Below are 56,953 nucleotides of genomic sequence, written 5' to 3' on the forward strand. Positions count from 1 at the left end.
AGAACAAAACAAAATCTCCAGAATCCTTTTGCTCTTGTTCCCTTTCTGTTGATCAGAAGGGAAAGGATCATTCCAAAAATATAATTGCTGAAAGTTGCAAAAAACGCCCAGATGATCGTCCATCCCAGAACAGACCAGAAGGTACTTCCAAGAATACTTTCGGAATCAAACAATGTCTTGAAATTATCAAGTCCCACCCAGTCAAACAGCATCAGATGGTTGCCGATACGGCTGTAATTAGTAAATGCCATACAGATCATGAACACCAACGGAAGTACAGTAAACACAAAGATGAATGCCGTTGGTGGCGTCATAAACAAGCGATACAGATTCTCATGCAGAAAGGATTTCAGATCTTCTGCAAATGTATTTACATGCATTCCCGCTTTCTGAATACATTCTGCTTTATATGCACTTCTTAAGGTTCCTCTCCATACAAGAATCATAAGAATTGTCAACAAGATTGTCGCCACACCATAAAGTAAAATCAGAACGGACTGATCTCCTTTTGTGTAAATATAGATTTGCTTCGCTTCATCCCATACTTCTTGCTGCTGCACAGTTCCAAGTGTCCGTAAACCACCGATAAACCCAATTCCATTTACTGCCATAAAGACGATGTAGGCAATTTCAACTGCCAGATACAAAAGTCCTTTGATAATCTGACCATGTACAATGTTTCCAAATCCCATCAGAATCATGGAAAGCTTAGTCTCTACTCCACCTTTTTTCACTGCATTTTTGCAGGTATATGGCGTTGGAAATTCATTGATTTTTTTCTTAAACATACTCATTCCGCTCACCTCTTAATTAATTCCATTGCTGTTCATTGCTTCATTCATTGCTTCCGTCTGTTCTTCGGCATTTTCGTGTGTCACACTCTTGTTACGAATTCCTTTTCCCATATTCTCGACCGGTGTCCAGCAATTACTCATGGATGCCACGAACGGCTGGAGTATTGATGTATTATTAAAGGTATCATTCTGTGCCTGAACAAGAGGATCGGATGCAATATCCTTTTCTTTCAGAAGTTCTGTATTACATGGAATCACGGTTCTCATCTCGTAGTGTGCTCTCTGTGCATCACTTCCTCCCAGATAAACAGCAAGTGCAACTGCCTGTTCCATACATTCACTATGTGCATTAACTCCGATTGCCTTTGAACCGGCATATGCTAGCATCTGCTTCTCTTGTCCGTTAATTGTATAAGTCGGAAGCGATGAAACTGCCATATTCTCTCCAAGTGCTTCTTTTATTGCATTTGCATCCCACGATCCGGTAAACATTGCCTTTACACTGCCATCACGAAGTCCTGCAAGTCCTGATCCATCTGCATCAATTTTAAAATTTGGATTTGCTGCCAGATCAATTGCATAATTGGTTGCTTCCACTGCCTTTTCTCCTGCAAAATCAACTCCTTTTGACTCATCTGTTCCATCTCCAAACAAGGTGCATCCATTTCCCAGATAGAATGCCGGAAGATACCACGAATTAGTAAATGGGAAGGATACTGTTCCTTTTTCCAGCATCGTATCCAGATTTTTCACATCTTCTTCTGAAAATACAGACTTGTCATAAAACATATACCAGGTATTAGTTGTAAACGGAACCCCGTAAAGTTCTCCGTCAACCGTCAACGAATCTAGAAGCTCTTCCGAGTTGGTTGATTCAATCTCTTCTTTATACTTTCCACCAAATTTTGCTACTGCATCCGCATCTGTAAGCGATGTGATCCTATCATTTGCATACAAAAATACATCTGCGCTTGCTTCCGGATCCTGTGCCACCTGATCTGCGGCAGTCGCTTCGTCAGCTACTCCATAGACAAATGTAATATCCCATTCCGGGTGCTCTTTTGCAAAATTGTTACACATTGTCTGAAGCCATTCACCACTGTCTTTTGACTGATCTTCGGATGGAGACCATACCATCAGTCTGACTTTTTCTGACCTTTTATCCGCCGTACTGCTCCCGCATCCGGTTAGTGCTGCTGCCACCAGCGTTACAGTCATGATTCCTGTTAGAAATGTTGCTAGCCCTCTTTTCATCGTCTTTCTTCCTTTCATTTTCTGTTTCGTATTGTTTCGTTAAACTTAATATACGTCTTTTTCAATTTTTCGTCAATCTCTTTTCAATCCGCTGCTTTTTTTGTTATTTTTTCACATTTCCCACCTTGTTTTTTTGTGCATTATTTTTTATTTTCTTGTTTTCGAAACTCGTCTAAACTTTTATTCTTCCTATAGTTCATTGCTTTTTACTATATCATTGTATATAATAAAATAAGATTTATTTTCCTACTTCATGAAAGGATCACATATTATGACTACAATCCAAGATATTGCTGATAAGATGAATGTTTCCAAGAGTACTGTATCCAAAGCACTCAATGATGCACCTGATATCAGCGAAACTTTACGGAAACAGGTTTTAGAAACTGCTGTAGCCCTGGGTTATACTAAACTACGTCGTTATAAGAAACCCGTAAAAAAAATCTGTATTATAACAGAAAAAGAGAATATACAATACGAAGAGCCACATCATTTTGCCTATGACATTCTGCTTGGTTTTCGCCAAATGGCTGAACCAGCCGGTTTTGATATTGAAATCGTACCTGTGGACGTTCAAATGCAACGGAACCAACGTTATGATGTTTTTATGTTGGAGCATGATTACGTAGGAGCTTTTGCAATCGGCTTTTCCCTGAACGACCCTTGGATTCAGGATTTTAAAACCAGCCACACTCCTGCCGTGCTTTTCGATAACTATATTATTGGGAATCCTTCTACTGCTTATGTAGGTATTGATAATGATGAGGGAATGGAACTTGCTGTCTCTTATCTTGCCGGACTTGGTCATCGTAAGATTGCCTATCTCAGCGGTTCTCTTGGCTCTCAGATTCTTCAGATACGACATGCAGCCTTTCTCCGTGCCATGCACCAGCATGGACTGAAGACTTCTTCTGATTCTACCGGCTGCTCTTATTATTTGTCTGAATGTATGGAAAAGCACCTGCCTCGGTTTCTGGAAAAAGGAATGACTGCTATCATCTGTAGTCAGGACACTCTTGCCAATTCAGCCCTTATCCAGTGTCAACAACTAGGATACAAGGTGCCTGAGGATATCAGTATTATTGGATTTGATGATATTCCGATTGCAGCATATACGTCTCCTCCATTGACTACAGTCAGACAAGACCGGCTTGAACTTGGGAAAAGCGGGTTCTTTGCACTATCAAGCCTGCTTAATAGCATTTCAATCAGTACATTTTTGTTACATGCGCAGCTAATTGAACGAAAATCTACGGGAGAAGTTCCTGTGACATAATATTTATCTAATTATTTTTATACAAAAAGGTTAGGAAACTCCCTTTCGGTTGTTTCCTAACCTTTTTTGATGGCATCTTTTATATTTTCCCAGTCCTATCCTAACCATATACCCAGCTTATTTTTTTCTATATTTTAACGGAGAAACTCCATATGTTTTTTTGAAGCTTCTGATAAAATAGCTTACATTCTGATATCCACTCTGCATTGCGATCTCTGTAACAGGAGTATCCGTATCTTGTAACAGCTGTTTTGCATGCTCTAACCGTAAATGTGTTATATATTGCGAAAGTGTAATATGAAAATGTTCCTTAAAATATCGCGATATATATTTTTCCGAAAGATGAAACTGCTCACCGAACTCTTTTAATGATATCTTTTCCATAAAATTCTGCTGTATATATGAAATCATTTCTTTTTCTATCGTATTTCTCCCGCTTTTATCATTTTCGATTACAAAGCCCCTCTCCCACATTTCAAGAATAAATTGTAAAAGAATTATTTTTGTCTTTATCTGAGCAGTTATTATGGACTCAGTTTTCTTATTTTTTGCCACATATATTTCAACCAACTGCTCACATAGTTCTTTTGCTGTATCTTTTACTCTTGGACTTATCATCAGATGACCATTTTTTAACGGCTCCAGTAATTTAGCATCCAACATGTCATTTATACAAAAAGATATGTATTTTAACGGAAAAAGGAAAGTAAAATAATCCACTGTACCAGTCTGTGAACCCATAAAATGCAGATTACCCGGCGACACTACAAAAGCATCCCCGGGGGTTCCAATATAATTTTCTCCTGATATACTAACAGTCAAAAAACCACTTTTTACATATATAATTTCCAGTTCATCATGCCAATGAACCGGTATCTGAAATGATCGTCCTTCATTTTTTATATGATATGTACTAAACGGATCATCCTTTGTACCATGTGGTTTATTTTCCTTTAATTCAAAGTACATAATCTCTCCTATACTTCTATAAGACCTTTACTTTTCCATTTTCCACTCTTCCATCTAAGTACCATTCCCACTGCTCTCGCACATTCGTCACCTGCCATAGCAATATATGCTCCTACAGCCAGAAGTCCCATGTGTATTCCGAGAAAATAAGTTCCGCCAACTGCAAACAAATACATAAATATCGCACCTAATATAACCGGAAAAAATGCGTCTCCGCTCGTTTTTAACGCCTGCCCATATACAAGGTTTGTTACCCTTCCAAGTTCAAGAAATATATCTACTATTAACAACTTTACCACAAGATTTATCATCTGTATATCATCCGTAAATATATGCACGATAAAATGTCCGGCAAATGCAAATGTCACGGAAAAGCATGTCGCTGTGATGATACCATATATCGCAGCTTTTCTCGTCCCCCTGTTACATTCCTCAAACTCTTTTGCTCCAATTCTCCAGCCGGTCATAATTGCATTTGCCTGAGCAAGGGCAGCTCCCACGCAATACGAGAAATTTGCAATCTGTATCGCATATGAACGCGCTGTAACATTCATTCCATCCACATCCATCTGATTCATAAAACGCACTATAAATGTCATTGCGATGTTGTAAAGTGCTGTTTCAAGCGCAGAAGGAAAACCAATCTTAACAATCTGTGCAAATATCTTTCTTGATGTAATTCGCTCAGGACTCTGCTTTGCTTTTATAAGTACTGCCCCCATGCCGGCTACAATAATAAGATTTACAACTCTCGAAATAACCGTGGCAACAGCAACTCCCATCACACCCCAGTTGAATGCAAATAAAAATACTGAATTAAGTATTATATTGAGAACATTTCCAACAACAGTTCCTATCAAAGAATGTTTTGTATATCCAAACACTCTCAAATAACTGGAGAAAATAGGAATCAGTGCATTTAAAAAACATGTGCCGCCAACAATTCTAAGATATATTTCAGCCGGCTCAAGCAAAGCCGGAGCAATACTTACGATTCTAAGTATCCCACCAGAAAAAGTAGCAAGAACGACAGACATTACGATACCTATCAATGCGTTGAATATAAGTCCAAGTTGCCTTGCCTGATATGCTATCCCCGGTCTTCCAGCTCCGATATTTTGTGACATAACGGCTATCATACCCGATGATATTACTCCAAACATAATAATAAAAACACCTATATATGTATTTGCTGTTCCCACTGCTCCTACAGCCTGATCACTTACAGATGATAGCATAAGCGTATCAACCATACCTGAAAGCATATAAAATAAAGTTTCTAAGCATATTGGCACAGATAGCTGTGTTAATGTTTTTCTTTCCGCTGCCATAGTTTTTCTCCTCACATACAATTCAAGAATACCATATCAATAATACGATATATTTCTATGTAATTCTTGTATAATATCATGTGAAAATTGCACTATTTCCACTTTATCTTAAAGAGCACTGGGTACGAGCTAAATTGATTACTCATGCTTACAAGGATTTGCAAATCAGGATAACTTTTTCCGTTTTCCCAATTTGAAACAGTTTGCCTGGTAACATGAAATAATTTACCAAACTCCTCTTGTGTTAATTGATTGTCTTTATTCTTTTAACACCAGTTCTTTTTCTTATTTTCTATACAGTTTTCCAGTCTTCTACACTAAGGATTGCTTCATGTTCGCGTCCACCTGCATGGTAGTAGATATCCTGAAATTCTGCATATTTTTTTAGTTTGTCCTTCTGTGCATCCAAGCTGTAACCATCAACCTGAATTGCTGTTGATACACGAGTATATATGTAGCATTTTGTTTTCTTTTTCAATAACCTAACCTCCCAGTTTATTCATTTGTCAATTTTCCCGACTGCTCAGCTAACTTCTTTTCTTCTCTCTTTACCCTACGTTCTAATTTTTTAATATCTTCTGATGCGGGCAAATTTTCTGGCTTAATCCCCCTCTGCCCCAGCATATCCCTAACTGACGTATTATTTTCAACATGCTCAACAGTAATAGCCGTCTCACCCTGTAAGTCTTTTTCTTCAACATTATAATTTGTCATTTCAGTTGCAAGGTTCTTTGCAGCAATAGTAAGTGTTGGTAAAAAATCTGCAAGCGGCCTTTTATCTTGCACTCCTAAACGTTCTTTCATTTGTTTTGTAGTGAATCCTCCAAATAAAGCCTGATCCCCCTTAGATCGGATACGTCCAAATCCAGCATCATCAACTCCACGTTCATATATATTTTGAGACAGTCGTTTTTCAGATTCTCGAAGCTTTCCTCTTGCCTCAGTTCTTTCAATATAAGAAATCCTTTCTTCTATCAATTCCTGTTTTCTTGTTTGAACTGCAAAATAGCTTTGTGCAAAAGCGATCTGTTCTTTACGAGGATCTCCGTTCTCTGCAATAAGATAACATGCATAACGTGTAAGCATATAATCTTCTACTTCTCTATTTGCGCCACTTCCCAGAATAACCATTTTACTGGCATCAGCAAAATGGTCCTCTACTACAATGCCATTATTTGCACAAGCAACTTTTGCCTTTAATAAAACATTTTCAAAATTTTGCCATTTTGAATAATCTAGCAAATGCATTAATTCACGTGCATACCAAAATTCAACTCCGTTTTCTTCATGCCTAATTTCATCAAATCTTTTCTTATAATTCATTATCATTTTCTTTTCCATATTAGACTTTCTCCTCCCACATTAAACCATTTTACTGACGTCAGTAAAATGGTCTATTCCTCTTTTTCCCTCAGTTTGTCATAATACGCTTTATACCTATAAATCGTCCGCTCACTGACATTGTTCCTCTTCGCAATTTCTACCATTGTCATGCCGCTCTCATACCCAACAACAAAATCATTATAAATTGCCATCCACTTGGCGTTATGTTTCTGACGACCGCTTAACTTACGATTTCTGTAATACTCCAATTCCTCCCGGAGTTCTGCATTCTCTTTTTCCAACTCCTCAATTCTTTTTAATGCCTCTTCAAGTGTTACAGTTTTCTCCATTACTCTGTCCTCCGTTCATGTCATTTTCGTTTTGTCTATATTATAAATACCTATGTCACTTTAGTCAATTCGATTATGTCATGTCGTATCATTTTTTACAATAGCTTTCATACAATCGAAATACCGCTGATATCTTTTACAGGCTAAACTTCTCCAAAAGCAGTCAGCCTGTATGTTTTTTATCCAATCACGTAAAATCCATTTTCTTTTTATTGCCGGTCCATATTTTAAGATCAGTGCTGTCACAACATCCACACATCTCTCAAATCAGTCTTAATACATCAGTATTATTACCTTGTCCCTTGAACACTTCCATATCTGCAAAAAGGACATCCCCTAACCTGTAAAATCTACAGTTCCGGAATGTCCTTTTTTCCATACTTCACTATATTTTTAACACATGATACTGCTTATCCACAATCTATATGATTCCAAAATGTCTAAATGCCTGCATAATCGCATCTTCCTTCTCCGGTGTACACTGTGGCTGTCTCGCATTCTCTGATTTAGCCGGATTGAAGTTCTCACCGACATCTAATCCACACTTCTTCTTAATCTGTGCGATATACAGTGATGAAACCTTCAGTCCTGTCTTTTCAAGTACATATGCCTTTATCTGCTCATAAGTTGCTTTTCCCTTAAATTCAGATAAATCCATATCCTCCAGAGAGAAGTCCACCTTCACTTTTCTGCTATCGACCATTCCCTTGGAAAGCAAGACAACCGTCTCACAGAACATATTTTATCGCAAGGCTTTTAAAAATGGAATAGATTTTACCAAACGACAGTTTTCAAAAAACTTATATCGGTTGCATTTTGTCAAAAGTACAAAACTTTTTGAAGCCAAGTGCTTTTAATTCCTGTTATGATACTGAGGATATCCCAGCAATACTTGCTATCCCTGATACCTTATTCTTTCTACCAGCGTTTCCTTTTTCAGATTACTGCTTAAAACACAGGAAAGCACAATTTGTAGAATACCAACCAGAAGAATCATAACAAGAATCGGGATAAGAGGAACGTGATAAACGTTCATTCCAAAAATCCCATTATGCTTCGCATAGGAAAACAGTGCATAGCCAAGGGGCAGACCGGCAGCAAGTGCGACGCAGATGGTGCCAACCGTAAAAATCAAGCCCTGTATTTGTAAGCTCAGATTCAACTGCTTATTGGTCATGCCTACCGCTTGCAGCACACCGTATTCCTGCTTCTTCGTGGTGATATTGATGATCATGGTGTTTGCCATATTCATAAAACCGATGAGTCCTACAACCGCCATAAACAGATAACAGCCAAGCTTCATCATGCTGCTTGCAAATTCAGCAGATTGTAACCGCGCATGATAAGTATCCATTTTTATATGCGAAGTATTAGAAATCAAAGTATTCAGACTTTGTTCTACAGATGCCACATCTTTTTTATCACAGTCCACCCACAGATAGCCATAGGCTGTTCCCCTCGGATTCATGGAACGATATACACCTTCCGGAATGACAAGATAAGTGTCCGCACTTACAAAAGATCCTGCAATCTTTCCCTGATAGGTATAGGTTCCACTTCCATTCTCAAAGTCAAATGCAATGGATTCACCCAGAGCATATCCATCTTGTTCCATCCACGTTGACCAGCCAAAGAAAATATCACCATTCTTTACCGCCTGATCATAGTCCATAGAGCCAATATCCCCTTCTTGGCGCATAAAATCAAAATCCTTTTTACTCACAATAGTAGTCGGAAATCTTGTTCCGTTCAGATTTACAGAGACAATCTCTCTCGGCATGACATCTGTTACTCCCGGAATGCTTTTGATTTCTTCAATCAGCGAATCATTCAATGGATCATCCGTCAGAATCGTATCCAGATTATTCTCCGGATATTTTTCATCATACTCAGCAGAATAGTCAAGCTGCAGTTCAAATTGTCCATGATTTATGTAACGACGTGCTTCATGCTCCGTGTCAATATTTCCCACATAATTAGAGATAATCACAAACAATGAGCAGGAAAACCCCATTGTGAGGATGGTACCAATGGTTCTTTTTGGATTACCCGTTATATTTGCCATTGCCATAGAAAACACGGTGACATTTTTTCTGCCATTTCGTTTTCCTTTTTTGTGTGTTTCTGCATTTTCTAAATACCGTGTTGCTTCGATAGGTGAAATCCTTGAAACAATTTTCATTGATTTGCGCAGTGCCAAAGCAACGGTAAGAAATGATACGAAAATACATAGAAGTATAACAGGCAGGGAAAACAGTGGTACCTGCTGATTTTGGACTCCCATAGAACCAGTTTGGGTTGATACAAGGTTTCCCTGTTCTACCAGCCAGTTAAAACCGCATTTTGCAATCAGAAAACCAAGAAGCAATCCAACCGGTATTGAAAAAAATGTCAAAAAAATGCCCTCTCTGAAGATCAGTTGTTTCATCTGCTTTTTTGTCGCTCCCAGAGCCTTGATTTTTCCATACTCCTGTATCTTGTTGACAATACCGACCTGAAAAATATTATAAATGACCACAACAGAGAAAAGTACAATTGCAAGAATCAGAATTCCACATACCGCAATCGTTTCATAACTCGGCTGCAAGACCCATTGCAGATAGAAATCATTGATTATAACATTTTTTTCTTCGATTCCACAAGATGCTGCAATCTGCTTTATAACCGGTTCAATATTATTCATAGACACATTTGCAGAATCATTTAAAGTAAAATAAATATTATACTGTCTGTCATTCTCTGCGACGTGCTCATCATAAAACTCCTGTGACCCAAAAGCAACATAAGATGCCTCGATGGTATACTCATCCCGGTCATATAGGATTCCGCTGACAACAAACTCTTCCGGCTTATATTCTGACCGCATCCCTGCACGGTAATCCAGTGTAACCGTATCTCCGACCTTTACATCATCATATCCCATTGCACGAAAAAACGCTCTTCCGGCGGCAATTTCCTGCATTTTTTCCGGATACTTTCCTTCCTTTAATTCATATTCCTTATTATAGGGAAGCATTTTTCTTGCAGTCTCATCCATGCAGACAAACCCGCCATTTTCATTGCCTTTTATGATGCCTTCTGTACACATAATTCCTATTGCATCTATTTCTGCACGGCGGCTTACTTCCTTTAACTGCGATCCGTCTGCTGCGACAAACAAACCATAATTGCTTCCATATGAGCCTGTCGCCTGACTTTTCTGTAAACGGATCATTCCATTTCCCACAGTACTGATAATCACAAGCAGCATCGTAGTCAGACATATGGACATCATAATCAGTATACTTCTTGTCTTGTTCTTTTTGTCATTGCTATATGCAATCCTGCTTATTGTCTTCATCTGAAATCCACCACCTGTCCGTCCTCAATCACCAGAATACGGTCAGCGACCTGTGCAATTTCGTCATCATGGGTAATCATTACAATTGTCTGTCCATATTTTTTTGCTGTCATCTTAAGCAGAGCGATTACCTCATCACTGGTCTTAGAATCAAGATTTCCTGTCGGCTCATCTGCAAATATAATTTCCGGACGATTCACCAGTGCTCTTGCAATTGCTACTCTCTGCTGCTGTCCTCCGGATAACTGATTTGGCAGATTATAAATCCGGTTTTCAATCCCCAGAGTTGCAATGATATCATTTACATACGCTTCATCCACTTTTCTTCCATCCAGCCCCAGTGGCAGTACAATATTTTCCCAGACATTAACAGATGAAACCAGATTAAATGCCTGAAAAACAAATCCGATTTTTCTTCTGCGGAAAACAGCAAGGGCATCTTCCTTCATCCTGTATAAATCTTTCCCTGCTAAAGTAACACTGCCTTTTGTCGGGGTGTCTAGCCCCCAAGCATATGAAGTAATGTACTTTTACCAGAACCTGACTTTCCAACAATTGCGACAAATTCTCCCTGCTCAATCTGAATGTCCACCTGATTGACCGCTTTGACCTGATTCTCACCTGCGCCATAAAACTTACAAAGCTGCTTAGTTTCTAATATCACACTCATGTGTTGCCTCCTTTTCAATTCTGTAAAGCGTACCTTTTCAGCACGCTTTCTTTGCCTGTTTATATATTTGGTCATTTTTCAACCTACATCCAAATTGTATCAGGACAATCTTTCATTTCACTTTCAAAAAACGAGCAGAAGTCTTACAGAATTGTAAGATTTCTGCTCACTTAAAATTTAACCAACATATGGTAATTGAATCACAAACGTGCTTCCTTTTTTCTTTTTGCCGGAGATTACCGTGATCATACCTCCGTGTTTTTCGATAATTTCTCTCGATAGAAAAAGTCCGATTCCCGTGCCACTCTCTTCCCTGACCTCCCTGGAACCTCCTCTGTAAAATCGTTGAAAAATTTTGTGATACTCATTCTGCGGAATACCGATTCCCTGATCCTCAATTTCCATTCTTACAAGATCGTTTCTTTTTTGTAACCGGATAAATATTTTTGAACCACCCGGACTGTACTTGACCGCATTATCCAGAACGTTGATAAAAGCTTCACCAAGCCACCTTTTATCCTGCACAACCATGCATGTTTCCAGCTCTTTTGCATAGTCAAAAACGAATTCAATTTCTTTCTCATCCGCTTTTGGATAAGTACGGTTCACAGCAGATATGACAGTATCCATAAGCGGAAGTTTTTTCTTATTAATCTGAATCAGTCCGGTTTCCATCTTGGATATTTCAAGAAGCGACTGCAATAATGTCTCCAGTCCATCCAGAGCACTCCGACAACGAATACGAAACTCCTCCTGTTCTGTGGCACTTAAGTCATTCTGCATCAGCACACTAAAACATGTATCCAAAGCTGCAACCGGTGTCTTTAGCTGGTGAGAGATATCAGAAACCATTTCTTTCGTGCTCTCTTTTTCTTCCCGTGCTTCTTCCTTTAGCAACTGAATATGATGTCCGATTGCTTCAAGCTGGTCATTCAATTTTTCCAGTTCTGCATGATTTTCCGTTTTCAGTAAATCATCAAATTTATTTTCACGGAATCTAATCAGAATTTCTTCCATCTGGTCTAAAATTTTCTGATGACACGCATCTTCTTTTTTCTTCCAATAAAATAAAAAAGTCAAGAGAAGCACACATATCACAGTGCTTACAGCACCGGTCACCATAACCTGATGCCGGAATTGCGAATAAAACACATTCCCTTTATTTCCCCAGTATCCATATTGCTCCAATAATCGCCTTCCCTGTTCGTTCGTTTCAATATCCTTATCCTTAAGCAATTCCGAAACAACATCCAGCCCGGAAAATTCTTCCTTTGCAGCAATCTCTGTCATAAGATTCATTTTATATTTATAATCTTCATAAAACACATACGTGGTAAAGCAATTTAATATTGCAAACAATAATATGACAGGCAAAACCAAGGAGAGCCCTGCTGTGATCTTCTTGCGATATCTCTTTGTCACTGCCTTACCTCTTGATTCCATATATACCCAAGACCTCTGATATTCTTTATATAGACCGGTGCAGCCGGATTGTCTTCGATTTTCTCACGGAGTCTTCTGATATTGACAGCGATTGTATTTTCATCCACAAAATCCCCTTCCAGATCAAACACATTTTCCAATATTTGTGTTTTTGAAAGAATCTGTTTCGGATTCTGAAGAAAAAAAGTCAGCATTTTCAACTCCGTTTTTGTCAGACTGATTTCACGACTCTTTATCAGGACTTTCATTTCTCCTGCGATAAATACGATATCTCCCGAAATCATCTTTCCGGCTTCCGTTTTCTCCTGTCTGCGGCGGAAATGTGCTTCTATTTTCAAAAAAAGTACCGAAAGACTAAACGGCTTTGTAATATAATCATCTGCCCCTGCTTCATATCCCATGACCTGATCCATCTCCTGATCTAGTGCTGTAAGACAAATAATGTATGTATTATAATTGCATCTCATCCACCTTACAAATTCCAGTCCATTCCCATCCGGAAGATTCACATCACAAATGGTAACATCCACATTATTATCACTTGCAATTCTTTTCGCTTTTTTCATTGATTCTGCTGAAAAAACCTCATATCCGGATTTTTTCAGTGAAAATGTAATTCCACGATTTAAATTTTCATCATCTTCAACCACGAGTATACCTGGCATAGCATATGCACCTCTCTTTATTAACTATTCGTCTTAAAATGCTTCAATGCCTCCACAATTGCACTTTCTTTATCTTCTGGGCACTGCGGTTGCCTGCTATCTTCATTTTTAGGTAAATTATTTTTGTTTCAGTTGGGACAAAAGAACAACCGTCTCAACATGCACACTCATCGGAAACATATCAGTCGCCTTCACCTTCCTGATCTCATACCCATTCTCCCGCAGATACTTCACATCCCGAGCCAAAGTCGCTGAATCGCAGCTCACATATACGATCCTCTCCGGCTCCATCTGAACCATCGTATCCAGTACGCTTCTCTCACATCCTTTTCTCGGTGGATCGACTACGATCACATCCGCTCTCGCATGCTCTCCCGGATGCTCTTTTGCATAATCCGCATAATACTCCGGCAGCACTTCTTCTGCCTTTCCTACAAAAAACTCCGCGTTTGTAATCTCATTGATCTTAGCATTATGCTTTGCATCTTCAATTGCCTGCGGCACGATTTCCACGCCGTAAACTTTCTGTGCTTTCTGCGCAAGGAAAAGGGAAATCGTTCCGATACCACAATACACATCCCAAACCGTCTCTTTTCCAGTAAGCCCGGCGTATTCCAGTGCGGTTCCGTAAAGTACCTCCGTCTGTACCGGATTCACCTGATAGAAAGACAGCGGTGAAATCTGGTATTTGACATTACCGATATAATCGGTGATATACGTCTGTCCCCAGAGCGGACAAACCTTTGATCCCATGATCACATTCGTCTTTTCTTTATTGATATTATAAGTAATACTTGTCATTCCCGGAATCTTTGTCAGCTTTTTCAACAATTTTTCACTGCTAGGAAGCTTATCCCCATTAATGATCAGACAAACCATGATCTCTTTTGTTGTAAATCCATACCGGACCAGGACATGGCGCACCAGCCCTTTGTGCCGTTCCTCATCATATGCAGAAATCTTCTCTTCCCGCATGTAGTCCAGAATCTGATCCAGGATCACTTTATTCTCCGGTACTCCAAGTACGCAGTCCCTGTTCGGAACCGGGATGATCTGATGGGTTCTTCCGGCATAGAATCCGGCAATCAGATTCCCTTCTTTATCCACCCCAATCGGGAACTGTGCTTTATTCCGGTAACGGAACGGTTCCTCCATTCCTGCGATCGGCTCCATGATCTGATCCATCAATTCTTCTTCCACACTGCCAAGACGGATCAGGTTATTTCTTACTTTTGTATTTTTAAACTCCAGCTGTTTCCGGTAATCCATCTCCTGAATCTGGCATCCGCCACAGCGTCTTGCCTCCGGACAGCGTGCAGATACACGAAATGCGGATTCTTTTACAATCCGCATTAATCTCGCATATCCGTAGTTCTTTTTTGCTTTCATTACTTTTACTTCAACGGTATCTCCAATGACTGCATCCTTGATAAACAGAGTATATCCATCAACCTTTCCGATTCCTTCACCACCGATTCCGATATCTGTAACTTCTACCGTCACTACGTCATTTTTCTTCATTTTTATACTCATCTTTCTTTCAGAACTTCTCTTAGATACTGGTCTTTCTTAAGTTAGATTCAAACAGACGGTTATAACCTAACCAGTCCTTTGTATCTTTTGCCTTAAAAATCTCTGTCAGTGTCTGCATCTTTGCATCAGCATTATCTGCACAATTAAGTGCCATTGCTTCAGCAAGCGCCGGTTTCTTCGGCGAACCGTATTCGAGTTCTCCGTGATGCGCTACGATACAGTGCTTTAATTCGCTGGCAAGCTTCTTTGGGAAATCCGGGATCTCACGAATTGCATCATCCAGCATTTCCACACCGATCACAATATGACCGAGTAGCTGCCCATCATCGGTATAATCATTATCCGGGAACAGGGAAAGTTCCTGTGTCTTTCCGATATCATGACACATTGCCGCTGTATACAGAAGATCCTTATTCAGGATCGGATATGCCCCTGCCATATATTCGCAGAATTTCACTACGCTTAATGTGTGCTCCAGAAGTCCTCCGGCAAATCCGTGATGTACACTCTTTGCTGCAGAATGTGCCTTGAAGCTCTTGATAAACTGTTCATCATTTACAAAATAATACCGGATCACCTGCTGCAGATACGGGTTCTTCACCTGCTTTCCATAACGCATCAGTTCTTCATACATTCCATCCACACTTTTCTCGCTGGTCGGCATATAATCCGCCGGATCGTATTCTCCCTCGTCTGCTACACGGAGCTGCTTGATGTTCATCTGAAGATTGCCGTTATAGCTGATGATCTCCCCGTAAACTTCAATAAAATCTTTTTCGCTGTAATCTGCAATTCCATTTGAATTCGGATCCCAGATCTTTCCATCTAAAGTTCCTGTCTTGTCCTGAAGGATCAGGTTGTCATATGGTTTTCCGTTCCTTGTCTCCGCACTTCTTTTCCCTTTGCAAAGATACGTATTTCTGATTGTCTCGCCTTCGTGTAATGTCTCAATATATCTCATGTCATTCCTCTTCCTGCTCTATATTTTAAATTTATGGTTGCTTTTTATCTGCAAATCTATTCTTTACTTCCAACTGTCACATCAAATGTTACATCGACATAACCATCTGCGCCACGCCTCTGCCCTTTGATCCTGATCTGTGTACCGGTTCCGGCTTCTGCGATCTGTTTATGAAGTCCTGCTATACCGGTGATATCTGTCTTGTTAATCTCTGTGATCACATCACCATTCTGGATCCCCGCCTGCATCGCAGGCGAATCAGCCTCTACTTCCCTGACATAAATGCCTTTCGGGATTCCCTGTTCGCCGGCAAGCTTCTCCGTCACTACAACTCCGTGAACGCCAATATACGGAACTCCCTGTCCATTTGCCAGAAGTTCGATCTCTTCCTTGATATCCGAAATCGCATAGGCACTTACAAGATTTCCGTCTCTCTGCAATTCTGACTGGTCACAGATTCCAATCACTTCACCCGCCGTGTTAAACAGAATTCCGCTCCCTTTTTCACTTCCTGCAATATCTGTATCAAGCAGCCGGTACTGCCCGTCCGCCACTGTCCGGTAATTTCTGGTGGAACTGATGATCCCATATCCGACACCACCTGCATATCCAAACTGCTCACCAAGAACGATCACGCCGTCCCCACGGTTCACTGCATTAGAATTACCAAGCATCGCCGTCTGGATCTGGTTCCTCGTACTATCCGACAGATCTGATCTCTTAATCGCAATGATCGCAAGTCCAAGATTCCGATCCTGCTTTTTCAAAGTTGCGTTATATGTAGTATTATCTGAAAATGTGGCTTTCAGTGCTTCTGCATCTTTTACAATTCTTGCCGGTGCCGCAATCAAAAGATCTGCTCCATTATCCCAGAAAATAACTCCCGATACAGCCTGCTCCCCTGCATTCTCCCAGCCTTCATCCCGGTGCACGGCATAAATCTCAACCACACTTTTTCCTGCTGACAATGCCACCTGGTATAATGCATGGTTCATCTCCTGATAATCTTCGACAGTTAGATCCGGATACTGAATCTCTTCTTCCTGTGCTTCCTGATCCTTGGTATCCGTCTCATTCTCAACCGGAGTTTCCTCCTGATCCAGCGGAATCGTTACCTTCTCTCCGCCCAAATGTGTCATCGCCCATGGGCGAAGGGCATAAAACGCAAGACCTGCTGCAAGTCCAAAAATCAGTCCTCTTCCTGCAAGCCTGCACAGATTTCCCATGATTCCTTTTTTACTTCGCTGTTCATCTTTTACTGTTTCCTGCAAAAACGAATATTTTTCTTCCTCACTGTCGTGCGGTTCTTCGTTATGCTTATTCTCCCGATTATCAGACATTGTGCTTCTCCTTAGGCCTCCGGAGTGCTTTCAGCCACACCTGGTTTTAGTATACATGATTCCCCGCAAATGTTCAACGAAATTTCACCTTTCCACTTTCATTTAGACGGTAAATAAGTTAGAATAGAACCAGAAAAAATATGAGGTATAAATGTATTATGAATCAAAAATCTTTAACAAAATTGGAATTTCCAAAAATTATAGAGATGCTGACCGATCACGCTTCTTCCCCTGGCGGAGCTTCATTCTGCCGACGGATCAAGCCGATGACCGACCTTAACAAAATCATCACTGCACAGGAACAGACTGCCGCAGCATTTACCCGCATTGTAAAGAAGGGAATTCCTTCTTTCAGCGGCTGCTATGCTGTCTCCGACTCTCTTAAGCGCCTGGAGATCGGAAGTGCCTTAAGCGCACCGGAACTCCTCCGGATCGGCAAGCTTCTTCAGACAACCGCCCGGATCAAATCCTACGGTCGTCATGAAAATGCAGACGATCAGGCAGATTGTCTGGATGTATATTTTGAACAGCTTGCGCCGCTTACACCACTTTCTGCCGAAATTGACCGCTGCATTCTTGGTGAAGATGAGATCAGCGATGATGCCAGCAGCAAATTAAAGCAGATCCGCCGCAGTATTAACGGCATGAATGACAAGATCCATTCTACCATGACCGGACTTTTGAACGGTTCCATGCGCACCTATCTCCAGGATGCCATTATTACCATGCGTGGCGACCGTTACTGTCTCCCGGTAAAAGCCGAGTACCGCAGCCAGGTAAATGGTCTGATCCATGACCAGTCAGCAACCGGCTCCACACTTTTCATTGAGCCGATGGCCGTTGTCAAACTGAACAATGATCTGAAAGAATTATATGCCCAGGAGCAGGAAGAAATCCAGGTGATCCTTGCCCGCCTCAGTGTGGATGCAGCTGAATATATTGAAGAAATCCGTCTGAACTACAAAGCACTTGTAGAACTGGATTTTATTTTTGCAAAAGGTGCACTGGCACTGGATATGAACGCCAGCCGCCCAGTCTTTAACACCGAAGGCCGGATCCGGATCCGTGAGGGAAGACACCCTCTTCTGGATCGTAAAAAAGTTGTTCCGATCAGTCTGACACTTGGAGATACCTTTGATCTTCTCGTCATAACCGGTCCGAATACAGGTGGTAAGACCGTTTCCCTCAAGACTGTGGGACTTTTTACCTTGATGGGCCAGGCAGGTCTGCACATTCCTGCACTTGACCGTTCAGAACTTGCTGTATTTAACCAGGTTTATGCTGATATTGGTGACGAACAGAGTATTGAACAGTCTTTAAGTACCTTCTCTTCTCACATGACAAATGTGGTTTCTTTCCTAAATCATGTGGATGAGAATTCATTAGTCCTTTTCGATGAACTTGGTGCGGGAACCGATCCGACTGAGGGTGCTGCACTCGCTATCGCCATTCTGTCACATCTGCATAACCGTGGAATCCGCACTATGGCAACGACACACTACAGCGAACTGAAGGTATTTGCTCTTTCTACTCCGGGAGTAGAAAATGCCTGCTGTGAATTTGACGTGGAGACATTAAGCCCTACTTACCATCTTCTGATCGGTATTCCTGGAAAAAGTAATGCTTTCGCGATTTCCGAAAAACTCGGCCTTCCGGATTATATCATCCAGGATGCCAAAACGCATCTGACCGAGGAGGATGAATCTTTTGAAGATCTCCTTACTGATCTGGAACAGAGCCGCAAGACCATCGAAAAAGAGCGGGAAGAGGTTGCTTCTTACCGCCGCGAGATGGAGCGTCTCAAGTCCGAACTCAAGAACCAACAGGAAAAGCTGGATACACAGCGCGACCGGATCATTCGTGAGGCAAATGCCAGAGCAACCGACATTGTTCAGGAAGCCAAAGATTTTGCTGATGAGACAATGAAGAACTTCCGCAAATTCGGCAAAGCCAGTATTTCCGCTTCCGAGATGGAAAAAGAAAGAGAACGGATCCGCAAGCAGCTTTCCAAAACTGAAAATAAAAACCGTCTGGAAAAGAAAAAACCTTCCAAAGCTTACAAGGCAAGCGATTTCCATCTGGGCGATTCTGTAAAAGTACTGAGCATGAATCTGACCGGAACGGTAAATTCACTACCGGATGCCAAAGGCAACCTGTTTGTCCAGATGGGTATTCTCCGGTCACAGGTCAATATTTCCGATCTCGAACTGATCGAAGAACCGCTTACGGTTACTGCAAAACAAATGCGCAGAACCAGCAGTGGCAAGATGAAGATGGGCAAATCCATGCATGTCAGTCCGGAGATCAATCTTCTTGGCAAGACAGTCGATGAAGCAGTTGCCGAACTTGACAAATATCTGGATGATGCCTATATCGCACACTTAAGTCCGGTACGAATTGTACACGGGAAAGGAACCGGCGCACTCAGGAACGGGATCCATCAGTATCTGCGCCGCCAGAAACATATCAAATCCTTCCGGCTGGGAGCTTTCGGGGAGGGCGATGCCGGTGTAACTATCGTAGAATTCAAATAATCATTGGGGGAACTATCATGGTGACTAAACAGAAAATCTTAATTGTAGATGACGACGAGAATATTGCAGAATTGATTTCTCTCTACCTTACAAAGGAATGCTTCGATACGATGATCGTACACGACGGGGAAGAAGCTCTTACCGCATTTGAATCCTATCAGCCAAACCTGATGCTGCTCGACCTGATGCTTCCGGGCATCGATGGCTATCAGGTCTGTCGCGAGATCCGCAGTAAGCACAATACCCCAATCATTATGCTTTCCGCAAAAGGAGAAGTATTTGACAAGGTGCTCGGTCTGGAGCTTGGTGCTGATGATTACGTCTTAAAACCATTCGATTCCAAGGAGCTTGTCGCAAGAGTAAAAGCGGTACTCAGACGCTATCAGCCTGCCAAACCAGAAGCTCCTGCCGCCAGCCGCGGAAAGGTTGTTGACTATCCGGGAATCGAGATCAATCTTACCAATTACGCAGTAACCGTTGATGGTAAGAATGTAGATATGCCGCCAAAAGAACTGGAGCTTTTGTATTTCCTCGCCTCCTCACCAAACCAGGTATTCACACGCGAGCAGCTCCTTGACCAGATCTGGGGCTATGAGTATGTCGGCGACACCCGTACCGTTGATGTTCATATTAAGCGTCTGCGCGAGAAGATCAAGGATCATCCTTCCTGGGGACTTAGTACCGTCTGGGGAATCGGTTACAAATTTGAGGTGAAGTAATGAAAAGTACTCTTTACCTTAAATTTATCCTCTTATATATTATTCTCGGATTTTTAAGTATTTTTACAGTGGCATCCCTGTCATCCACATTGACAACCCACTATCTGGAAAGCAGCATTTCCGGCAATATGTATCAGTCGGCGAATCTGCTTGCATCCAATTATCTACCAGACTATTTTTCCGAAACCATTACTCTGGCAGATGTTTATACACAGCTCAATGGTATGAGCGATTATCTGAATTCAGATATCTGGTTTGTTGATAATGAGGGATCTTTACTTGCATCTGCCAAATCCGGCGATGTATCGTATGCCCCTTCCCAGATTGAAAATTTTGATCCTGCCGAATCCGGCGGCTCCACTTATCTGACCGGTGATTATCACGGGTACTTCAACTCAGAAATGATCACCGTGATTGCTCCGGTCACAGAGAATTTTTCAACCCACGGATATCTGCTTGTACATAAGCCTTACTCGCAGATCACAGACGCACATTCTGTTCTGATGCGTAACACGTATATCGTGATTCTGATCATTTATGTGCTCTCATTCATTATTTTGCTGGGTGTACATTTTCTGATCTACCGCCCGCTCGTCAAGATTACGAATGCAGCAAAGCAGTATGCTTCCGGCAATCTGGATGTTGTCATCCCGGTTAATACGCAGGATGAGATAGGATATCTTTCCGCATCTCTCAACTACATGTCTTCCCAACTGAAAGATATGGAGGATTACCAGAAGAAATTTGTGGCAAATGTATCCCATGATTTCCGTTCTCCTCTGACTTCCATCAAAGGCTATGTTGAAGCCATGGCGGATGGCACGATCCCACCTGAAATGCAGGGCAAATACTTAAATATCATCTTATTTGAAACAGAACGTCTTACTGACCTTACACGCGATCTGCTGACATTGAATGAATTTGATACGAAGGATCTTCTTCTTGATAAAACAGATTTTGATATTCACGAAGTGATCCGTAACACAGCAGCTTCTTTCGAAGGTACCTGCACTGCCAAAAAAATTTCTATCGAACTTCTTCTGGCAACTCGTACCCTGTATGTACATGCTGACCGGCACAAAATCCAACAGGTTCTATACAATCTGCTGGACAACGCGATCAAATTCAGCAATCCGGAGTCTACGATCACGATTGAAACCACACCGCGCGGTGACAAAGTATATACTTCCGTCAAAGATTATGGAATTGGCATTCCGAAATCAAGTATCAACAAAATATGGGAACGTTTTTACAAAAGCGATCTCTCCCGCGGAAAAGACAAAAAAGGAACCGGACTTGGGCTTTCGATCGTAAAAGAAATTATTCAGGCACACAATGAAAATATCAATGTGATCAGTACCGAGGGAGTTGGAACAGAATTTATCTTCTCCCTTCCACTGACGAAAAAATAGCAAAAAGAAACGGTTGTAGCCGGCATAAATAATATGTCACTCACAACCGTTTTTATATAAAAATGTCTGAAACCCATTTCCCACAGATTTCAGACATTTCTTCTTACTAATAAAGCATCTTCTTAATCGAATCTTTATTCATATTATCTTTTGTAACCCAGGTATATCCGGTACTTACCATTGCTTCATTTCCCTGACCAAGCACTGCTCTTGCGCAGGCAACAACCGTTGCATAGCCGATTCCGTATGGGTTCTGAACGATCAGTCCATCAATCTTTCCATCTTCCAGAAGCTTCATCTGATCCTCCCCGCCGTCAAAGCTCACTACCTTGATTCGGTCTTCCCCCGTTATTTTGTCCATAGAGTCCAGAACATTCACCACAAGGTCTGCTACTGTTTCATTGGTTGCAAAAATTCCTTTTACATCCGGATACTTTTCAAGAAGATACTTGATTGCATCCTGCTGTGCCGTCTGGGTATCCCGGCTATCTGCGTTCTCTTCCTCTGCTTTTTGCACATTATCTGCAGTCTCCTGGGAATTCTTTTCAGATGAATCTGCATTGATCTCTTTCGAGATCGCATCCAGATCATCCAGATGCCAGATCTCTGCAACCGTTACATTCGGATCATTCTTTTCCACTTCCTGTACAAATCCCTGCTCTCTTTCTTCAGAAGAAGTAGACTTGGAGTCATGTGCGATTACAAGGATCTGACCACTCTCACCGATACTGTTGCACAGCTTACTTGCTGCTGTTGCAGCGGCAGTTGTATTATCTGTATCAATCATGGATACAATATTCTGATAATCGGTCCCAGAATCAAATGCTACGATCGGGATCCCATTCTCTGCAGCAAGATCAAACTGAACCTCACATGCCCCTGAATCAACTGCTGCGATCCCGACCGCAACCGGATACCGTGCAAGCTCCTCATCCAGAATATTTACCTGATCATCTACATCATTCTCTGTCTCCGGCGCAGAATAAACAAGCTTTACTTTATCATTCCCTTTATATCCCAGGTTTGTATTAATATCCGCTACCGCCTGCTTTGCACCTTCCTGAACAGCTTTCCAGTATGCGGAAGAACTTCCTCTTCCTATAATAGAAATCGAGCTTCCTTTCTCCAGATTCAGTCCCTGCACATTGCCATATGCAGATGGCTGTAAAACATCCAGGTTACTCTGATGCTCATTCTCTTCCCTTGTCTCATGACTGAATGTCTGCTCTTTTCCTGTACCTGCATCATTCTTGCTTCCAGTTCCACATCCACCAGTCAAAAGTGCCACACAAAGTACAGCCGAAAGTATACTCCACCGTTTTTTCATAAATCCACTCCACTTTCTCTATCTTAAAATCAGTTTCATTATTGGTTATAAAATGATACAGTACCCACTATACACCAAATCGCCCGGGAAAGGTAGAAAAATTTCTTAAGATTTCATAAATTCTTTTTGTTTTCATTTGTAAGTTTTATATTACTAACCTTTTGGTTTTATATTTCTAACCAAAGAAATGCCCATTTCGCGCTATTAGTTTGACATTTCTAACTCGATTGTATCTATTTTTAAGCATAAATTCCTCTTGTATATTTTCAAGTTCTGTATTAGAATAAAGTTATGCGAAAGGCATATCGATTTTAACTTTTTCATAATAATAAGGAGGATACATATCATGGCACACGTAATTTCAGACGAATGTGTAAGCTGCGGAGCTTGCGAAAGCGAATGTCCAGTAGGAGCAATCTCTATGGGTGCAGATCATATGCAGATCGATGCTTCTGCATGTGTTGACTGTGGCGCTTGCGAATCAGCATGTCCTACAGGAGCAATCAGCGCTGAGTAATCAGAACACGTAGATTGAATAAGACAGTAAGAAAGAGACGGTTTTCATCTGAAGATCGTCTCTTTTTATGTATACGTCTGAACCAAATACAGATCCAGTAAGCATCATCCTATCTGACATTCTTCCCTCTGCAACATTTGTCGAACGATTTTTCTTTCCATCTCTTCTTCTTATGCTACAATAGACTTGTACTCAATCTATATCACATACTTATTTTAATAAGGGGGTTATCGTATGGGCGACGTTCATTACATGATCTCAGAAGCTGCCAAACACGTTGGCGTAGAATCACATGTTCTTCGCTACTGGGAGGAAGAGCTTGATCTTCCGATCGGACGCACTGAGATGGGACATCGGCACTATACGGAAGAAGATATACAGCTTTTTAGCTGTATCAAAGAACTCAAAGAACAGGGACTACTCCTGAAGGAGATCAAACAGCTCCTTCCGGACATGCTTCGCACAAAAGCACTTCTGAAGGCCAGAAAATCGGATGCACCAAAGGCTGCCGCTTCGATAAACGAAGTTGCTGACCCCCAGGATCCGGCTCTTTCTGTTTATACAGCAGACAACCTTTCTCTTTCTGTTTATCAGCCTCTGCTCGAAGAGTCTCTCCGAAAAATTCTTTTGGAAAACAACCAGATCCTGGAGGGGTCTCTCGGCAAATCCGTATCTGAAAAAGTAACAAAGGAAATGGATTTTCTTTTACAGGCAAAAGAACGCCTGGAAGAAGACCGTTACCGGAAGCTTGATCATTTACTTCGTCAGCAGCAGGCGCTCCGGAAAGAAGCTTCAAAATCTGGCGCCGGACATTACCTGCGGAAATTATTTGGCGAAACCACATAAAAGTCAAAAGACAGCGAACAGTTTTGATTCTGTTCCCTGTCTTTTTCATTTCATAATTTCTCATTCCCCATCCACAACTTTTCGTTCTGAATTGGCAAATTTCGTGTACTGCGGAAGCCATGTAAGCGTTACGGTTCCAATCGGACCGTTTCTCTGTTTGGCAATAATGATCTCTGCCTCATTGACATGCTCCGTATCCTTATTATAATAATCATCTCGATAAATGAACATAACCACGTCGGCATCCTGCTCGATTGCTCCGGACTCACGCAGATCAGAAAGCATCGGTCTGTGATCTGGTCTCTGCTCAACCGCACGGCTCAGCTGTGACAGCGCAATGACCGGCACGCTTAATTCTCGGGCAAGCGCTTTTAAGGAACGGGAAATATCGGAAATTTCCTGTTGACGGGACTCATTACGTCCACCAACACTTCCGCTCATCAACTGCAGGTAGTCGATGATGATCAGATCAAGATTATGTTCCATTTTATATTTTCTGCATTTGGAACGCATTTCCGAAATCGAAATACCCGGTGTATCATCAATGATCAGGTTCGATCTTCCAATTGTTCCGGCACCTTCGATCAGCTTTTCCCAGTCAGAATCCTTCAGATTACCGGTTCTTAAAAGCTGTGCATCTACATAGGATTCCAGCGAGAACAGACGGTTTACCAGCTGTTCCTTTGACATTTCCAGACTGAATATGGCAACTGTACGGTTCTGTTTAAACGCCACATGCTGTGCAATGTTCAGTACAAACGCCGTCTTACCCATAGAAGGACGGGCTGCGACCAGGATCAGATCGGAGGGCTGCAGACCGGATGTCTTGTAATCCAGGTCAATAAATCCAGTCGGAATTCCTGTAACAGTTCCCTTACTCTTAGATGCTTTCTCAATTTTCTCAAGGGCATTTAACACTACCTGCTTGATCGGCACGTATTCACCGTTTCCTCCGCGGTTCTGCACCAGCTCAAAAACCTGCTTCTCTGTCCTTTCAAGGATCGCCTCCAGCGGCTCCTGTCCCTGATAACATTCATCCGCAATCGCTTCATTCATCTTGATCAGATGCCTCAACGTTGCTTTTTCAGAGACGATCTCAGCATAATACTTTACATTTGCCGAGGTTGGAACTGCTGTTACCAGATCCCGGACAAATTCAAGACTACTGATCTCTTCCGGAACAGCTTTTTCACGCAGACGGTTCTGCAGTGTAATCAGGTCAACGGGTTTTCCCTCATTAAAAAGTTCTACCACTGAATCGAAAATTACACCATATGCCTTTTGATAAAAGTCGTCTCCACAAATGATCTCGGCAGCTACTGTAATCGCATCCCGGTCCATCAGCATCGCTCCGACAACAGACTGCTCTGCCTCTATGCTGTGTGGCGGTACTCTCTTAATGAGTGCTTCATCCATGTCTCAGATCCTCCTAAGCTTCCCCAACGTGCACTTTTAATTCAGCAGTCACTTTCTGGTGAAGTTTGACCGGTACAAGATGCATTCCAGGTGTACGGATCGCTTCTTTGATCTGGATCTTTTTCTTATCAAGATCATATCCAAGCTGTTCTTTTACTGCAATTGCAATTTCCTTTGAAGACACAGAACCGAATGTTCTTCCACCTTCCCCGGTCTTGATCTTGAGTTCTACTTTTGCTGCCTCTAATTTTTTTGCAAGTTCCTGCGCTGCTTCCAGATGCTCCTGTGCAACCTTTTCTTCATTCTGTTTCTGAAGCTTTAAGTCATTTAAATTCTTTCCATTTGCTTCCAGTCCAAGGTTTTTTTTGAAAATGAAGTTTCTTGCATATCCGTCACTTACATTTACAACCTCGCCTTTTTTCCCAAGGGATTTTACATCTTCCAATAAAATAACTTTCATCTTAAATATCTCCTTCTTCTATCATAATATCGATTGTCTTTTTCAGAGTTTCAATCGCTCTTTCCATATCGGAATATGGAAACTGGGCACCGGCAGTGTTGATATGACCGCCTCCGCCGAGCCGCTCCATAATGATCTGTACATTGATCTCATCAATGGAACGTGCACTGATGTAAATCTTACCATTATATTCAGTCAGTACAAAAGAAGCCTTGATCTCCTCAATATTGAGAAGCTCATTTGACGCCTGTGCTCCGATAATAGTGGGACTTTCAATTCCCAGATGTTCGCCTCGCGCGATCGCAAATACATCCCGATATACCTCAGCACTGCTGATTACTGCAGCTTTTGCCCGGTAAGATGCCATATCATCACGGAGGAGTTTTCTTACATAAGTAACATCTGCGCCACATCTTCTCAGGTACGCAGCTGCTTCAAAGGTCCGGACTCCTGTTCTGGACATGAAATTGTTGGTATCAACCAGAATACCTGCATACATACTGTTCGCTTCCATGGAATTCAAACGCAGATCATCGCCGATATACTGAAGAACCTCTGCTACCATCTCACACGCCGAGGAAGCATATGGCTCAATATACGACAGAACCGCATTCTCAATCACTTCATCGCTCTGTCTGTGGTGATCCAGAACTGCAATCGTCTTCGTCAGACGAAGCAGGCGTTCACATTCTGTCATCTTTGGCTTATTGGTGTCAACAACAACTACCATTGTATTGTCATCTGCCAGTTCCTCCGCCTCATGGGAAGTCACAAACAGATCATCCGGATACTTCGGATCATCAGTAAATGCTTCATAAAGCGGTCTGAGTGTCACAGAAATATCATTCAGGACAATATTGACCTTCTTTTCCATTGCACTTGCTGCCCGGTAAATACCGATTGCCGCACCAAATGAATCCACATCTGCCATCTTATGTCCCATTACGATCACACGCTCTTTTCCGGTGATAAACTCCCGGAGTGCTTCTGCTTTTACTCTTGCTTTTACCCGGGTATTCTTAGAAGTCTGCTCACGCTTTCCGCCATAATAGCTGATTCCCTTGTTATTCTTCACAACTACCTGATCTCCGCCTCTTGCAAGTGCAAGATCGATCGCTATACGGGCATAATTATATCCTGCAGCATAGGTATCTGTACTGAGTCCAAGCCCAATACTTAGTGTAACCGGAATCTGATTGCCGATACTGACTCCTTTTACTTCATCAAGTAAAGAAAAACGGTCTTTTTCCATTCGATTGAAGCTTTCTTTTTTAATTACAACAAAATATTTGTCTTTCTCAAGCTTCTTCACAATACCAGAAAAATCCGCAATATACTGGTTGATCTTACGGTCGATCAATGCCACCAGAAGAGACTGCCTTACTTCCTCGACACTTTCCATGACCTCTTCATAGTTATCAATATAAACCAGTCCGGCCACCAGCCGCTGCTCTTCATTCGCACGGATATACCGGTTCAGCTCTGTCACATCCTGAAGATGTATCGCAATAAAATATTCCTTTTCCTCCGGTATCTCCAGAAGCTGCTCTGTCTCACTGAAACCTTCGACCGATACGCACTGGATCTCAGCCTGATAATCTCTGTCAAGATAATTGAATTCCAGGCTTACCGATTCATTGTCTTCCTTTGGAAATACGCCCCGGTTTAGCTCCGGAATATATTTACTCAGATAGGTATCCTTCCGGATAGTCGTCCCAAGGACTTCCCGGAACTGTGTGTTCGTCCAGATGATTTTTCCATCATCCAGTAAAATCGCATACGGAATCGAAAGTTCCTTCAGAAGTGTATTCTGGACAATTCCGTACTGCGCTGCAAACTCTACCATGTCTGCCAGAATCAGAGACTTGTTGTAAAAATACATAATGCCAATGACGACTGCATAAACCAGCACAAACGCACTCATAAGCAGCCCGGCCTTTCGATCCATCCTGAAGATCCAGATATTCATCAGGATAAGGAAAAGAATCATAATTCCCGGCCATTGCATATACAATTTCAGTTGTCCCTTTAACTTTATATCCTTTTTCATCTTTCAGCCCTCTTAAAACCTATAGATATTTGTATTATATCACCTTTCCGGATATTAGGGAACTAAAAAATGTGCCAGGGCAACGTTCACCCTGACACATTTTTCTTTCTTTTTTTAAGCTTCGTATCCATTCGGATTCATTGTCTGCCATCTCCATGAATCCTCACACATCTTGTCGATTCCGCGTTCTGCAACCCATCCGAGCTCGTTCTTTGCTTTTTCTGCATTACAGTAGCATGTTGCGATATCTCCGGCTCTTCTTGGCTTGATCTGGTAAGGGATCTCTTTTCCACATGCTTTTTCAAATGCATGCAATACATCCAGTACTGAATATCCTACTCCGGTTCCAAGATTGTAAATGCTTACGCCTGATTTTTCCTGGATCTTCTTCAGCGCCTTTACGTGTCCAATTGCAAGGTCAACTACATGAATGTAGTCTCTCACACCTGTTCCGTCCGGTGTATCATAATCATCACCAAATACACCCAGGCATTCCAGCTTACCGATCGCAACCTGTGCAATATATGGAAGCAGGTTGTTCGGGATACCCTTCGGATCTTCTCCCATCAGTCCGCTCTCATGTGCGCCGATCGGGTTGAAGTAACGAAGAAGAACAACATTCCACTCCGGATCAGCCTTATGCAGGTCTGTCAGGATCTGCTCAAGCATCCATTTTGTCCATCCATAAGGATTCGTGCAGGTTCCCTTCGGGCATTCTTCTGTAATCGGGATAAATGCCGGATCACCATATACCGTTGCTGAAGAACTGAAGATGATGTTCTTCACATTATGGTTACGCATAACATCACAGAGTGTAAGTGTACCTGCAATATTGTTCTGATAATATTCAAGTGGCTTTGCAACAGATTCTCCGACTGCTTTAAGTCCTGCGAAATGAATGACACATTCTACACTTTCTTTGTCAAAAATCTGATCCAGTGCTTCTTTATCTCTGATATCTGCTTTATAAAATGTAACGTTCTTACCGGTGATCTTCTCTACACGTCTGATTGCTTCTTCAGAAGCATTGCAAAGATTATCTACTACAATAACTTCATATCCTGCATTCAGCATCTCTACACATGTGTGACTGCCGATAAATCCGGCTCCGCCTGTTACTAAAATTGCCATGATTTTTTCCTCCTGAAATTAGAATCATTTACTTTTCTTTACACACTATAGCACACATTCTGCCTATATGGAAGTGTTTTTACTAAATTATTTGTATTTTTTAGTAAATCAAATGAACTATTTACTAAATTTCAACACATTTCTACTCTTCCCAGAGATTTTCCGGATAAAGACCTTCTTTTTTCAGATTGCGGATCGCTTCTACGACAACCGGTTTGTCTTCTTTATAAGTTACGCCGTACCATTTATCTGCCGACGGAAGAACCGCTGCTGTTGCGCGGTCTGCCTCCAGAAGATTGCTTACGACTGCCGGCAGGAAATATTCACACTTCATCGGATTTTCAGTAAGTCCTTTCTTCAGGAACTGTGGAAATTCTGCTTTCAGCTCGTCCAGTATGCTTCTCGTAAATCCCCACATATTCATGGAAACCAGTGTATCCTCTGGTAAATTTTCCCAGGTTTCTCCATCATTTTCAGTAAATGCAATCTTACCGTCACGCTTCTCAATGCGGGTTCTTTCGGTAATATTTACCAGTTCCCCCTCTTCATTGGTCGTACAGATTCCTCTTGCCACATGACCATTGTCTGTTACTGTATTCTTCAGAAGATATCCGACCATCGCATAACGATACTTATCATCATCCTCATGCTCAGACAGATAATTATAAATTGCTTCAAACGCATGTTTTCCATAATAATCATCTGCATTGATAACAGCAAATGGCCCGTCGATCTCATCAATGCAGCTGAGGACTGCATGTCCGGTTCCCCACGGTTTCACTCTGCCTTCCGGAACTTCAAAACCTTCCGGAATATTGTTGATATCCTGAAATACATAAGAAACCTCCATATATTTTGCCATACGGTTTCCTACTGCTTCTCTGAAACTGTCTTCATTTTCTTTCTTTATAATAAAAATAACCTTCTCAAATCCGGCTCTTTTTGCATCAAACAGGGAAAAATCCATAATGATGTGTCCCTCTTTATCAACTGGATCGATCTGTTTAAGTCCGCCATAACGGCTTCCCATTCCTGCTGCCATAATTACTAAAACTGGTTTTTTCATAATTGATTCTCCAATTCTTTTTTAGATTTCAAAACTTTCTCTTTCTTATTCTAACCCCAAATGACTCCTTTTTCAATCGTCTGCCAGACAGAAAAACAGTAAAAAAACAGGACTTCCAAAATGGAAATCCTGTTCTGATCATATTCGATTAATCCTGAACGTATGGCATTAAAGCGATATGTCTTGCTCTCTTGATTGCTACTGTAAGAGCTCTCTGATGTTTTGCACAGTTTCCTGTGATTCTTCTCGGAAGGATTTTTCCTCTCTCAGAAACATATTTCTTTAATTTTGCTGTATCTTTGTAATCGATTTCGTTGTTTTCTTTACCACAGAATACACAAACTTTTTTTCTTCTGCGTCCGCCTCTTCTCTTCATTGGAGAATCCGGTCTGTTTCCTTTTTCGAATGCCATTGTACACATCTCCTTTCAACCTTAATTAAACGGTAACTCCTCATCAATTCCGTCTGGAATGTTCATGAAACCGTCACCTGCATCAGCGCTTGGCGCCGGTGCCGGGGCTGCCTGATAAGACTGTGTATTAGCACTGCTAGCATTCTTACTTTCTGCGAATTCCTGTTCCTCAACAACAACTTCTGTTGTATAGACCTTTACACCATCCCTGTTGGTATAGCTTCCGGTCTGGATTCTTCCGCAAACCACTACGCGCATTCCCTGACGGAAATAACGTTCTGTAAATTCAGCACTCTTTCCGAACACAACACAGTTAATAAAATCTGCGGTCTGTTCTCCGTCACGCTTGAATCTGCGGTCTACAGCTAATGTATATCTTGCAATAGCGAGAGCGTTCTCACCTTGTGAATATCTCACTTCAGGATCTCTTGTCAGACGTCCCATTAAAACTACTTTATTCATACGTTGCCTCTTTCTAAGCTTCCTGTTTCACGCATAAATATCTGATTACACCATCCATGATACGAATTCTTTCTTCGATTTCGCCTGGTGTTGTTGTTTCAGATTCAAAGTGAATGAAGTAGTAGTAAGCTTCTTTCATCTTCTGGATTTCGTAAGCTAATCTCTTCTTTCCCCATTCGTCAACGTCAGTAATGTTACCACCGAAACGTGTAACAAGTGCTTTCACCTTTTCGATTACTTCTGCTCTGGCGTCGTCTTCGAGTTTTGCGCTGACAACAACTGCTAATTCATATTTGCTCATGTCCTGCACCTCCTTATGGTCTTTTGGCTCCCGGATCCGCCGGGAACAAGGATAAATAATATATCACAAGTTGGTATGATATCATAATTCAGGCTTTGTTTCAAGCCTTTTTTCTTATTTCTTTTGTATTTTTTTCAACCAGTCTGCGCGGTACCATTACCTGATGTCCGCATCCCTGGCATTTCAGGCGAAAATCCGCCCCTACTCTCAGGATCTCCCACTCTGAGCTTCCGCACGGATGCGGTTTTTTCATCCGAATCACATCTCCGACTTCAAATTTTGCTTCTGCTGCCATCTCTTTACTCCTCTTTTATTCTCCTGCCGGCTGTACATTTACCCTGACACCGTGTACGATCGTTCTGTCATCATTTCCCTCCCGTGTACAGGTGGACAACGTCACGATCTGCGAATCATTTCCCACTTCCACACCTGTATCATACAAAGAAGACGCCTTCGTTGCTTCAAGGAAGGATGCAAACGCCGCATCATCTGCGAACTGATATGTATAGCCTTCGGAAGTATCTTTTACCACTCCAACAGAATAAATCTGATAAGTAGCCACATTGCCATCCGGTGTATAAATATAGAAGGAAGGGTATTTTTCCCAGAAACTTTTTTCGTGATACTGCTCCAGCTCATTAAACATCGTTCCATTATACATATAATGTCCGTAAATGATCGTGTTTCTGTCATTAAAATCCGCATGATTATAAGCATTTACAAAAATCGTTCCTACGGTATTGTCATATCCTTTGAATGTCTTACTCAGATATTCTGAATTATCACTTCCCTGCACAACCGGATAATTGATCACCGCCGGTTCGTCAAAACGGATCCATGCAACCACATCCGGATTGATCTGTCTGAGTGCATCGAAATCCACGGAAAATCTGCTTCCATCCTGGTCGTCCGTCCCGTTCTCCTGTTCCCCCTTATCTTCCGTAACCGCAAGCTTTACCAGATCATCATACTCACTTTCCCCTTTGTGATATCCGTTAAAGATTTTATACAGCTGAAAGGCAGAAAATGCAAACACACAGATTGCAACGATCAAAATGACCGTACTGATGATTCCACCTTTTTTCTTGCGCCGGTCACGCCTGGAATGCTTTTCATCCCGGCCATGTTCTTTCCGTCCCATAATTTCCTCCTCTGCTTTTTATATATGATGTTCCCGGATTGCTCCATTGCCATGCAATCCCAGAAGTCCTATTTTCTTCCATATTTTCACGATATCAGCAGTATAACATACTTTTTAGAGTTTTTTAATAGAGAGTTTATTGATTTTTGTGTGGGCAGGCGTACAATGTAAACTATCGTATAGTATCATATTCTATAAATAAAAAAGATTGGATGAACATTATGAAAGAAAAACTGATGCGTTTTATGTATGGAAGGTACGGAGTAGATACCTTCGGCAAATTTCTCTTATGGAGCGGCGTAATTCTGATGCTGATCACAAGCATCTTCCATTTTCGTATTTTTTATGTAATTGGGTGGGCATTCGTGATATACTCTTACTATCGCATGTTTTCACGTCAGACCTACAAGCGTGCACTGGAAAACCAGAAATTTCTCCAGCACACTTCAAAGATCCGTGGATTTTTTGCAAAACAGAAGTATATGGCAGCGCAGCGCAAGACACACCACATTTACAAGTGTCCAAACTGCAAACAGAAGATTCGTGTCCCAAAGGGAAAAGGTAAAATTGAGATCCGCTGTCCAAAATGCCAGACTACTTTTATCAAAAAAAGCTAACGATCAGGAGAATAATCAATTATGCAGGATCCTTACTCAATACTCGGCGTTTCACGGGATGCTTCCGATGAGGATATCAAGAAAGCCTACCGCAAATTAAGCCGTATTTATCATCCGGATGCCAATATCAACAATCCAAATAAAGATCAGGCAGAAGCCAAATTCAAAGAAATCCAACAGGCTTACCAGCAGATCATGAAAGAAAAAGAAATGGGTGCTTCCGGATATACCGGAACAGGCTCCGGAGGTTATGGCGATGCCGGAAGCGGATACGGAGGTTTTGGCGGTTTTGGTCCATTCGGCGGTTTCTACGGTCAGTATACCAATCAGAATCAGCAGACAACCGAGACAGAAGAAGATATTCATCTGCGTGCCGCCGCCAATTATCTGAACAGTGGCCATTATAAAGAAGCTTTAAATGTCCTTTCAGGGATCAAAGACCGTTCTGCCAGATGGTACTATTACAGCTCTATCGCCAATTCCGGCATGGGCAATAATGTCCTTGCCCTGGAGCACGCCAAAGAAGCACTTCGTCTGGAGCCGTCCAACTATCAATATCAGTCCCTTGTCAGCCGTCTTGAAAATGGCGGGAGCTGGTATCGTACACAACAGACAATGTATGGCGGCACACCAACGATCAACAATGATTTCTGCGTGAAGCTCTGCATTGCCAACCTCATGTGCAATCTCTGCTGTGGCGGCGGTGGATTCTTCTGCGGTTCTCCTTATACATACCACTAAATAACAGGAGGAAATATTATATGTTAGATTATCTTGTTGTCTATGAGAGTGAGACAGGAAATACAAAAAAAATAGCAACAGAAATTTTTGCATCTCTTCCGGGGATGTCCAAAGATCTGATAAATCTTCATGAACGTACCGATTTCCCAGAGGCCAAAATTTATTTTGTCGGTTTCTGTGTTCACCGCGGAACCTGCAGCCTCGAGATCGGCAACTTCCTTTCCGGTCTGTCGTACAAATCCGTTGCTCTCTTTGGAACCTGCGGTGCCGGGAACAGCCCGGAATACTACAAAAAGATCGCATCCAGTGTCCGGATCTGGCTTGAAGACGACAATCGTTATCTTGGTTCTTTTATCTGCCAGGGGAAAATGCCACTTGCTGTCCGTCAAAAATATGAATCCTTGCTGAATACACCAGAAGATTGCGATTGCCAGCAAATCCGCCGGCAATTACAGAATTTTGACGAAGCAATGATTCATCCGACACGCACAGACCTTGAAAATGCGGCTCTTTTTGCTACCGAATGTATAGAAAAAGTTAAGTCTATGTAAAAAAAGTGTAAAAAAATATCGTTTCAGTCTACCTATGGAAACTTTCTTGTTATATAATAAGGGTGTCGTATAGCGTCACTTTGTGTGATCTGCATGCAGACTTTTCATATTTAAAGTAGCTGTACGATATTTTTTTTGCGACAAAATGTAAACTAATGCTTAAAGAAAAGGAAAACAAAATTATGGGAATTACAATGGTTTTGTCATTACTCAGTGGGGTAGCCCTGTTTTTATACGGTATGTCACTGATGGGCGACAGTCTGAAAAAAGTTGCCGGCAATAAGCTTGAACTGATTTTATACAGGCTGACCAACACTCCTCTGAAAGGACTTCTGCTGGGTACTGTCGTAACCGCTATCATTCAGTCATCCTCTGCAACGACAGTTATGGTAGTCGGATTTGTAAACTCTGGTATGATGAAGGTCGCACAGGCAATTGGTATCATCATGGGTGCCAACATCGGAACCAGTATCACCGGATGGATCTTATGTCTCTCCTACATTGATGGTTCCAGCGGAATCGCGCAGCTTTTATCAACCGCTACAATTTCTGCAATCGTAGCAATCATCGGAATTATTTTCCGTACATTCATCAAGAAAAAACCGTATTCTGATATTGGTGACATCATGCTTGGCTTTGCGATCCTGATGATCGGGATGCAGACCATGAGCGGTGCTGTCTCTCCTCTGAAAGAGAATCCGCATTTCGTCAGACTTCTGACCATGTTCACGAATCCATTTATGGGAATCCTTGTCGGGATCGTATTTACAGCAGTTTTACAGAGCGCTTCTGCTTCTGTAGGTATCCTCCAGGCACTGTCCATTACCGGATCGATCACCTTTGCAGCTGCACTTCCGATCACAATGGGTATCGGCGTTGGTGCCGCATGTCCGGTTCTTCTTTCCTCAATCGGAACGAACAAGAACGGAAAGCGTACTGCTCTGATCTATCTGCTGAACGATTTATTTGGTATGATTTTCTGGTCCATCGTATTCTATTCTGCAAATGCCATCGTGCATTTCCCATTTATGGGTGAAATTATGTCGCCTTTCCGTGTGGCACTTTTGAATACGGTATTCCGGCTTCTGACAATCCTTGTTCTTGCTCCATTTATCGGCAAGATTGAAAAGCTTGTCTTCTTCCTTATTAAAGATACCGATGAAGACAACGAAGAGCAGGCAGATTTCGATCTTCTTGAGGAACGTTTCCTCAATTATCCGCCACTGGCAATCACACAGAGCCAGCTTGCAGTCAACGGAATGGCAAAGAAAGCATACAAAAATATCCGTCGCGCCCTTGCACTGCTGAAAGATTTTTCAGATAATAAGTTCAACAAAATTCAGGAAAAGGAAAATCTGATCGACAAATACGAAGATAAACTGGGAACCTATCTGATGCAGCTCAATATGCATGACCTGACACCGGAACAGTCCAAACAGACCGCCAAGTTCCTTCATACGATCAGTGATTTTGAACGTCTGGGTGACCATGCAGTCAATATTTCCCGTGTTGCACAGGAACTTCATGAAAAATCACGTATTTTTTCAGATGCAGCCAAATACGAGCTTCATGTTCTTGAATCCGCATTAAAAGAGCTCCTTGATCTCACGATCAATTCATTTGTAGATGAAGACCTTGTAAATGCTGCCAAAGTAGAACCGCTTCGCGAACTGATCGGTATTTTATGCAACGATTTGAAAATGCGTCATATTAAAAGGCTCCGTAACGGGCAGTGTGATCTGAACACCGGATTTGCATTTAACGATCTGCTCACCAACTATGATCGTATTGCAGCCCACTGTTCTAACATTGCCGTTGCAATCCTGGAACTGGATTCTTCCAATTTCGATATGCACGAATACACTAAGAGTGTACGGAAATTGAAAGACAACAATTATGTATCCACCTTTGATTATTACGAGCAGAAATATAATATCAATGGTTATCAGCCGGAAGCGGAACAGGATACAAAAGCAGCCGCAAAAAACCCGGTCAAAGCTGTTGAATCCAAAAAATAATCTTACAACAAGAAAGGAATCTGCTGTAATGTCTTCTTTAAATATTTCATCACAGGCGCACATTGCCAGTCAGTCCGTCATCCTAGGTGATGTCACCATCGGTGCTGACTCAAGCGTATTCTATTACGCAGTCGTCCGTGGCGACGAGGCATCGATCACGATTGGCAGGCGCAGCAATATCCAGGATAACAGTACCGTCCATGTAGATTACGGTTTTCCGACCGTTATCGGTGATGATGTCACTGTTGGTCACAACTGTGTGATCCACGGCTGTACAATTGGTGACGCGTCTCTAATCGGGATGGGAAGTACGATTTTAAACGGTGCAAAGATTGGAAAGCATTGCCTGATCGGTGCCGGAAGTCTGGTTACTCAGAACACAGTTATTCCGGATGGAATGCTGGTTATCGGAAGCCCGGCAAAAGTAAAAAGACCTCTTACTGAGGAAGAGATCCAGTCAGTTTATAAAAATGCTGCGGATTATGTTGCATTATCGGCTGCGCAGTTTGAATAGAATATCAAATCTGAAATATGTACACTAGTAAAAAAAGTATCGAAAATCATTTATGTTTGATTTTCGATACCTTTTTTATCTACTACAACACTTTATTTTTCATCCACGATCTGGAACACATAGAATTTAAGATAATACGATTCTTCTGCAGACCACAGAATCGGATGATCCGGTGCCTGTGTCCGGTATTCTACCTGTCTGATCCTCTTATGCACATTCTGCGCTGCCTGGTGGATCGTCTTCGTAAAAAGCTCATAATCCATAAAATGCGAGCAGGAACAGGTTGCCAGATATCCGCCTGGTTTTACCAGCTTCATTCCGCGCATATTGATCTCACGATATCCCTTTGTCGCATTCTTGATCGTCTTACGGGATTTGGTAAATGCAGGTGGATCCAGGATTACCACATCATACTGCTTTCCTTCTTCTTCCAGCTTTGGAAGCAGGTCAAATACATCTGCACAGACAAATTCAACTCTATCCTCTAATCCATTGAGTCTTGCGTTCTCTCTTGCCTGTTCTATGCCAAGTTCTGAAGCATCTACACCTGTCACATGCTTTGCCCCTGCAATCCCTGCATTCAGCGCAAAAGAGCCTGTGTGCGTGAAGCAGTCCAGCACCTCTGCATCCTTGCAAAGTCTCTGGATTGCCAGACGATTGTATTTCTGATCCAGGAAAAATCCTGTCTTCTGTCCGTCTTTGACATCAACCATATATCTGACACCATTTTCCACAATCTCAACTTTGGTATCAAATTCTTCACCGATAAAGCCTTTGACTCTCTCCATGCCTTCATTCTGACGAACCTTTGCATCGCTTCGTTCATACACGCCACGGATCGTAATTCCATCTTCTGAAAGTACCGCTTTCAGAATGTCCACGATTTCTTCTTTCATCCGGTCAATTCCGAGTGCAAGAGACTCTACAACCAACACATCCGAGAATTTATCAATCACCAGTCCGGGAAGAAAATCCGCTTCCCCGAAAATCACACGGCAGCTTGATGTATCTACTGTCTTTTTCCGGTATTCCCACGCATCTCTCACCCGCATTTCCAGAAATGCATGATCGATCTCCTGATCCTGCTTTCTTGTCATCATACGGATCCGGATCTTAGAATTCATATTGATAAATCCTCTTCCCATTCCGTACCCGTCAAAATCATGGACGATCACAATATCACCATTCTCAAATTCTCCCATAATCGAATCAATTTCATTATCGAATATCCAGGCGCCGCCTGATTTCAGCAGACGTCCCTCACCCTTTTTCAATGTCACTATAGCCTGACGCATCTTTTCTCCTTCCACATACTCTTACGTATTCTTCTGCAAATATTATCCACGGAGTCCTGCAATGATCCGACCTGGATAGAGCAGAAGATCCAGTCCATCCTGCATAGATCTGACACAGAGATCCGCATTTTTCAATAATTTCCCATAGACCCCTTCCCGGTCCATAACAGCGATGGAAAGCGCCGCCTCTTTCAGCATCCACTCATCGTTTCTGCCATTACCGATTGCCACACAGCGTTTTGCACCGGTTGCTTTTACCAATTCCCTTTTATACTCCTTTGCATTACCTGTCGGAAATGTCTCCAGGATCACCGGAAGCCCTTCGCACTGCGCTTTCGCATTTCCATGCGTATCTGCAGTCAGTACATAAATTCGGAACTGCTCTGAAAGTGCGATAAGACGTTCCTTCACACTCGGCGGGATCACGCCGTCCACAGCGATCGTCCCGTTCATATCTAAAAATATCGTATCAAGTTCTAATGTTTTATATTCCGGAATAACCAGTTTCATAGGAACTCCTTTCCTGCCATCTGGCATGTTGCTTTTTCTATTATAATACATATTTCATACAGACTCCACATATTTTGTAACAACTGATTTATCTGATAAAGAGGAGGATTGTAAATATGAAACCAGTTGTTGGAATCTTATGCTGTGGCTTCGACGGCAAAAACCAGTTTGTAACCGATACCTATGTGCGGGCAGTCCGCATTTCCGGAGGAATCCCCCTACTGATACCGATTCTTCCTCAGGACTTCCCGATCAATTCTTATCTTGACATATGCGATGGATTTCTGCTCCCCGGAGGAGGTGATTTTACACCGTTTCTCTTCAATGAAGATCCACTTCCAGGTGTAGGACAGACCAATCTTTCTGTAGATCTTTTCCAGATTCATTTTGCAGAGGAAATCTTAAAACGTCATCTTCCGGTAATCGGCATCTGCCGGGGTATGCAGGTGCTCAACGCCGCCTGTGGCGGAAGTATCTACCAGGATCTTTCCTGTCAGCCCGGAGATCCTTTTCTGCATATGCAGACCTCACAGAACCGCAGCGATATGTGGCACCAGATTTTCATCGCCAAAGACAGCCATCTTCATGAACTGACCGGAGACACTCTGTATACCAATAGTTTCCACCATCAGTCCGTTCATCTGCTCGGAAAAAATGTCCATGCATGTGCACACACTTCTGATGGCACAGTTGAGGCAATTGAAATCGAAGGACAGCCTTTTGCACTTGGCGTTCAGTGGCATCCGGAATCCATGTTTTTTACTTCTCCATGTATGCGGGAATTGTTTTCGCTTTTCGTCCGGTCGATGCTTCCCGGAACAGACTAAATCCCTTTTGTCGGGCTGCAGACTCTGCTGTCTGCGGTCCCTTCAGAATATATGTATAATATGTTCACAAACGTTCATAATTCTTTCAAATTATAAACACACTTTTTTCACAAGATACGAGTATACTAATAATTGTCAAAAGGAAATAAACCTTTTCACATAATAAAATTTTTCTTTTTCATAAACGCCGATATTCGGGAGACCGGATATCGGCTCTCCTCATTTTCAGGGGTTATCTCAGATATTCCAGAAGTCCTCGCAGGTCTGGAACGACATGATCTGCCATCTTTTTGATCTCTTCGTCTGCAGGTGTCAGATCCGGAACCATCGTCACATGGCAGCCCGCCTGGTAAGCCGCATTTACCCCGTTCGGTGAATCTTCGACCGCCATGCACTCTTCAGGCTTCCGCCCGATCTTCTCACAGGCATAGAGATACACATCCGGTCTCGGTTTTCCCAATTTCACCATAGATGCACTGATGATCTCATCAAACAGCTCTTTAAATCCGACCATTTCCAGATAACGCACAGCCCTGTCTTCCGCTGTAGCCGTCACGACTGCCGTCTGATAACCACGTCTTTTCAGCTCCTTGATCGTCTCTTCCACATACGGTTTCTTCTCAATTCCGAAACGCGCAATATGATCACTCATCAGCTCCTGTCTGCGCCGTCTGAGCTCATCGTATGGGAAATCCTCTCCAAAAATTCCCTTCATCTGCTCTCTTGCAAATACGGATGCACAGCTGCGGAATTTGTATGCCGTTTCCAGATCCAACCGGTATCCCGCCTCCCGCATTGCCTTTTGTTTGTATACTGTCAGATATTTCTCTGTATCGATCAGGATGCCATCCATATCAAAAAGTACTGCTTTCATCTTGTCCTCCTGTAGTATATTTCATTTTGTAAAAACAATTACTTTCTATATCATACCATTCCCTTCAGGAAGAAAAAAGACGGAGATTTTATTCTCCGCCTTTTGAATGTTTGCTTATATCTATTTTGTACTTTCTGTGCTGCCGGTACTTCCTGTACTGTTTGAACCGCTTTCACTACTGTCAGATGAAGTACTTTTCACCTGCTTGCAGTTGTCTGCTACCCAGTCTTCTACGATATCCAGTCTTGCTGTCTTCTCCAGATTCTCAAGGTTTCCGGCATCTTCCAGTGCTTTTTTGAGTGCATCTACATCTTCGTATCCGTAAGCCTTTGCGTACTCCTTATACTTCTTCTCAAGCGTCTTATCTGACACATCGATCTTTGCTTTCTCAATGATCAGATCTGCCGCAAGGTTGGCCTTTACCTGATCCTTTGCAGCCTGGGTTGCCTTTGAATTAAAAGTTTCCTCATCCATATTCATATACTGTTTAAGGAAATCTGCAAAATCAAGATTATAATAAGATGCCATATTCTTATACTGTGTCTTGATCGAACTGATCATATTCTTCAGATCCTTCTTCGGATACTTGTTCACAGTTGTGTTCTCAAGTACTGCTTTCCAGGCATTTTCCTTGATTGTATTCTGCTGGTTTTCTTTGCTGGTTTTTTTCAGAGATTTTTTGATTTCCTTTTTGTACTCTTCCACCGTCTTGGAAGTATCAGATACACTCTGTACAAATTCATCGGTAAGTTCCGGTACATCGGTCTGGCTAATTCCCTTCAGTGTAACGGTAAATACAACTGCCTGACCTGCAAGATCTTCATTTCCATAGTTCTCCGGGAAAGTCAGATTCAGATCAAAAGTATCGCCAATATTGTGTCCGACAACGCCATCCTCAAATCCATCAATAAACTGACCACTTCCTAATGTAAGCTGTGCATCTGTCGCTGTTCCGCCTTTAAATGCCTCACCATCTTTCTTTCCTTCGTAGTCGATCGTTACTGTATCTCCAGTTTGTGCTGCACGGTCTGTAACTTCTGTTGTAGTTGACTTAGACTGAAGCACACTGTTGATCTGTGTTTCTACATCATTATCCGATATCGCATCCGCATCTACTTTATCAATCTCCACACCTTTATATTTTGTAATCGTAACATAATCATTGGAAATCTCACTGGAGCATCCGGTAAGAAGTAATGACAATGCACAGATACCTGCTGCCAGTACTGTTAATTTCTTTTTCATTTTCTTTTACACCTCTTATATCTTCATTCTCTCTGACTGTCTGAATCACTCACATCAGAGCGCTACATATGATTATAACACATAATCTGTCATTGAAAAGGGATTTCCCAAAATTCACATTTATTTCAGATTTTCCATTACTTTCAAAAAGCCGCCAAAAACTTCAAATTACTTGCACTTGTCTACAAACAATGCTACAATAAGCTATGTGTAAATATGATTTGAGGAGGAAAACCCGTGAGTAAGATAACGATCGTATTACTGGTAATTCTTGCCGTACTGCTTATCGCCCTGGTTGTTCTGTATTTCCTCGGTAAGAAAGCGCAGAAAAAGCAGGCAGAACAGGAAGAGATGATTGCAGCTGCTGCACAGCAGGTCAACATCCTGATTATCGACAAAGGCAAGATGAAGCTTAAAGATGCCGGTTTCCCATCAGTTGTTCTTGAGAATACACCTAAGTATCTTCGTCGTTCAAAGGTACCGGTTGTCAAGGCAAAAGTCGGACCAAAGATTATGACTCTGATGTGTGATGCAAGCATCTATGATCTTATTCCAGTCAAAAAAGAAGTAAAAGCAACCGTAAGCGGTATTTACATCACTGCAGTAAAAGGAGTCAGAGGTTCTCTTGAGGCTCCACCTAAGAAAAAAGGATTCTGGGCAAGACTGCGGAACAAGTAACAATAAAAAGGGTAAATGATTCTGAGCCGATTGAATCATTTACCCTTTTTGTTTATTTTCCTGAAATTGCTTCCTCTGCCTGTGCTTTCGGTCTTATGCTCATTGCGATCCGGCAGTCTGCCGTCGCTTCATGATTCACATCAAGCCCGTACTCCACAGCAATATCAATTCGCTCATCATCCACATTCACATCCAGCTTCCGTGTATGAATTCCAACATGAAGCTGCCCATACGGTGTATCATAATATGTGACATTCATCTGATTCTTCTCAAATACCATATGTGCATTCGTAATTCCGCTCTTCATGATCTCCATCGAATCTTCACCGGTGATCTTGATCTTATTCTTAACCACCCCCGGAATCCCTTCCATTACTTCATCATAAAGAATATAATGCTTTCCGTTCTTCCAGTAATAGCTCGCCGGAGTGATCACTTCAATCGGCTCATTCTCTTCATTTTCTTCCGGATCTGCAAATGCCATATCATGTAGTCCGGAAATCGTCAATAATACATCCTGTGTCATACACGTCATCCAATCTGTCTGTTATTAGATGGCAAGCTGTTTTGCGATATCGTACTGGTACTCCGGAATTCCTTTCTGCATTGCCAGTGCTTCGTTGATATCAAAATCAATATACTCGCCATGTTTGTATCCTACTACACGGTTTGTCTTTCCTTCAAGAAGAAGATCTACAGCAAGAGATCCCATGATAGATGCATAAACTCTGTCTTTTGCTGTCGGGCTTCCTCCACGCTGCATATGACCAAGAATAGTAGCACGTGTCTCCATACCCGTCTCTTTTTCGATTCTCTTTGCCATATTCATAGAATCACCGATACCTTCGGCATTGATGATAATGTAATGCTTTTTACCGCGTTTTCTGCTTTCTTTGATGTCTGCAATGATCTTTGCTTCATCGTAGTCATGTTCCTCAGGAAGAAGAATCTTCTCTGCTCCATTGGCAATACCGCACCACAGTGCAAGGTATCCCGCATCACGTCCCATAACTTCGATAACACTACATCTTTCATGTGATGTAGATGTATCACGTACTTTGTCAATTGCTTCCATCGCTGTATTAACCGCTGTATCGAATCCGATTGTGTATTCTGTACATGCGATATCAAGATCGATCGTTCCCGGAAGTCCGATTGTATTTACTCCAAAATCAGATAATTTCTGTGCTCCCTTGAAGGAACCGTCTCCTCCGATAACTACCAGACCGTCAATTCCATATTTCTTACAGATTGCTGCTGCTTTCTGCTGTCCTTCTGGTGTACGCATTTCCTCGCAACGGGCTGTCAAAAGAATCGTTCCACCTCTCTGGATCGTGTCTGATACATCTCTGGCACTTAAATCAATAATTTCCTCGTTAAGAAGTCCTGAATAACCTCTTCTGATTCCTCTTACCTTCAGTCCTTTTCCCAATGCGGTTCTTACAACTGCACGGATTGCAGCGTTCATTCCCGGTGCGTCTCCACCACTGGTCAATACGCCGATAGTTCTGATTACTTTTTCTGCCATGATATGTCTCCTCCGTCTCTTCTACTTTGTAACTTTACTATCCTTTTGCTTAATTTATCTCAATCCACACGTTATTGTATAATATTCACCCCTTCATTTCAATGGGTTTTTCTATTACTTTTACACAATCTTCTCCAAAATAATTCGTCAATCTGCTCAAAATTCCAGGTTCTACCTGGATATTTGCGTTTTTAGGCAGTCTTTTTACCGCTCTCTCCGCTTTGCAGAAGATTACAACCTGGTCCTCACCCTCACTTTCCGCGAGCATCCGGAACAGATTCTGCTCATCTTGAAGGTAACTCTGTTTGTCGGCATACTGGATCCACAGTTCTTTTTTCGTCATATCAAACGGAATCACCTCTTCACAGATCAGCTTACTTGCATTATCATCTTCTTCCGATACACGTCCCCGCACAAATACTTTGCTGTCCTCCTGCAGATACTGCTGGCTTTTCTCATAGCTCTGCGGGAAAATGACAACCTCTACCGTTCCAAGAAGATCCTCTACGGTAATAAATGCCATCGTTTGATTCTTCTTTGTATATTTGATCGTCTTCGATGTGATCATACCACCAATGATCTCCCTTGACCCGTCACGCACTTTTGTCCGTCCGGTCTCTTCATCAAGCTGAAAATCCAATGTCGTTGCGGAAATACTCTTGCGCCATTTCTCTTCATATTCTTCCAATGGATGTCCGCTGATATACACGCCGAGTACTTCTTTTTCAAATGCAAGCATCGTTTCCTTCTGGTATTCTCCCACATCCGGAAGCGTGACCTCAAATTCTTTTTTCTGTTCGTCATCTACAATATCAAAGAGCGACATCTGTCCGGCAAGCGAATTTTTCTTGTTCTGTGCTACCTGATCCATGATCTGTACATAAATGATCATAAACTGCTTTCTGGTCCCTTTCAGACTGTCAAATGCGCCGGATTTGATAAAGTTTTCTACCGCACGTTTATTGACTTCCTTACCGGAAAGCCGTTCCAGAAAATCCTTCAGATCACGAAACGTGCCATGCTCTTCTCTGTCCCGGATGATCTGCTCGATCACCGGTCTTCCAACCCCCTTAATCGCCGCAAGTCCGTAACGGATATTACCGTTATCTACAGAAAAATCACCAACCCCACGATTGATATCCGGCGGCAGGATAGAAATTCCCATCTGTCGGCAAGTGTAAATGTATTCGGCAACCTTTCCCGGATTGTCGATGACAGAAGTCATAAGTGCTGCCATATATTCTACCGGATAATAATATTTCAGATACGCTGTCTGGTATGAGACAACCGCATACGCTGCCGCATGTGATTTGTTGAACGCATACTTTGCAAAATCGATCATTTCATCATAGATCTTATTCGCAACCTTTTCATCGATTCCATTTTTGACACAGCCCGGAATGCCTTCTTCTTCATTACCATATACAAAATTCTGACGCTCTCTCTGCATCACGTCGCCCTTTTTCTTACTCATGGCACGGCGTACAAGGTCGCTTCGCCCAAGTGAATATCCGGCAAGGTCACGCACGATCTGCATAACCTGTTCCTGGTATACAATGCAGCCATAGGTCGGTGCCAGGATCGGCTTTAACTGCGGGCATTCGTAAGTAATCAGCTCCGGATGGTTCTTTCCTTTGATATACTGTGGAATGAAATCCATCGGACCTGGCCGGTAAAGAGAAATTCCGGCGATAATATCTTCCAGACTCTGTGGTCGAAGCTCCTTCATGAAGCTCTTCATCCCTGCACTTTCTATCTGGAAAATACCGTCCGTCTTTCCGGTTCCGATATAGTCAAGCACTGCTTTATCATTATAATTTAATTCTTCTGTTACCAGCTTCACACCGGTACTTTTTTCAACCAGTCTGATCGCATCCTGGATGACGGTCAGGGTACGAAGCCCAAGGAAATCCATTTTCAGAAGTCCCAGTTCTTCCAGTGTGGTCATGGTAAACTGTGTGACCACATTGTTGTCCGCTCCAAGTGCCAGCGGAACATATTCATCCACATCCTTCTGGCTGATCACGACTCCCGCGGCATGCATGGATGTATGCCGTGGCAGACCTTCCAGCCTCTTTGACATATCGATCAGCTCTTTTACCTGTGGATCTTCATCATAGAGCTTCTTCAGCTCATGGTTCATCTTCAGGGATTTATCCAATGTAATATTCAGTTCTTTCGGAATCATCTTTGCAATTGAATCCACAAAAGCATACGGAAGATCCATAACCCTTCCCACATCCCGCAGCACCCCACGCGCCTGCAGTGTACCAAAGGTTACGATCTGCACCACCCGGTCTTTGCCGTATTTACGTACAACATAGTCAATGACCTCCTGCCTTCTTTCAAAGCAGAAGTCCACGTCGATATCGGGCATGGACACACGTTCCGGATTCAGAAAACGCTCGAACAGCAGCTGATACCGGATCGGATCGATATTGGTGATCGCAAGTGTGTACGCCACAATGCTTCCTGCCGCAGATCCACGCCCAGGTCCAACCATGATTCCATTGCTTTTTGCAAAATGAATAAAATCCCATACAATAAGGAAGTAATCCACGTAACCCATGCTTTTGATAACGCCCAATTCATAATTCAGGCGCTCCACAAGAGCTGGATCCGGGTCTTTTCCATATCGTCTTTTCAGTCCGTCAAAACAGAGCTTATTCAAATATTCCCATGAGGTAAATCCTTCCGGCACATCGAATTTCGGAAGCTTTGTCACACCAAATTCAATCTCTACATGGCATCTGTCTGCAATCTTCTGTGTATTTTCCAGCGCCTCCGGTGCATATGGGAAAAGTGCTGCCATCTCTTCTTTGGACTTCACGTAGTACTGTCCGCCTTCATAGCGCATCCGATCCTCGTCTGCGAGCTTTTTCCCTGTCTGAAGGCAAAGCAGGATATCATGTGGCTTTTCATCTTCTGCGTAAGTATAATGCACGTCATTTGTCGCCACAAGGTCGATTCCAATCTCCTGCGACAGACGCATCAACTGCTGGTTAACGGTGCGCTGTTCCGGGATCCCATGATCCTGCAGTTCCAGGAAAAAGTTGCCTTTCCCAAAAATCTGTTCATAATGAAGCGCAGCTTTTTTTCCTTCTTCATACATCCCTCTCGCCAGGTTTCTCTGTACCTCTCCGGCAAGGCATGCACTGAGGGCAATGATTCCTTCGTGATAGGTCTCCAGAAGCTCATAATCTACTCTTGGCTTATAATAGTAACCTTCCGTAAATGCACGTGACACGATCTTCATCAGATTGGCGTAGCCTGTATTATTCTCGGCAAGAAGTACCAGGTGATAATATCGGTCCTCATCGCGTCCTACGGCTGTTTTATCGAATCTGGATCCCGGTGCCACATAGACTTCACATCCCAGTACAGGATTGATTCCTGCCGCTCTTGCGGCTCTGTAGAAGTCAATGACGCCATACATGACACCATGGTCTGTGATCGCAGCCGCTGTCATCCCCAGTTCTTTGACTCTGGCAACATATTCTTTAATTTTATTCGAACCGTCCAGAAGGCTGTATTCCGTGTGGACGTGCAAATGCGCAAAATTCATATTGTGTTCGCTCCTTTTCTCTGTGTTCCATTTTAGCAGAAATGAGGGGGATTTCCAACTGGTGTGGGGAAAATTTTATAGGTTGGTGGACGGCGGATTTCCAAATATATGTACTCCGGTTCCCCTCGGCAAAACATTCCGATGAACCCCTGAAAGCGGGAATCGTGTTAACTTTCTTTTTGGGGCGTTGGTGTCACAACCTTATTTATCCTCTAACGCAAAAACACCGCCGCATCAGATCTCATTTCCAATGCGACGGTATTCATCTTTTATTATAGCCAGTAACCAGTACGCCCTTCTCTTATCTGGATGACTTTTCTAACTGCTCCATCAGTTCCCGAATCTTTTCTTCTCTTTTTTTAAGAAGTTGATTCATTTCTTCCATACGCTTTGCATCTTCATGGATGATCCTGCTTTGATCCTCAAGCTTTTTTTGCTGTCCTTTAATCTCTTTCTTTTGCCCTTCAAGCTCTTCCTGCATCTCATCGATCATATACCGTACTGTATTTTTATCCAATATCTCCAGCTCTTTTGAGAACATTTCCATCATCCTCTCTACATTCTGACACATGGTATATACTTCTTCATAAAGAGCCTTAAACTCCGGTACTTTTTCGACTAGCTGCATGATTCTCTCCGGATTATCTTCACTTAGAAATAATAACCATTTTTCCAGATTATTCTCAATCTCTCCATCTTTATTTTGAATGACATCCCGGAAGATGTCAAGGCATATAAACGTGTATTTCTGAAGCAGATCTGCCTGGATTCCGGTATCACTTTTCTGCTCCATATGATGGATATAAATCTGCTCTGAAAAATCATGATATTTCTTCTCACTTTTTTCAAATAACACGATTGTATATACGTTCTTGACATCTTTATATGTAAAACTCTTTCCTTTTTCTTCCCGCAGTCGCTTATACTGCCGTAAAAGCAAATCAGCCGAATAACACGCACTTCTCTGTCCTGAAAAGCGGTATCCCAGCTTCTGGATTTCCACATTTGCCAGACTTCCGTCCGTCAACTGTATCACCATGTCCATAATTAAAAGTGAATCCTCTGCTGCAATTCTCGCAGATTCATTTGGCAACACATGCAGGATTTTCACTTTCTCCCCTATTGCTGCTGAAATAAACTCTTCCAGCCGCCTCGGTGCTGTCTCCGGATTCATAATCTGCTTAAAAAATGAATCATACAGTAATTTTACTCCTTTTACACCTGTACAAAAATCTAAAAATTCTTCCTTCTGTTTCTTTTCCCAGCTGTAAAAAACACTATGCATTTTTGCATTCCCATCAATCTCATCCAGAATCGCCTGCCTGGTCTTTATCATTGGGAAATACTTCTGTAATTTCGTTCTCATATATTTCCTCCCGCTACAATTTTTATCAGGAGCATTTTCAGATATGAGTTTCCATAAGCTGCTGGTTATATGACTATAATTTGATTTTTAGATTTTCTACTGTTCTTTTCTCCACATCTTGTTGCCTGATTATAACATGGTCCCAGTCCGTCTTCAATTAGCAAATGTTCTGAAAATAAAGCAGTATGTTAATATCACAACCTCAAATAACAAAGGACCCAGAAATTTGAATCGCTCTTCCAAATTTCTGAGTCCTCTAATTGTTTCAGCATTTAGTAATTATTACAGTAATCAAACACAGGTCTTCCCTGTTCATTCCATTTTATGCGCATGCGGTAAGCATGTCTGTTGGGATCATACAGTGGATCTCCGATTATTTCATCGTATGGTCTTGCATGATAGATCATAATATCTTCTTTTCCATCCTCCGACTTTACAAAAGAATTATGTCCCGGCCCGTAGATTCCTCTTTCTGCATCTGTTTTTAAGACCGGATATCGTTCTTTTTTCCAAGCCCTTGGATTCAGCAGGTCTTCTGTCTCTTCTATGCTGAGCATTCCCATACAATAGCATTCTCCTGTAGCACTTGCCGAATAAGTCAGATATATTTTCCCATCATGATGTACAACTGCCGGTCCTTCATTTACCCAGAAATCCACTCTTTCCCAGTCATAATCCGGTGAAGTCAGAAGAACCTGTTCTGTCGCAAGACTTGTTGGTGAATCCATTCTGGCAATGTATAAATTGGAAATCTTCTTTCCAACACTAACTTTTTCTGCCCATACGCAGTACCATTGTCCCATATTTTCAAACACGGTCATATCCAAAGAAAAGTCCTGGAATGAAAACGCGTCTTTTCGCTTTAACATTCCCATCTCTTTCCACGGATCCTTCAATGGATCGTCACCTTCACACATCAACACATACGGTCTGATTGCCCAAATATCCTCAATATCTCCACCTGCAAAATAAATAAACCATTTATTATCCACATAATGAATTTCCGGTGCCCAAATGTGCACACTCATAATTCCGTTTTCATGCTTTCTCCATATGGTTACTTCTTCTGCCTGTGCCAATCCGTCGACCGTATTGCTTTTGCGAAGTACAATACGGTCATATTCCGGTACAGATGCAGTAAACCAATAGGTTCCATCAGAATGTCTGTAAACATAAGGATCTGCCCGCTGTATAATAAATGGTTTATTGTATTCTGTTTGTCTGTAATTTGTTTTATCCATAATCGTATCCTCTTATCTTTTCACTGCAAGTGTCAAAAATTTTTTTGCAATTCACCGTTGTTTCTGATTGCTCTATTGCCTTGCAATTTTCGCGATCTTACTTCACATTATTTCAAAATACAGAAGATATAGAAGAAACCTTACAATGTGTCCCGGTCGAGAATATGATAATTCAGATAAATAGATTTTGGCGAGTATTCTTTTGAATCAATCTGCTGGATCAATTCCACAACCGCCGTTGATGCAACACCTTCCAAATTTGTTGAAACAGTTGTCAGTTTCGGCGTGATATACTGCAAAAGACTGATATCGTCAAACCCCATTAATCCGAAATCCTTTGGTATCATCAGACCTTTTTTTGTGCCCCATTGCATAATAGACAAAGCATAGCTGTCACCCGAACACAAAAAAGCAGTCTTTTCATGCAATCCTCTTGCACAGATTCGTTCAACCTCCGGGAGAAACTCTGTTTTCCCAATCATTTTCATTTTCAGTTCCGGGTGAATCGCCATTGCAGCTTTAAATCCTTTTTCTCTCTGCTTATGTACATAAATATTCTGTGTTTCTTCCATCTCCAGCGGCGGACAGACAAATACAATTTTCTTATATCCTTTTGATACAATAAGTTCTACCGCATCCATCGCTGCTGCCATCTCATTCACCTGTACCGTAGTGATCTTCCCGGACACCTGGTTTCCAATACATACGATCGGGATGTGTAATGATAAAAGAAATTCTTCAAATTCTTTTCCTTTATTGATCGGATTGATCAATATACCTTCCATCTGCCTCTCTGCAAGCCCCTGTATCAGTTTTCTTTCCCATTCCAAGCTCTCATCACAGACAACAATATTCGTAAAATAACCTCTTTTGTCTGCCTCTTTGTTAATCGTATTCAACGACTGTACAAAGTACATATTCTCAATATTGATTGTTACAACACCAAGGGACATTGTTCTGCCATGATTCAAACTCCGTGCCAGAAGATTGGGACGATAATTATTTTCTTTTGCGACCTGCAGGATTTTTTCTTTTGTTTCTTTTGAGACACTGCCACCATTTAGTGCACGTAACACCGTCGTTCTTGAAACCCCACATTGTTCTGCAATTTGATTTACTGTAATCGCCATAATTACACCCCCGATCCTGATTCTACTCCGAGTATATCATAATCTCCCTGTATCGGCAATGAAGGTTCGCTTCTTATCTCTTCTGTCTCTCCTGTTCTTCTCAGACAGCTAACCGTACCATATTAAATGACAATGGTTGTAGTGTAATCTGGCATCTGCCTGTTTCTATCTCAACATTTTTTTCTTTCTTCGGGATTACTGCATCATGCTGTTCCATGTTGGTCATTTTTTTATTTTCAGCTGTCATACAAATGCTTTCTATCACATGTTGTATTTCAAAATCCTGCAGATCTACTTCTGCTTTCTGCAGTTCTTCTTCACTTCGGTTTACTGCAAAGATGACAAGCTCCTGATCTTCCTCATTCCACACAACAAGACTGTCCACATATGGAACCCCATCAAATTCTGCACAACTATAACACGGTCCTATACTTGCTGTTTTCAAAACAGTCCCTTTCGCATAGGTTGCAAAATAATGAAACGGATAGTATATCGTCTGAAGCCAGTATTCCCCATTTTTTTCAGTCATGATACATGCACTGATATTTGTAAGCAATGACTGGCATGCAATCTTGATCACATCTGCATTTCTCAGAATCACCATCTGCATCCCCGCAAATAGGAGTGCATCCTCCAGCGTATAAATCTGTTCACTGATCGCAGGTGCGATTCCCCATGGTTTCTGGTCAATTTCTGCATTTACGGTATTACTTGGGACTGCCCATACTCCCCATTCATCCACGCTGAACTTCATCTCTTTTTTAGACCGCTTTTTCTGCTTGATAACCTGTGCTGCCGAACGGATCGTACGGATATATTCTTCCATATCCAGCGTCTGCGCAAGAAATCCTTTGGTTCCCTTATCCTGCCCGGCATAATACTGATGAAGCGCAAGGTAGTCCGCAACATCATATGTTTTTTCAAGGACTTCCATATCCCATTCCGGATAAGTTTTCATATTTGACAAAGAACTTCCACACACAATCAGTTCGATTGTCGGATCCATCAGCTTCATTACTTTTCCGGTTTCTGCTGCCAGCTTTCCATAGTCTTCCGCTGATTTATGTCCGATCTGCCAGCTACCATCCATTTCATTTCCAAGGCACCACATTTTAATTCCATAAGGTTCGGCAACACCGTGCTCTTTTCTCAGATTACTGTACTGTGTTCCCTCCGGGAAATTGCAATATTCCAGATAATGTATTGCATCTTCAACGCCTCTTGTACCCAGATTTACTGTAAAAATCGGCTGTACATCCGCTTTTTTTGCCCATTTCATAAATTCGTTTGTCCCAAATTCATTCGTTTCAATCGCTTTCCACGCAAGATCCAGTTTACGAGGTCTTTTCTCTTTTGGTCCTACCCCGTCTTCCCAATGATACGCAGAAACAAAATTTCCACCTGGATAACGTACTGCTGTTACATGCATCTTCTTCACCTGTTCCAACACGTCTTTACGAAATCCATCCTCATCTGCGCTTTTATGATTTGGTTCATATATCCCTGTATAAATAACTCTTCCCATGTGTTCCAGAAACGAACCATAAAGTCTGGGATCTATTTTGCCTATCGCAAATTCTTTATTACATATTATTTTTGTGTTTTCCATATGAAATAATTCTCCTATCCTTTCAGTCCACCACTACTCATGCCTTCAATGAAGTACTTCTGACCAAACATATAAAGAACAAACATTGGTAATAACGAAATCAATGCTCCGGCAAATGCCGCTCCATATTCAATCGTATTTTGTCCAATAAACAAAGCCAGTCCATTTGCTAATGTACGCATTTCTGTACTACTTGTTACTATCATAGGCCATAATAAATCATTCCATGAGCCATTTACACTCAGAATAATTAAAGTAATAACCGCCGGTTTTACCTGTGGCATCATAATTTTCCAGAAAATCCCATATTCTGAAAGCCCGTCAATTCTCGCCGCTTCTGCCATTTCCTTGGGAATTCCGGTAAATGCAGCTCTCATCATAAAAATAGATCCTGCCACTGCAACTCTCGGTATAATCAGTCCCCAATAAGAATCGTACATTCCCATCTTATATACAACAAGGAAAAGCGGAACCATAATAACCTGAAACGGAACCATCATGGTTGCAAGAGTCATCAAAAACATTCCCGTTTTTCCTTTAAAGTCATAAAATGCATACGCATATCCAGCCATACAGTTTACAACAACCGCAAGTGCTGTCGTTCCTCCCGCATAAATAACAGAGTTCAAAATATATCGAAGAATATCAATACGGTCCTGTACATCTGTAAAGTTTTCCAAAGTAAATGAATTCGGTATAAATGTAGGCGGCCACGAAATAATTTCTTTTTCAGGTTTAAATGCACTGAATACCATCCAGATTACCGGAACAAGAACCAGAAGTGTCAGAATGATCAACATCACGGCAACCGGTATTTCTAAAACGACATTCTTGATCTTTATTGTCTTTTTCTTTTTCATTCCGCTAATCCTCCTTGTTCATTCTTCTGTACATCAAAGTCGTTATAAACATAATAACAACAAACAACACGACTGACATCGCTGATGCATATCCCATACTTGAATTAGATGAGAATGCTCTTGAATAAATGTAACTTACTGTTGATTCTGTTGTATAATTTGGACCACCGTTTGTTGTAACATAAATAATATCAAAAATCTGTAATGCCCCTGCAAATCTTGTCATCAGAATATACCAGAATGTTGGTCTGATAGAAGGCACTGTTATATGGATAAACTGTCTGATCTTCCCTGCCCCATCCATCTCAGCAGCTTCAAAAAGCGAAGGCGATACCTGTTGGATTGCAGTCACATAAATAATCGCTGATATTCCAAAACTTCTCCAGATAGAAATAAAAGACACAACAAATATAGTAAGTCCCGGTGTATTCATGAAATTTATTTTCCCAAATCCCATAGACTGCAATGCTGCTGTAATAAAACCAATATTAGAATGAAGGATCATTCTCCACATAATTCCGATTACAGTGGCAGAACAGATGACCGGTAAAAAGTATACAGCACGTAAAAATTTGTTTTTCAGATTATTCTTGCTGATCACAGCTGCAACAATTAAAGCTCCAAGCACCTGAATCGGAACTTCAAGTCCTGTAAATATTGCCGTGATTTTCAAACTGTTAAGAAAACGCGCATCATGAAAAGCCTCAATAAAATTATCAAAACCGATAAAGCTTGCTGTATTCAGCGTAATCGGGACATCAAAAAAGCTCAATCCAAACGCCATAACAAGCGGAATAACGTTAAACAATAACAGTAAAATAACGGATGGTGCTATAAAAACATACGCACTTCTGGAGGGTGTATTCCAGTATCGTCTTATTTTCTCCATTTTTTCCTCCAATCTCATTTGAAAAGGCGACTTATCCAAGCCGCCTCATTTCCCCGTTTAACAGCATTCTATTTATTGTACTTTTCTACAATCTTATCTGCTGAATTCTGTGCCTTTTCCAAAGCCTCATCCACAGAAGACTTTCCAAATGCCACTGAATTGATCATTTCCGGAATAACATCTGTTAATACAGAACTGATTCCTGGAAAATTAGAATCTACAATAAAATCTGTAGGTGCTTCCGGATTTGCTGCTGACATAGCACTTAATTTTTTATTTGCCTTGTATTCTTCATTGTCCTGTACAGAGTATGTATATGCCGGGAAACCATTTTCAAGTGACCATTCTAATGCCGGGCTTTTTCCATCTTTATCTGCTGTATTCCACCATTCGATGAATTTATATGCTGCTTCTTTTTCTTCTTCACTGGCTGCTGTCGTAATACCAAATCCAATGACTTCTACAGAATTCATATCTCCGGCATCTCCCTGTGGGATCAGGCTGATTCCATAATTTACACCGGCTGTATCAAGTCCGGTTGTTACCCATGGTCCGCCTATTGTTATTCCAATCTGACCGGCGCTTGCCATTGAATCTGTATCTGCTTCTAACGGATTATCACCATTATCAACCATATCTTTATACATATTCAGGAATTTTTCATATCCTGCATTGCCTTCAAAATTAGCTTTCCAGTTTCCGTTGTCATCTGTAACCGCAAGTCCTCCAAATCGCTGCATGATATGTGCAATCTGATAAGCATAATCATAAGAAATTCCCGAACCGTAAACATTCTTGTTTGCATCAGTAATCTTAGCTGCATCTTTCTGCCATTCATCCCATGTTGCCGGCGGTGTATCCGGATCCAATCCTGCATCTTTAAACAGATCTTTATTCCAGTACATATAATATCCAACTACCTGGAACGGAACAAAATACATCGATTCGTCATCGGAGCAGTAGTCCAGATAAGACTGAATAAAATCATCTTTGTCCAGATTCGTTTTATCAAATACATCACTTACATCCTGAAGATAATCTCCATAAGTAAAGCGGTATGCACTTGAACTAAGAATCATTGTCGGTCCCTCATTTGCAGCAAAGGCTGTTGATAACTGACTGTCAAGATCCGAAGAAATATCCATTTTTACTGTGATACCATCTTTATTCTCTTTGTTATACTTGTCAACCATTTTCACCAGCATATCTCCATCTGCACCGGTAAAACTATTCCAAAAAGTAATAGTTGTTCCTTTAGAATCTCCAGATTTCTTTGACTCTTTTTTGTCCCCTGAACCTCCGCATGCTGTAAGTGATGCAATCATCATCGCAGATAAACCTAATGCCGTAATTCTTTTCCACTTTTTCATATTGATTCCCTTTCTGAAACGTAGTAAATACTTTCCCTTCGTCAAGTTCAAGCACTATATTTTCTTTGCTTTTTCGCAATGTACACGTGTACGTTTTTTGTTCTAAGTAAAGGATATTCCTTCTCTTGTTAAAAGTCAAATGCTTTTTATATCTTTGTTAATATTACACATTTTAAAATTATATTTTTGTGCATTTATTCCTTGTTTCTGTGTCTTTTCTTTATGTTCTCGTGTACTCACATTATTTATTCTGACTATTCAGATAATTTCACATTTTTCAAACGTGGTCTCATACCATCCGCATTTCACCACACCACTACATTTTTGAATTGAAATCGCCCGGATTTTTTCATTATCATCAATAATCTTGAGCACCGAATCAGCAAAAAGAAAGCACTCTGATTCGGTGTCACAACCTCATTCTAATCGAGTAGGAGGCGGTGACTAACCGCCGTCCTCTCACACCACCGTGCGTACCGTTC

51 protein-coding genes and 3 pseudogenes (1 of these 54 running past the window's edge) are annotated in these 56,953 nt (G+C 41.7%); 13 read left to right on the forward strand and 41 right to left on the reverse strand.

From position 1 onward, the window contains the following. Both PGW42_RS07660 and PGW42_RS07665 read right to left on the reverse strand, forming a co-directional pair. On the reverse strand, positions 1 to 794 hold the 5' portion of the coding sequence (locus PGW42_RS07660) for a carbohydrate ABC transporter permease (protein ID WP_117557904.1). 586 nt of this gene lie to the left of the window's left edge; the window shows 794 of its 1,380 coding nt (coding positions 1-794); its start codon is at positions 792 to 794; the stop codon falls past the left edge of the window. A gap of 12 nt (positions 795 to 806) precedes the next feature. Continuing rightward, positions 807 to 2,048, reverse strand: coding sequence for an extracellular solute-binding protein (locus tag PGW42_RS07665; protein WP_195502574.1), 1,242 nt, complete (start codon positions 2,046 to 2,048; stop codon positions 807 to 809). A 271-nt stretch (positions 2,049 to 2,319) separates the two neighbouring features. On the opposite strand from PGW42_RS07665, the gene PGW42_RS07670 reads away from it, so the two are divergent. Next, complete coding sequence (locus PGW42_RS07670) at positions 2,320 to 3,324, forward strand: LacI family DNA-binding transcriptional regulator (RefSeq protein ID WP_117835188.1); 1,005 nt, start codon at positions 2,320 to 2,322, stop codon at positions 3,322 to 3,324. A gap of 117 nt (positions 3,325 to 3,441) precedes the next feature. On the opposite strand, the gene PGW42_RS07675 is transcribed toward PGW42_RS07670, so the two are convergent. From PGW42_RS07675 to PGW42_RS07740, 14 genes and pseudogenes are all read right to left on the reverse strand, one after another. Further along, positions 3,442 to 4,293, reverse strand: a complete 852-nt coding sequence (locus PGW42_RS07675) for an AraC family transcriptional regulator (protein ID WP_117835187.1) — start codon at positions 4,291 to 4,293, stop codon at positions 3,442 to 3,444. 8 nt (positions 4,294 to 4,301) lie between these two features. Then, entirely contained in the window at positions 4,302 to 5,624 is a 1,323-nt protein-coding gene (locus PGW42_RS07680) for an MATE family efflux transporter (protein WP_117824209.1), read from the reverse strand. Between the two features lie 92 nt (positions 5,625 to 5,716). Continuing rightward, positions 5,717 to 5,863, reverse strand: a pseudogene (locus PGW42_RS16110) (helix-turn-helix transcriptional regulator); the annotation flags it as partial. Positions 5,864 to 5,982: 119 nt separating this feature from the next. Further along, a pseudogene (locus tag PGW42_RS16115) lies at positions 5,983 to 6,102 on the reverse strand (recombinase family protein); the annotation flags it as partial. Positions 6,103 to 6,119: 17 nt separating this feature from the next. After that, the gene (gene dinD / locus PGW42_RS07695; RefSeq protein WP_055247963.1) at positions 6,120 to 6,965 is read right to left on the reverse strand and encodes a DNA damage-inducible protein D; all 846 of its coding nucleotides are present in this window, start codon (positions 6,963 to 6,965) and stop codon (positions 6,120 to 6,122) included. A gap of 53 nt (positions 6,966 to 7,018) precedes the next feature. Continuing rightward, positions 7,019 to 7,297, reverse strand: coding sequence for a helix-turn-helix domain-containing protein (locus PGW42_RS07700; protein WP_008368854.1), 279 nt, complete (start codon positions 7,295 to 7,297; stop codon positions 7,019 to 7,021). Positions 7,298 to 7,718: 421 nt separating this feature from the next. Further along, entirely contained in the window at positions 7,719 to 7,955 is a 237-nt protein-coding gene (locus tag PGW42_RS07705) for a hypothetical protein (protein ID WP_044998564.1), read from the reverse strand. A 237-nt stretch (positions 7,956 to 8,192) separates the two neighbouring features. Next, positions 8,193 to 10,637 carry an ABC transporter permease gene (locus tag PGW42_RS07710; protein ID WP_270202949.1) on the reverse strand — a complete coding sequence of 815 codons (2,445 nt, stop codon included), beginning with the start codon at positions 10,635 to 10,637 and terminating at the stop codon, positions 8,193 to 8,195. Further along, positions 10,634 to 11,307: pseudogene (locus PGW42_RS07715) on the reverse strand (ABC transporter ATP-binding protein). Before PGW42_RS07715 ends, PGW42_RS07710 begins: the two are co-directional and overlap by 4 nt. Before the next feature lie 177 nt (positions 11,308 to 11,484). Next, positions 11,485 to 12,750, reverse strand: coding sequence for a sensor histidine kinase (locus tag PGW42_RS07720; RefSeq protein ID WP_270202948.1), 1,266 nt, complete (start codon positions 12,748 to 12,750; stop codon positions 11,485 to 11,487). Further along, on the reverse strand, positions 12,726 to 13,415 hold the full coding sequence (locus tag PGW42_RS07725) for a response regulator transcription factor (protein ID WP_270202947.1): 690 nt from the start codon (positions 13,413 to 13,415) through the stop codon (positions 12,726 to 12,728). Before PGW42_RS07725 ends, PGW42_RS07720 begins: the two co-directional genes overlap by 25 nt. 117 nt (positions 13,416 to 13,532) lie before the next feature. Then, positions 13,533 to 14,936, reverse strand: coding sequence for a 23S rRNA (uracil(1939)-C(5))-methyltransferase RlmD (gene rlmD / locus PGW42_RS07730; protein WP_330677014.1), 1,404 nt, complete (start codon positions 14,934 to 14,936; stop codon positions 13,533 to 13,535). 31 nt (positions 14,937 to 14,967) lie between these two features. Further along, positions 14,968 to 15,909, reverse strand: coding sequence for a 3'-5' exoribonuclease YhaM family protein (locus PGW42_RS07735; RefSeq protein ID WP_008368874.1), 942 nt, complete (start codon positions 15,907 to 15,909; stop codon positions 14,968 to 14,970). A 56-nt stretch (positions 15,910 to 15,965) separates the two neighbouring features. Beyond that, entirely contained in the window at positions 15,966 to 17,249 is a 1,284-nt protein-coding gene (locus tag PGW42_RS07740; protein WP_270202946.1) for a S1C family serine protease, read from the reverse strand. A 158-nt stretch (positions 17,250 to 17,407) separates the two neighbouring features. Between PGW42_RS07740 and PGW42_RS07745 the strand changes: the two genes are divergently transcribed. The 3 genes from PGW42_RS07745 to PGW42_RS07755 are packed head-to-tail and all read left to right on the forward strand — an operon-like array spanning position 17,408 to position 21,914. Continuing rightward, positions 17,408 to 19,783, forward strand: coding sequence for an endonuclease MutS2 (locus PGW42_RS07745; protein ID WP_173690064.1), 2,376 nt, complete (start codon positions 17,408 to 17,410; stop codon positions 19,781 to 19,783). 17 nt (positions 19,784 to 19,800) lie between these two features. Then, on the forward strand, positions 19,801 to 20,502 hold the full coding sequence (locus tag PGW42_RS07750; RefSeq protein WP_117557958.1) for a response regulator transcription factor: 702 nt from the start codon (positions 19,801 to 19,803) through the stop codon (positions 20,500 to 20,502). Further along, entirely contained in the window at positions 20,502 to 21,914 is a 1,413-nt protein-coding gene (locus tag PGW42_RS07755) for a sensor histidine kinase (RefSeq protein WP_270202945.1), read from the forward strand. Before PGW42_RS07750 ends, PGW42_RS07755 begins: the two co-directional genes overlap by 1 nt. A gap of 106 nt (positions 21,915 to 22,020) precedes the next feature. On the opposite strand, the gene PGW42_RS07760 is transcribed toward PGW42_RS07755, so the two are convergent. Continuing rightward, a complete protein-coding gene (locus PGW42_RS07760) occupies positions 22,021 to 23,241 on the reverse strand; it encodes a substrate-binding domain-containing protein (protein ID WP_270202944.1) in 1,221 nt (406 codons plus the stop codon). Positions 23,242 to 23,587: 346 nt separating this feature from the next. On the opposite strand from PGW42_RS07760, the gene PGW42_RS07765 reads away from it, so the two are divergent. Beyond that, positions 23,588 to 23,758, forward strand: coding sequence for a DUF362 domain-containing protein (locus PGW42_RS07765; RefSeq protein WP_008368888.1), 171 nt, complete (start codon positions 23,588 to 23,590; stop codon positions 23,756 to 23,758). Between the two features lie 234 nt (positions 23,759 to 23,992). Then, entirely contained in the window at positions 23,993 to 24,604 is a 612-nt protein-coding gene (locus tag PGW42_RS07770) for a helix-turn-helix domain-containing protein (protein WP_117557964.1), read from the forward strand. A gap of 60 nt (positions 24,605 to 24,664) precedes the next feature. Here the strand turns inward: PGW42_RS07770 and dnaB are convergent, their stop codons facing one another. From dnaB to srtB, 10 genes are all read right to left on the reverse strand, one after another. After that, the gene (gene dnaB, locus PGW42_RS07775; protein WP_270202943.1) at positions 24,665 to 26,020 is read right to left on the reverse strand and encodes a replicative DNA helicase; all 1,356 of its coding nucleotides are present in this window, start codon (positions 26,018 to 26,020) and stop codon (positions 24,665 to 24,667) included. Between the two features lie 13 nt (positions 26,021 to 26,033). Continuing rightward, positions 26,034 to 26,480, reverse strand: coding sequence for a 50S ribosomal protein L9 (gene rplI, locus PGW42_RS07780; protein ID WP_008368899.1), 447 nt, complete (start codon positions 26,478 to 26,480; stop codon positions 26,034 to 26,036). A gap of 1 nt (position 26,481) precedes the next feature. Then, positions 26,482 to 28,530, reverse strand: coding sequence for a DHH family phosphoesterase (locus PGW42_RS07785; protein ID WP_118219462.1), 2,049 nt, complete (start codon positions 28,528 to 28,530; stop codon positions 26,482 to 26,484). A gap of 114 nt (positions 28,531 to 28,644) precedes the next feature. Then, positions 28,645 to 29,661 (reverse strand): UDP-glucose 4-epimerase GalE, encoded by a 1,017-nt coding sequence (gene galE / locus PGW42_RS07790; protein WP_022221100.1) that lies wholly within the window; start codon positions 29,659 to 29,661, stop codon positions 28,645 to 28,647. Between the two features lie 142 nt (positions 29,662 to 29,803). Next, positions 29,804 to 30,727, reverse strand: a complete 924-nt coding sequence (locus PGW42_RS07795) for a sugar phosphate nucleotidyltransferase (RefSeq protein ID WP_055247934.1) — start codon at positions 30,725 to 30,727, stop codon at positions 29,804 to 29,806. 148 nt (positions 30,728 to 30,875) lie between these two features. After that, on the reverse strand, positions 30,876 to 31,139 hold the full coding sequence (gene rpsR, locus PGW42_RS07800) for a 30S ribosomal protein S18 (RefSeq protein WP_008368909.1): 264 nt from the start codon (positions 31,137 to 31,139) through the stop codon (positions 30,876 to 30,878). Between the two features lie 21 nt (positions 31,140 to 31,160). Then, on the reverse strand, positions 31,161 to 31,601 hold the full coding sequence (locus PGW42_RS07805) for a single-stranded DNA-binding protein (protein WP_055155542.1): 441 nt from the start codon (positions 31,599 to 31,601) through the stop codon (positions 31,161 to 31,163). Positions 31,602 to 31,614: 13 nt separating this feature from the next. Further along, positions 31,615 to 31,902 carry a 30S ribosomal protein S6 gene (gene rpsF / locus PGW42_RS07810; protein ID WP_008368913.1) on the reverse strand — a complete coding sequence of 96 codons (288 nt, stop codon included), beginning with the start codon at positions 31,900 to 31,902 and terminating at the stop codon, positions 31,615 to 31,617. Positions 31,903 to 32,002: 100 nt separating this feature from the next. Beyond that, complete coding sequence (locus PGW42_RS07815; RefSeq protein WP_022221102.1) at positions 32,003 to 32,197, reverse strand: DUF951 domain-containing protein; 195 nt, start codon at positions 32,195 to 32,197, stop codon at positions 32,003 to 32,005. Positions 32,198 to 32,212: 15 nt separating this feature from the next. After that, on the reverse strand, positions 32,213 to 33,043 hold the full coding sequence (gene srtB / locus PGW42_RS07820; protein ID WP_118199543.1) for a class B sortase: 831 nt from the start codon (positions 33,041 to 33,043) through the stop codon (positions 32,213 to 32,215). Between the two features lie 221 nt (positions 33,044 to 33,264). On the opposite strand from srtB, the gene PGW42_RS07825 reads away from it, so the two are divergent. From PGW42_RS07825 to PGW42_RS07845, 5 genes are all read left to right on the forward strand, one after another. Beyond that, a complete protein-coding gene (locus PGW42_RS07825) occupies positions 33,265 to 33,660 on the forward strand; it encodes a hypothetical protein (RefSeq protein ID WP_022221103.1) in 396 nt (131 codons plus the stop codon). 21 nt (positions 33,661 to 33,681) lie between these two features. Then, positions 33,682 to 34,401: a J domain-containing protein gene (locus PGW42_RS07830; RefSeq protein ID WP_195502476.1), complete on the forward strand. Its 720-nt coding sequence runs from the start codon at positions 33,682 to 33,684 to the stop codon at positions 34,399 to 34,401. A 20-nt stretch (positions 34,402 to 34,421) separates the two neighbouring features. Beyond that, entirely contained in the window at positions 34,422 to 34,952 is a 531-nt protein-coding gene (gene bilS, locus PGW42_RS07835) for a flavodoxin family protein BilS (RefSeq protein WP_270202942.1), read from the forward strand. A gap of 182 nt (positions 34,953 to 35,134) precedes the next feature. Then, on the forward strand, positions 35,135 to 36,970 hold the full coding sequence (locus PGW42_RS07840; protein ID WP_270202941.1) for a Na/Pi cotransporter family protein: 1,836 nt from the start codon (positions 35,135 to 35,137) through the stop codon (positions 36,968 to 36,970). A 28-nt stretch (positions 36,971 to 36,998) separates the two neighbouring features. Then, positions 36,999 to 37,484, forward strand: a complete 486-nt coding sequence (locus PGW42_RS07845) for a gamma carbonic anhydrase family protein (RefSeq protein ID WP_270202940.1) — start codon at positions 36,999 to 37,001, stop codon at positions 37,482 to 37,484. 92 nt (positions 37,485 to 37,576) lie between these two features. Here PGW42_RS07845 and PGW42_RS07850 read toward each other — a convergent pair whose 3' ends face one another. Both PGW42_RS07850 and PGW42_RS07855 read right to left on the reverse strand, forming a co-directional pair. Beyond that, positions 37,577 to 38,779, reverse strand: coding sequence for a class I SAM-dependent rRNA methyltransferase (locus tag PGW42_RS07850; RefSeq protein WP_173692361.1), 1,203 nt, complete (start codon positions 38,777 to 38,779; stop codon positions 37,577 to 37,579). 42 nt (positions 38,780 to 38,821) lie between these two features. Then, positions 38,822 to 39,289, reverse strand: coding sequence for an HAD family hydrolase (locus tag PGW42_RS07855; protein ID WP_022221108.1), 468 nt, complete (start codon positions 39,287 to 39,289; stop codon positions 38,822 to 38,824). A gap of 116 nt (positions 39,290 to 39,405) precedes the next feature. Between PGW42_RS07855 and PGW42_RS07860 the strand changes: the two genes are divergently transcribed. Beyond that, the gene (locus PGW42_RS07860; protein WP_008368933.1) at positions 39,406 to 40,116 is read left to right on the forward strand and encodes a gamma-glutamyl-gamma-aminobutyrate hydrolase family protein; all 711 of its coding nucleotides are present in this window, start codon (positions 39,406 to 39,408) and stop codon (positions 40,114 to 40,116) included. Between the two features lie 232 nt (positions 40,117 to 40,348). Here PGW42_RS07860 and PGW42_RS07865 read toward each other — a convergent pair whose 3' ends face one another. Then, entirely contained in the window at positions 40,349 to 40,990 is a 642-nt protein-coding gene (locus tag PGW42_RS07865; RefSeq protein ID WP_270202939.1) for an HAD family hydrolase, read from the reverse strand. 120 nt (positions 40,991 to 41,110) lie between these two features. After that, positions 41,111 to 42,235: a trigger factor gene (gene tig, locus PGW42_RS07870; protein ID WP_270202938.1), complete on the reverse strand. Its 1,125-nt coding sequence runs from the start codon at positions 42,233 to 42,235 to the stop codon at positions 41,111 to 41,113. A gap of 237 nt (positions 42,236 to 42,472) precedes the next feature. Between tig and PGW42_RS07875 the strand changes: the two genes are divergently transcribed. Further along, positions 42,473 to 42,913, forward strand: a complete 441-nt coding sequence (locus PGW42_RS07875; protein WP_117557988.1) for a hypothetical protein — start codon at positions 42,473 to 42,475, stop codon at positions 42,911 to 42,913. 52 nt (positions 42,914 to 42,965) lie between these two features. Here the strand turns inward: PGW42_RS07875 and PGW42_RS07880 are convergent, their stop codons facing one another. From PGW42_RS07880 to PGW42_RS07925, 10 genes are all read right to left on the reverse strand, one after another. Continuing rightward, entirely contained in the window at positions 42,966 to 43,439 is a 474-nt protein-coding gene (locus tag PGW42_RS07880; protein WP_055247913.1) for a DUF1934 domain-containing protein, read from the reverse strand. Between the two features lie 24 nt (positions 43,440 to 43,463). After that, positions 43,464 to 44,441, reverse strand: a complete 978-nt coding sequence (gene pfkA, locus PGW42_RS07885) for a 6-phosphofructokinase (protein ID WP_055247911.1) — start codon at positions 44,439 to 44,441, stop codon at positions 43,464 to 43,466. Positions 44,442 to 44,526: 85 nt separating this feature from the next. Beyond that, a complete protein-coding gene (locus tag PGW42_RS07890; RefSeq protein WP_270202937.1) occupies positions 44,527 to 48,006 on the reverse strand; it encodes a DNA polymerase III subunit alpha in 3,480 nt (1,159 codons plus the stop codon). A gap of 301 nt (positions 48,007 to 48,307) precedes the next feature. Continuing rightward, a complete protein-coding gene (locus PGW42_RS07895; RefSeq protein WP_270202936.1) occupies positions 48,308 to 49,372 on the reverse strand; it encodes a PD-(D/E)XK nuclease family transposase in 1,065 nt (354 codons plus the stop codon). A 272-nt stretch (positions 49,373 to 49,644) separates the two neighbouring features. Next, positions 49,645 to 50,613, reverse strand: a complete 969-nt coding sequence (locus PGW42_RS07900; protein ID WP_118199551.1) for a glycoside hydrolase family 43 protein — start codon at positions 50,611 to 50,613, stop codon at positions 49,645 to 49,647. Positions 50,614 to 50,753: 140 nt separating this feature from the next. After that, entirely contained in the window at positions 50,754 to 51,743 is a 990-nt protein-coding gene (locus PGW42_RS07905; RefSeq protein WP_117557997.1) for a LacI family DNA-binding transcriptional regulator, read from the reverse strand. 100 nt (positions 51,744 to 51,843) lie between these two features. Next, the gene (gene arfA, locus PGW42_RS07910) at positions 51,844 to 53,352 is read right to left on the reverse strand and encodes an arabinosylfuranosidase ArfA (RefSeq protein WP_117824233.1); all 1,509 of its coding nucleotides are present in this window, start codon (positions 53,350 to 53,352) and stop codon (positions 51,844 to 51,846) included. A 14-nt stretch (positions 53,353 to 53,366) separates the two neighbouring features. Then, positions 53,367 to 54,212 carry a carbohydrate ABC transporter permease gene (locus tag PGW42_RS07915; RefSeq protein WP_117558001.1) on the reverse strand — a complete coding sequence of 282 codons (846 nt, stop codon included), beginning with the start codon at positions 54,210 to 54,212 and terminating at the stop codon, positions 53,367 to 53,369. 4 nt (positions 54,213 to 54,216) lie between these two features. Further along, positions 54,217 to 55,101 (reverse strand): carbohydrate ABC transporter permease, encoded by an 885-nt coding sequence (locus PGW42_RS07920; protein WP_118199554.1) that lies wholly within the window; start codon positions 55,099 to 55,101, stop codon positions 54,217 to 54,219. A gap of 68 nt (positions 55,102 to 55,169) precedes the next feature. After that, positions 55,170 to 56,471, reverse strand: a complete 1,302-nt coding sequence (locus tag PGW42_RS07925; RefSeq protein ID WP_118199742.1) for an extracellular solute-binding protein — start codon at positions 56,469 to 56,471, stop codon at positions 55,170 to 55,172. Positions 56,472 to 56,953 lie beyond the last annotated feature (482 nt).

This window comes from Coprococcus sp. TM115-187 (assembly GCF_027679115.1).
Classification (GTDB): domain Bacteria; phylum Bacillota; class Clostridia; order Lachnospirales; family Lachnospiraceae; genus Allocoprococcus; species Allocoprococcus comes.

Coding starts and splice junctions, on each gene's coding strand:
- rlmD (WP_330677014.1), bottom strand. CDS start 14,936: ATGAAGAAAAATGACGTAGTGACGGTAGAAGTTACAGATATCGGAATC.
- PGW42_RS07825 (WP_022221103.1), top strand. CDS start 33,265: ATGAAAGAAAAACTGATGCGTTTTATGTATGGAAGGTACGGAGTAGAT.
- srtB (WP_118199543.1), bottom strand. CDS start 33,043: ATGGGACGGAAAGAACATGGCCGGGATGAAAAGCATTCCAGGCGTGAC.
- PGW42_RS07900 (WP_118199551.1), bottom strand. CDS start 50,613: ATGGATAAAACAAATTACAGACAAACAGAATACAATAAACCATTTATT.
- dnaB (WP_270202943.1), bottom strand. CDS start 26,020: ATGGATGAAGCACTCATTAAGAGAGTACCGCCACACAGCATAGAGGCA.
- PGW42_RS07705 (WP_044998564.1), bottom strand. CDS start 7,955: ATGGATTTATCTGAATTTAAGGGAAAAGCAACTTATGAGCAGATAAAG.
- PGW42_RS07745 (WP_173690064.1), top strand. CDS start 17,408: ATGAATCAAAAATCTTTAACAAAATTGGAATTTCCAAAAATTATAGAG.
- pfkA (WP_055247911.1), bottom strand. CDS start 44,441: ATGGCAGAAAAAGTAATCAGAACTATCGGCGTATTGACCAGTGGTGGA.
- galE (WP_022221100.1), bottom strand. CDS start 29,661: ATGGCAATTTTAGTAACAGGCGGAGCCGGATTTATCGGCAGTCACACA.
- PGW42_RS07815 (WP_022221102.1), bottom strand. CDS start 32,197: ATGGCAGCAGAAGCAAAATTTGAAGTCGGAGATGTGATTCGGATGAAA.
- PGW42_RS07865 (WP_270202939.1), bottom strand. CDS start 40,990: ATGAAAGCAGTACTTTTTGATATGGATGGCATCCTGATCGATACAGAG.
- bilS (WP_270202942.1), top strand. CDS start 34,422: ATGTTAGATTATCTTGTTGTCTATGAGAGTGAGACAGGAAATACAAAA.
- PGW42_RS07805 (WP_055155542.1), bottom strand. CDS start 31,601: ATGAATAAAGTAGTTTTAATGGGACGTCTGACAAGAGATCCTGAAGTG.
- PGW42_RS07855 (WP_022221108.1), bottom strand. CDS start 39,289: ATGAAACTGGTTATTCCGGAATATAAAACATTAGAACTTGATACGATA.
- PGW42_RS07710 (WP_270202949.1), bottom strand. CDS start 10,637: ATGAAGACAATAAGCAGGATTGCATATAGCAATGACAAAAAGAACAAG.
- PGW42_RS07770 (WP_117557964.1), top strand. CDS start 23,993: ATGGGCGACGTTCATTACATGATCTCAGAAGCTGCCAAACACGTTGGC.
- dinD (WP_055247963.1), bottom strand. CDS start 6,965: ATGGAAAAGAAAATGATAATGAATTATAAGAAAAGATTTGATGAAATT.
- PGW42_RS07845 (WP_270202940.1), top strand. CDS start 36,999: ATGTCTTCTTTAAATATTTCATCACAGGCGCACATTGCCAGTCAGTCC.
- tig (WP_270202938.1), bottom strand. CDS start 42,235: ATGAAAAAGAAATTAACAGTACTGGCAGCAGGTATCTGTGCATTGTCA.
- rplI (WP_008368899.1), bottom strand. CDS start 26,480: ATGAAAGTTATTTTATTGGAAGATGTAAAATCCCTTGGGAAAAAAGGC.
- PGW42_RS07860 (WP_008368933.1), top strand. CDS start 39,406: ATGAAACCAGTTGTTGGAATCTTATGCTGTGGCTTCGACGGCAAAAAC.
- PGW42_RS07760 (WP_270202944.1), bottom strand. CDS start 23,241: ATGAAAAAACGGTGGAGTATACTTTCGGCTGTACTTTGTGTGGCACTT.
- rpsR (WP_008368909.1), bottom strand. CDS start 31,139: ATGGCATTCGAAAAAGGAAACAGACCGGATTCTCCAATGAAGAGAAGA.
- PGW42_RS07895 (WP_270202936.1), bottom strand. CDS start 49,372: ATGAGAACGAAATTACAGAAGTATTTCCCAATGATAAAGACCAGGCAG.
- PGW42_RS07920 (WP_118199554.1), bottom strand. CDS start 55,101: ATGGAGAAAATAAGACGATACTGGAATACACCCTCCAGAAGTGCGTAT.
- PGW42_RS07680 (WP_117824209.1), bottom strand. CDS start 5,624: ATGGCAGCGGAAAGAAAAACATTAACACAGCTATCTGTGCCAATATGC.
- PGW42_RS07925 (WP_118199742.1), bottom strand. CDS start 56,471: ATGAAAAAGTGGAAAAGAATTACGGCATTAGGTTTATCTGCGATGATG.
- PGW42_RS07795 (WP_055247934.1), bottom strand. CDS start 30,727: ATGAAAAAACCAGTTTTAGTAATTATGGCAGCAGGAATGGGAAGCCGT.
- PGW42_RS07665 (WP_195502574.1), bottom strand. CDS start 2,048: ATGAAAAGAGGGCTAGCAACATTTCTAACAGGAATCATGACTGTAACG.
- PGW42_RS07755 (WP_270202945.1), top strand. CDS start 20,502: ATGAAAAGTACTCTTTACCTTAAATTTATCCTCTTATATATTATTCTC.
- arfA (WP_117824233.1), bottom strand. CDS start 53,352: ATGGAAAACACAAAAATAATATGTAATAAAGAATTTGCGATAGGCAAA.
- PGW42_RS07840 (WP_270202941.1), top strand. CDS start 35,135: ATGGGAATTACAATGGTTTTGTCATTACTCAGTGGGGTAGCCCTGTTT.
- PGW42_RS07670 (WP_117835188.1), top strand. CDS start 2,320: ATGACTACAATCCAAGATATTGCTGATAAGATGAATGTTTCCAAGAGT.
- PGW42_RS07735 (WP_008368874.1), bottom strand. CDS start 15,909: ATGAGATATATTGAGACATTACACGAAGGCGAGACAATCAGAAATACG.
- PGW42_RS07890 (WP_270202937.1), bottom strand. CDS start 48,006: ATGAATTTTGCGCATTTGCACGTCCACACGGAATACAGCCTTCTGGAC.
- PGW42_RS07850 (WP_173692361.1), bottom strand. CDS start 38,779: ATGCGTCAGGCTATAGTGACATTGAAAAAGGGTGAGGGACGTCTGCTG.
- PGW42_RS07700 (WP_008368854.1), bottom strand. CDS start 7,297: ATGGAGAAAACTGTAACACTTGAAGAGGCATTAAAAAGAATTGAGGAG.
- PGW42_RS07675 (WP_117835187.1), bottom strand. CDS start 4,293: ATGTACTTTGAATTAAAGGAAAATAAACCACATGGTACAAAGGATGAT.
- PGW42_RS07830 (WP_195502476.1), top strand. CDS start 33,682: ATGCAGGATCCTTACTCAATACTCGGCGTTTCACGGGATGCTTCCGAT.
- PGW42_RS07880 (WP_055247913.1), bottom strand. CDS start 43,439: ATGACACAGGATGTATTATTGACGATTTCCGGACTACATGATATGGCA.
- PGW42_RS07740 (WP_270202946.1), bottom strand. CDS start 17,249: ATGTCTGATAATCGGGAGAATAAGCATAACGAAGAACCGCACGACAGT.
- PGW42_RS07905 (WP_117557997.1), bottom strand. CDS start 51,743: ATGGCGATTACAGTAAATCAAATTGCAGAACAATGTGGGGTTTCAAGA.
- PGW42_RS07720 (WP_270202948.1), bottom strand. CDS start 12,750: ATGGAATCAAGAGGTAAGGCAGTGACAAAGAGATATCGCAAGAAGATC.
- rpsF (WP_008368913.1), bottom strand. CDS start 31,902: ATGAGCAAATATGAATTAGCAGTTGTTGTCAGCGCAAAACTCGAAGAC.
- PGW42_RS07750 (WP_117557958.1), top strand. CDS start 19,801: ATGGTGACTAAACAGAAAATCTTAATTGTAGATGACGACGAGAATATT.
- PGW42_RS07725 (WP_270202947.1), bottom strand. CDS start 13,415: ATGCCAGGTATACTCGTGGTTGAAGATGATGAAAATTTAAATCGTGGA.
- PGW42_RS07785 (WP_118219462.1), bottom strand. CDS start 28,530: ATGAAAAAGGATATAAAGTTAAAGGGACAACTGAAATTGTATATGCAA.
- PGW42_RS07765 (WP_008368888.1), top strand. CDS start 23,588: ATGGCACACGTAATTTCAGACGAATGTGTAAGCTGCGGAGCTTGCGAA.
- PGW42_RS07915 (WP_117558001.1), bottom strand. CDS start 54,212: ATGAAAAAGAAAAAGACAATAAAGATCAAGAATGTCGTTTTAGAAATA.